The sequence below is a fragment of the Maridesulfovibrio sp. genome (genome assembly GCF_963676065.1).
Classification (GTDB): Bacteria; Desulfobacterota; Desulfovibrionia; order Desulfovibrionales; family Desulfovibrionaceae; genus Maridesulfovibrio.
The window spans coordinates 115,343-173,013 of record NZ_OY780933.1; the positions used below are offsets into that span (position 1 = coordinate 115,343).

A 57,671-nucleotide genomic window follows, 5' to 3' on the forward strand; every position below is an offset into this window, starting at 1 on the left:
TCGCATACGCCGCCGACTCCCATATGTTTCATCACCATTCCCGAAGGATTGATGACTTCAATTTCATTAAGTTCCACCGCACTGAAAAATTTCAAATCAAGTCCTAAAATTTCAGCGGCCTCCAACATTCCGGATTCATCACTTTTTGCATCAATTGAACCCATGCAAAATATGGACTCAAATGAAATTTTATTCTCCGCAACAACACTGCGAACCAACTCCAGAATCTCATCCGCAGGAACTCCGCGCCGGCATCCTACTCCAAGGCTCAGGCAGCGGGGATACAGGGATAACACCTTTTTAGAAAGATCATGCCGCCGCCAGTCCACAACAATTCCGCAAGAGCAGGAATCGAGTCCTGTGACTGTTTCCACTCCATAAAAATATTCACTGAAACCGGATAGATCCAAAAAACCGTCAGGATCATAAACAGGAATCTGCTCTCCATCCAGAATTGCGGCATTGATATGCTTAATTAAACCGATATCGCCGATAATCAGCCCCTGATCACGGGCAAGCAGGTCCATCGAAGGAACTCCCGCACAATCCGTGGCCGTGGTAATCACCGGGGTGGCCCCGATTTTATCAGCGATCAACCGGGCAAGTTCATTGGCCCCGCCCAGATGCCCGGAAACGAGGCTGACTGCGAACTCCCCTTCCTGATCAACAACAACCACCGCCGGGTCCTCGGCTTTGCTTTTCAAAAAAGGCGCAATCATACGCACCGCTATCCCGGACGCTGTAACAAAAACATGACTCCCGTACTCGGTAAACTTATCGGCAACTATATCTTTGAGGGAAGTAAAAGGGATATCATTTTTCGTTGCGTAGCGATCCAGCACGTAGCTGTCGGCAGAAATTAGGGCAGCTAGTTTTCGAGCAACCTTTGCCCCTCTTTCCGTAAGGGCGTATATAGCTATACGATTTCCCATGGCGAATCCCACTGTAACAAAAAACGGGAGGAGTGACCTCCCCCCGTTGGTTAAAACCGAATAAAAGTTTTTGGGATTCTTAAACCCTTTTTCACAAATCCGCAGGAAAGCTGATTTGGGCGTTTCCTGAAAGGCAACACCCCGGAGGGGCGAGGCCAAGGACGGGCCGAGTCAAAAAGGTTTAAGGCCCCCGGCATAGCCGCCGGAGACTTCCTAGCCTTTAAATCTTTTAACTGCTTCCAGAGTGGCTTCGTAATCTTCTTCGCTATGCGCGAAAGAAGTAAAAGTACACTCGAAGCTGGATGGAGCGAGATTTACGCCGTTCTCCCGCATGTGGCGGTAGAATTTGGAATAAAGTTCGGCATCACCAGTCTTGGCGGATTCAAAATCAGTCACTTCCTGATCAGTAAAGAACAGAGTGAAAATGGAGGCAACGTGGTTAAGGGTCATCTTGAATCCGTTTGCTTCCAGAGCCGCCTTCATGTCCTGCGCCAGCTTGAGGGTTCGGGCTTCAAGAGCTTCGTAATCCTGCTGCTGCAGGGCACGCAGGGTGGCCACACCAGCTGCCATTGCTACCGGGTTACCGGAAAGAGTTCCTGCCTGATAGACATCACCGCAGGGTGATATACGTTCCATATATTCCTTTTTACCGCCGTAGCAGCCGACAGGAAAACCGCCGCCGATGATCTTACCGAGGGTGGTCAGGTCCGGGGTTACGTTAAAACGGAGGCCAACTCCGCCGGAAGTAACGCGGAATCCGGTAATAACTTCGTCAAAAATTAACAATGCGCCATATTCATCGCAAAGAGCGCGCAGCCCTTCGAGAAAGCCTTCTTTAGGCAGTACCAGTCCCATGTTACCGGCGACAGGCTCAACTATAATAGCCGCGATGTTCTTGCCTTCTTTCTCGAATACCGCTTTGACGGCATCAAGATCGTTGTAAGGAGCAAGCAGCGTATCTTTTACAGTTCCCTCGGGAACGCCGGGGGTACCGGGGATGGAAAATGTTGCCAGGCCGGATCCTGCGCTGGCGAGAAAGCAATCACTGTGACCGTGATAGCAGCCTTCAAACTTGAGGACTTTATCACGTCCGGTAACGCCACGAGCAAGACGCAGAGCGGACATGGTTGCCTCGGTTCCGGAGTTGACCATGCGGACCATTTCAATGGAAGGAACCATTTTGATGATCTCTTCGGCCAATTCGATTTCACCGGGGCAGGGAGCGCCGTAACTTGCGCCCATATCAACAGCTTTATGAGCTGCTTCTTTGATTGGTTCATAGCCATGGCCAAGCATCATCGGGCCCCAGCTCATGACATAATCGATAAGTTCCTGTCCTTCCACGGACCACATACGGCTGCCATCGGCCTTTTCGATAAAAAGAGGATCGCAACCTACGGATTTGCAGGCTCGGACCGGGCTGTTCACTCCGCCGGGCAGCAGTTTCTGGGCCTTATTAAAAAGTTCAGACGATGAAGCCATTTGAAACTCCTTGGAAATTTGATGCGCTTCGCGCTTTAATGAATTCACTTTGCCTCCTGCGGCTTAAACCCTTTTTGAAAAAGCGTTTAAGAATCCCAAAAATTTTATCAGGACTTCGTCGCTATGAGGCATTTTATTGTGAGGGACATTCAAAACAATAGTCCCCGAATAAGAATCTATTTCTCTTCAAAATAGACCATGGAGGTCTTTTTCAATTCTTTGAGACTGCGCAGGATGCAATGATCGGTGATACCTGTCTGTTCCATCAGCTCGGCTACGACTTTTTTGCAATCTTCAGGACCTTTGCCGTGGATCATTGTATAAAGATTGTACGGCCAGTCGTCATAAGTACAGCGCAGATAACAATGGCTTATCTCTGGACGTGCTGCCATAAATTCGCCGACTTTTTCCGGTTCCTGATCTTCGGTTACGCGCCATGCAACCATGGCATTTGCACCATAACCGGCCTTTTGATGACGTAAGGTTGCCCCGAAACGGCGGATTATCTTATCATCTTTAAGCCTGCTCAAGAGATCCAGCACTTCCTGCTCAGAACAGCCGACCTGCTCGGCAATGTCTGCATATGGAGTTGCACTCCAGGAAAGATTTTTTCCCGCCAGTGCCAGAATATTTTTTTCAATTTCTGTAAATTTAATAGCCATATTCCTTCCTTGGTCTTTTCTTTCGTTAACCTCTGATACCTGCATATGGCTTCATCCTCAAGTGCTGAAAGGCAAATATTTCTTTGACCATTATTACCCGCGTAGACCCGAAGTTTTTGACTTAAGTCATAGACTCGTTGAGATTCTCCATGTAATATTTCTAATAGTGCAATCTTTTTTTAATCAAGGAGGAGTAACTGATTAAATCACTTATTTGTGGAATGAGGACTATTAGAGATAACTCCTAACAGCATGGAGGTGACTGAACAATGCCGGTAAACCCTAAGAAAAAAGGGGATGGCGGATTCAGTCGCAGATGGCGTTGGGGAGTTGTATCGGGACTTTTGATTGCGGTGGTTATGGTTCTGACTTCAGGTTATATGGTAAACGTCACAAATACCGACGTATTCTGCCAGACCTGTCATGCCATGAAACCGTTTCGCGCTTCCTGGCAGCAAGCCGTGCACGGGGGGCATAATGACAAAGGCTTCGCAGCGCAATGCGTAGATTGTCATCTGCCGCACGGTAACTTTGTGGTATACATGTCCGCAAAAGCCTACACCGGAACCCGCGACATAATCATGAATCTCTACATCGACCCAGCCGAGTACGACTGGGCCGCCAATGCAGAGAAGCACCGGCTCAAATTCACTTATGACAATGCCTGCAGGCACTGCCATATAAAGCTTGAGCCTGTCGGTGTTAAACCGGGTGCTCTTCTCGCCCACCGGGCTTATCTCTACGGACAGACCGACAAAAAATGCGCAAGTTGTCACCCGCATGTCGGTCACAAAAACATGATTGAAATGGCTAACAAGTTCTTTAAAAAGGACTTATGATTCCAACTGGGGGTAATCATGTTGAAACAGATGGTTAAAGTTATGACGATTGCAATGGCAATCGCAATGTCCGCAGCACTGTGTTTTGCTGCTAACGCACCTTTCCCCAATCTCGCACCCAAAGAACTGGTTGTGAAGAGGGGCTTTTCAAAAGAAGCTACCAGCTGTATCGAGTGTCACGCCAAAAAGACACCCGGAATCGTCGAAAACTGGAAACTGGGCAAGATGGCTCACGCCACTGTTTCCTGCTACGACTGTCACGTTGTAGAAAAAAGCTCATCCATGGCTAGCCAGTGTGAAGGTATCAAAGGTACCGAAATTTACATTTCGCCCATGGTTTCTTCCAAAACCTGTTCCCGCTGCCATCCGCAGGAAGTTGACCAGTTCTTAAAGAGCGGCCATGCCAAGCTTGCAGGTGCACCGGTTATTGATAACAAAAAATTCCAAAAACTTATGTACTACTATGAAGGCGGCGTCTTCATGGGTGTAAAAGAAGGTTCAGGACCGAGCATAGCTTCCCGAGCCTCAGGTTGTCAGATTTGTCACGGAACCAAAGTAGAACTGGGTCCGGACAACAAACCCATCAAACTCACATGGCCCGGCGGTATCGGTACACGCTACCCTGACGGGTCAATCGGAACCTGTACTGTCTGTCACACCAGACACATGTTCTCCATTGAAGAAGCACGCAAGCCCGAAGCTTGCGGCAGCTGCCACCTCGGCCCGGACCATCCGCAGAAAGAAATCTACGAAGAATCCAAGCACGGCCAGTACTATGAAGCTCACGGTGAAAACTGGAAATGGGACAGCGCACCTGATACTTGGCAACCCGGCGATTACGACGCACCGACATGTGCTGTCTGCCATATGTCCGGCATCGGTGAGCTTAATACCACTCACAACGTAAATGAACGTCTGAAGTGGGATCTCATGCACAAGACCAGTGTAATCCGCAGCGGCGCACGCGGCGATGGTGAAAAGGGCGACAAGCTTATGCGTAAAGTCTGCGCAAACTGTCATGGCAAGACCCATACCGACGTGCAACGCAAGATGCTTGATGATGCTGTAGAGCTCTACAATTCATATTGGGCAGGCGCTGAAAAGATGAAAAAGGAACTGACAGAAAAAGGACTCCTGATCAAAGATGATCCTTGGAATGACGGTTTCCAGGAACTTGAGTACTACCTCTGGCACCATTGCGGTCGTCGCGCACGTCACGGTACTGCAATGAACGGTCCTGACTACTCGCACTGGCACGGTTTCTTCCAGGTCTTCCAGGTATACAAAGATATGCAGAAAATCTACGAATACCGCATCAAGCACGGTAAGATCGAAGAACTGTCCCATGTAATGAGCACAGGGCCTATCTAAACCGAATTGATTACGATTAAGAATGCACTAAGCCCCCGGAGGATGGTCCGGGGGCTGTTTTATTTGAATTTAAGCCGGTTCAACCGGTTCATTCAGATACGGACTCTGCATCCGCCCTCCTTGTCGGGCCGTGAAGCAACTCAGCTAAGTTCCTGCAAAGCCTCCTCAAGCAACCTGTCCGCAATTTCGAGAATATCCGCTATTTCTTTTCCGGTAGCGTTATCAATATGAATTCCGCAGGCAGTCGCAGTCGTGCAGTTAAAAGCGGTTGCCAGCGTATATGAAATTTTCCGGGCCAGCTCATCCTCTTTGTGACCGGTTACGGTAAGCAGGGAAACTGAAGCATCCGCTTTCCTCTCTCTTCCCTGTCCCTGATACGGCACAGCCAGAGCGACGGCTCCGATATGGGATTCGTCGCCTCCGTGAAGACTTACATTTAAATCCCTGCCCATTCGTTCAATTACCATCACCAGTTTAAAACGCGGAGTTGTTTTTTCAATACGAATCATGGCCCAGTCCTTTAAAAATTTCTTAAAACAACATTAGAATATACAGCTCCACTCATCCATGCAATTTTTCTTTTTCACTATCGCTAACCCCCTTTCATTTTTGAACAGGTTGCCAATTTTTTCTACGGGGGGTAATTATGATCTGATATAAAAATTCAAGCTGAATAGAACTTCCAAGGAGTTAATAAATGAAAATAGCAGTAATCGGTGCAGGAGCATGGGGAACCACCCTTGCCAACACATTAGCCAAGAAAGGAATCGATACCCATCTGTGGGTCCGCGAAGAAGAGCTCAGCCAAGAAATAAATAAAACCGGATACAATAGTGTATTTCTGCCTGATTTCAAACTGTCCGAAAACCTTAAAGCCAGCAGTGATGCCGAGAAAGTAATCACCGGGGCCGACTACTACATTCTTGTTGTCCCCAGTCAGTTTTTACGTAGCTCCCTGACGGAGATGAAACCGTATTTCCCGAAAAACCCGGCTGTCATCTGCGCCAGCAAAGGAATTGAGCTGAACACGGGAGCACCGATGTCTCAGGTTGTAAACGAAGCATTGGAAGGACTTAACCCCAGATTCGCTCATCTCTCAGGCCCCACCTTCGCCTACGAGCTGAGTTCTGAACTTCCGACATCCATCGTGCTCGGCTGTGATGACGAAAAGCTGGCCGCAGAGGTTCAGGATTTCTTCTCCACCTCATACTTGCGGATCTACACCAATCCGGATTACCGAGGTGTTGAAATAGGCGGTGCCATAAAAAATATTATGGCCATCGCCGCAGGTATGGCCGACGGTTTGAAATTCGGGCATAACACACGTGCGGCACTGATCACCCGGGGGATTGCTGAAATGAGCCGGTTGGGTGTTGCCATGGGCGCTGAACCTTCCACCTTTATGGGCCTTTCCGGCATGGGCGACCTTGTGCTGACCTGCACTGGAGACCTTTCCCGCAACAGGCAGGTGGGCATCAAGCTTGGACAAGGTTTGAAATTGAGTGAAATCCTGAAAATGCGTATGGTAGCCGAAGGAGTTAAAACTACCGAGTCGGTTCATTTACTGGCAAAGAAGCTAGGTGTAGAGCTGCCCATTACCGAACAGGTATACAAGATTTTATATGAAGATAAAGACCCCGCCACCGCGGTAGGCGACCTGATGAACCGCGACCTTAAAGCGGAGTAATTTTTTAAAGGAGAACCTGATGAAGAAAAGACTGATACTGTTAAGCGCGGCACTGCTGATGCTCGGGGGCTGCGGATCATGGCACAATCCGAATATTACCGATCCGGCAAAAGAGAAGGAGATCTTCAAAATTGACCGTGATTTTTGTGACAACCAGAACAACCAGAATGTTCCGGTCGGAGCGCAGACAGACGATGAACCGAGGGAGCCTACTACCTACGAAGCCAAGTTTTCTGAAAATTACTCTTATGAGACTACGTTTGAAAAATGTATGAAAAACCGCGGCTGGATAAAAAAATAAATCATAAAAATCCCCTTTGTAATTTTACAAAGGGGATTTTTATGCACTAAAATCAAGGCCGGATCTATGCGGACTGCAAGCGGTCCCTGTATTTCTCAACAAGGGCAATGGCCCGGCCGGTCAGCTCATTGAATTCCGGTTTGGTAATCTGGTCATCCGCCTTTACCGCTTCGCCCTTATGGTACAGCCCTTTGGTAATCAGCGAAGAGAAGAGTATAACCGGAAGTCTGGAAAGATCAGCATGATTCTTGATATTCTTTGTCAGGGTATATCCGTCCATCTGAGGCATCTCGATATCGGACACAACAACGTCCACCATCTCACTTATGGAACCGCCTTTTTCACGGGCTTCTGCGCTCATTTCCTTCAAGCCATCCAGCGCTTCCTGTCCGTTGGTATAAAGTTTGACCTCAAAGTTGGCAGACTCGAAATTCTTATTAAGCAGAGCCCGCACGGAAACGGAATCGTCAACCAGCACTGCCGTCATTTTTTCCGGTGCGGAATATACTTTTCCGTCATTTCTTTCGGCCATTTCAGGATCAAGTTCGCCCAGAATACGCTCAAGGTCGATCATCAACACAAAACGGTCATCGATCTGAACTGTTCCGGTTATGCAGTTGGTCGGCATATCCGCGATATATTTATTCGGGGTTTTAAGATCTCCCCAGCCGATACGGTGAATCTGAGTCACTCCGGTGACTAGAAATCCGGTTATTACATTGTTTATCTCAGTGACCACGATGAGTTCATTCTCGGATTCTTTACGCTCGATATCAAGCCAGTCCGCAAGGTTTATGACCGGAAGAATAATATCACGCAGGGACATGGTTCCAAGATAACTGGGATGCGGTGCTCCCTCGGCAGACTCAAGTCCCTTGGGAGCCTCAACAACCTCAAGCACTTTAGCCACGTTTATGCCGAAATAATCACGTTCGAGCTTGTCTTCGTGGACATCGTCGATAAAAAACTCGATAATTTCAAATTCATTAGTACCTGCATCAAGCAATATCTCATTATCCGACATATAAAGACCCCCCCGGAAATCTATCTCTTTTTCAGCCTGTCAAACAGGTTACTGCTGTATTGTAATTGTCTCTCCGGCCGAATTCAAGGAAATACACTTTTTTTTGAAATTAATACACATTTTCTTCAACTTTGCCTGGGTTCGTGTCCTAACATCACGCCATGTTATTACTGGCTAGGCTGCAGGTATTGATATACAACTGATGTAAAGTTTGATCAGCTAAACTCAAGGGGTAGTTATGTTAAAAAAAACCAGTCTTGTAAAATTCTTCTTTCTCAGCCTGCTTATCCTCATAAGCGGCTGTGCGGGACACGAAATAAAACCAACAGTGCCTATGACTGTTTTCAATCCCAAACAGGGCTCATTCAACGTAGATGTCATTCTCTTTGAGCTTCAAGGGAACGGATTACCGCGTAAGGTCGAGTCCGGAATCGTGCCCATTGAACAACACATTATCCAATCCCTTAGTGCCATAGGATACAACTATGCCCCCAACGGGAACGCCAATTACCTTATAGAAGCCCGCATAGGCTCCATTTCGCCCAAACTTGCCGCTGCAGGGGAATCAGAGCAGGTCGGCTTTGCTTTTGACGGGCTTTATGGTGATCCCTTTTTCGAGGATTATCCGGTTCTTATCAAAGAATGGACTCCCGAGATTCAAAAAATACGCAGCGGCCCCAACTCCTGTTTCATCACCATGCAAATCCTGATCAAGGAATCAGAGTCAGGCCGGGATGCGGTTGTTTACCACGGGACTCCGCGCCCTCTGGAGGTTCCTTATGCACTGGGCTGTCCTTTTTCAAAATGCGGAGATGGTGCCAATCAGGCCCTTACTGCCTATCTGCTGGATATTTTCACAAGGTCAGCCGGAAAATGATCTCATTTACAAACTTGCCAGAATTTAAACTGATCAATATAATCGGCCCGCTTTAAGGAAAGATACCCCCTGCAAGGGGGAAGGGGAGCCTGTGCGCTACCGGACTTATCCGGTCTGCGGACTATTAACGTACGGGCAAAAATATTTAATTCTTTTAAGGATAATGGAAGGTTAGGAGTGGAGATCAAACGCCCGTGGCTGGATCATTACGATCCGGAAGTGCCCCAGACTGTGGATTTTAAAAATAGGCCGGTATTTGAATATCTGGACCTGACTGCGGAAAAATGGCCGAAACGTAAGGCCATCGAATTCCAGAACTGGTCGATCACATACGAAAAACTGAGACGCGAAGTAGAAATAATGGCGGCCAATCTGCGCAAGCTCGGTATCGAGCAGGGCGACAGGGTTGCTATCATGCTGCCCAATACTCCGCAGATGATCATGACCTATTTCGCAATTCTCAAAGCAGGGGCTATCGTAACCCTGACCAACCCGCTTTATATGGAAACCGAAATCGTTCACCAGCTCAATGATTCCGGTGCCAAGATGCTCATCACCATCGATATGCTCTGGTCAAAAGTGGAAAAACTGCGCGATCAACTCCCCGTGCGGAAATATCTGGTCACCCAGATTTCGGATACCCTCAAGTTCCCCCTTAACTGGCTCTACAGATTAAAACGGATGCGGGAACAAAGTTCTCCGAAAGTACCCTACAATGAGTCCTCAATTCTAAAATGGAACACCCTGAGAGCAGGGAAAGACCGCTACAGCGCATCAAATATCAGGCCGGAAGACACCGCCCTGCTGCAATATACAGGTGGCACAACCGGACTTTCCAAAGGTTGCAACCTGACTCATGCCAACCTCGGCGCGAATATGCAGCAGGCCCACGCCATGCTCAGCCATCTCGGTGATGATAAGGAAATTGTGTTGGGTATTCTGCCTTATTTCCACATCTACGGCCTGACTGTATGCCTCAACTTTCCTACCCTCCTCGGCGCGACTATGGTTCCTTTCCCGCGCTACGTGCCCCTTGATGTGCTCAAAACCATGCACAAATTAAAGCCGACCCTGTTCCCTGGAGCACCGGCGCTCTACATTTCCCTGCTGCAACAGAAAGAGCTGAGCAAATATGACGTAAAATCTGTTAAGTACTGTCTTTCCGGTTCCTCACCAATGCCGGTTGAAGCTATCAAACAGTTCAAGGAAGTTTTCGGAGCTACGATTATTGAAGGATTCGGCCTGACTGAAGCGTCCCCGGTAACTCACCTCAACCCGCTTATTGGCAAAAAGAAACCCGGTTCAATTGGTATGCCCTTACCTTCTACCGATGCCGCCATTGTTGATATGGAAGTCGGCAGTGTGCAGCTGCCTCCCGGAAAAATGGGTGAACTGGTGGTCCGCGGCCCGCAGGTTATGAAGGGTTACTATAATAAAGCCGATGAAACCGCCGGAACACTGCGTAACGGCTGGCTCTACACCGGAGACATCGCCTACATGGATGAGGAAGGATACTTCTACATTGTAGATCGCAAAAAAGACATGATCATTTCAAGCGGCTACAATATCTATCCTCGTGAAGTGGATGAGGTCTTATACAAGCATCCCAAAATTCAGGAAGCTGTCACGGTAGGTCTGCCCCACAAGACCCGTGGCGAAATCATCAAGGTTTACATTGTTCTTAAGGAAGGTCAGGAAATGGACCGCGCCGAAGTGGTGGCTTATTGCCGCGAAAAACTCGCAGGTTACAAGGTGCCTAGGAAAGTTGAATTCCGCAATGAACTGCCCAAGACAATGGTCGGAAAAGTTCTGCGCCGTGCCCTGCGCGAGGAAGAAGAGCAAAAAAGAAAATCAAAATAACTTTTTCAATTTATTTCGCTGACAAAAGCCTGTCCGCATAAACTGCGGACAGGCTTTTTTAATTTCGCAATTTGACAATTAGTACTTTAAAGAGCATCTTTATTAATAATTACAGATAATTATATCCATTAAGACATAATTCAGCCAAGTTTTTGCGAGGACTGCCATGAAGGAAAAACTTAAGACAGTAACCATGCACGCGGGAATTCCGGGAACAATCACACTTTTGCAAAAGGGAGTCTTGCTCCACACCACATCAGGCATGAGTGTGCGCGAATTCATGGTCGAAGAGATAGGTCTCAATCCTGACTATGCCGAGAACCGGGTACGGGCTATTTTCGTAAACGGATCTCCGGTGGACGACATTGACGGGGTAAAAATAGCTGACGGCGACGAGATTTCGCTTTCCGGTGCACTGCCGGGAATCAGCGGAATTGCCATGTGCCGCGATACGCCCATCGGGGCTTTCCGTAGTGATATCAGTGCCAAGACGTCAGACGCAGTTAGTGCCGGCGAGGCAAAAATTTTTCTTAAGCTGTTCAACCTTATCGCGCAGGAAGCCGGACCGATCTTATTAGAAAAAGGAGTCATCGTGCAGGCTGAAGATGTGCGAAATTACCTGAAAGAAGGAGCACCTAAGGATCTCCCGCCTGAAGACGGGCCGGTCATTTTGAAAATATAAAATAAAAAACCGCATTCAATTAAGAATGCGGTTTTTTATTGGCAGTTATTTTATGCAGCGGATGAATTCTGCTTAATCCAGACCGAGCATTTCCACCATGGCTGCTTTCATACCCTCGATGTCTATACCGAGTTCGCTACGCAGTTCCTGCTGGGTGCCGTGCTCAATAAACTCATCAGGTATACCGAGCCGCTTGATTTCGTGACCGTCAAGGGCGTTGTTATCCACCAGCATTTCCACAACAGCGGAACTGAATCCGCCTGCTTTGGCATTTTCTTCGACAATAAGAATTTTCTTAAACCGCGAGGCCAGTTCCAGAATCTGTTTTTCGGGCAGCGGTTTGATAAAGCGGGCATTAAAGACCGCGACAGCCTTACCGTACTTCTCGTCAATTTCCTCCACAGCTTCCACTGCGGGCCACACTCTGGAACCGACAGTGATAACCACACCGTCAAATCCGTCGCGTAGGAGTTCACCCTCGCCTATTTCAAGGAGGCTGGGGGTTTCTTCAAGAATAGCACCAATGCCCACGCCGCGAGGATAGCGCACCGCAGCAGGACCGTTGAAATCAACAGCTGTCCTGACCATACGTGAGAGTTCCGCCTCATCCTTGGGAGCCATGAAAACGAGATTCGGAATATGACGCAGGAAAGACATATCAAACACGCCGTGATGAGTTGCCCCGTCAGCGCCGACCAGTCCACCGCGATCAAGGAAAAAGTTCACGTTCAAATTCTGCAGGCAGACATCGTGTACCACCTGATCATAAGAACGCTGCAAAAAAGTAGAATAAATAGCCACTGCGGGTTTATAACCCATCGTGGCCAGACCGGCAGCGAAAGTCACTGCATGCTGCTCACAGATACCCACGTCCACAAAACGGTCCGGGAACTGTTCACGGAAAGAGTCGGTTCCGGTTCCTTCGGGCATGGCAGCGGTTATAGCGACAATTTTATCGTCCTTTTCCGCCATCTTGCACAGAGTTTTACCAAAGACTTCAGTATAGGACGGCAGTCCGCCCTTGAACTTTTTAGCCCGGCCCGTCTCCGGCTCGAAGCTGCCTACACCATGAAAATGGGTTGGATTATTCTCGGCCGGTGTGTAGCCTTTACCTTTCTTGGTCAGCACGTGGACCAGTACCGGGGTGTCAATTTTTTTGACCTGCTCAAACACATCAACCAGCTGTTCCAGATTGTGACCGTCTATGGGACCGAGATAGGTAAAATCCAGAGCCTCGAAAAGCATTCCCGGAGTGAAGAAGCTCTTAAAGGAATCCTCACCGCGTTTGGCGTACATTGCCAGATCATCACCGATTTTGGGAATCTGCTTGAGGATTGATTCAAAATCCTTTTTAAAGCGATTCATAACCGGGTGAGAAAGCTTACGGCTCAGAAAAGCGGAAAGAGCGCCGACGTTATCTGAAATGGACATTTCATTATCGTTAAGCACTACCACCATCTTGCGCTTCATTCCCCCGGCCTGATTAAGACCTTCAAAGGCTTGACCGGCAGTCATGGAACCATCTCCGATAACGGCCACGCAATTGCGCTTTTCACCCTCAAGGTCACTGGCTACAGCCATACCGAGAGCCGCAGAAATAGATGTGCTGGAATGACCTACGCCAAAATGGTCATAGGGATTCTCAGCCATACGCGGGAACCCGCTGATTCCGCCTTTCTGACGCAGGGTGTGGAATTCATTGTATCGACCGGTCAAAATCTTGTGGGCATAAGCCTGATGACCAACGTCCCAGACCAGACGGTCCCGCTCAAGGTCGAAACTCTTCATCAGAGCCAGGGTAAGCTCAATGACACCGAGGGATGGAGCCAAATGTCCACCACCAACGGAAACGGTATTTATTATGCACTGACGCAGCTCAGTTGCCAGTTGGGTCATTTCCTCATAGCTTAACCCTTGAATCTGCGCAGGACTTTTTATTTTCTGCAGTAGCTCATATTTTCCGCATCCGCAGGAATTTCCATTTTTGCTCATATCCCAAAGAACCTCACCACATGTTACAATCTATGTCATATTTAAGCAGCATAACAGCAAACTCCCCACACCCTCTGGAATCCACTGATTGGCGCATGCTACTTAACACTGTTAACTTATCAATGTATAAAAATAAAATATACGCCTATACGGCTGAAAAACTAATAAACCCTGTCCACGATATAACGGGCCAGTTCAGCAAGAAATTCGGCTTCTTCACCTGAATAAGGCGAAAGGAGTTCAACGGCCTCATCAATATACTTGCGGGCCAGCTCCTTACTCTCTTCAAGACCGATAAGACTGGGATAAGTTGATTTACCCTGCTCAATGTCACTGCCCACGGGTTTACCGAGGGTGGCCTCATCGCCGACCACATCCAGAACATCGTCAACGATCTGAAAAGCTACGCCGATCAGTCTTCCGTACTCTTCCGCACGTTTGACATCATCGTCGGTCGCCTCTGCTCCTTTAGCCAGAATTGCACCTGATTTACAAGCAGAAAGAATAAGCGCTCCGGTCTTCATGGAATGCATCACCCGAAGCTCGTCAAGAGTCACTCCTTCACGTCCGGTGTAGCTCATATCAACTACCTGCCCGCCGACCATGCCGGCACTTCCGGCAGATTTGGCCATCAGAGCAATCGCTTCCACTACATGTTCGGCCGGGGCATCCGCGGTGGCCATAAATCCGAAAGCTTCGGTAAGCAGGCCGTCACCGGCGAGAATTGCTGTAGCCTCGTCAAACTGTTTGTGGTTCGAGGGCTTACCGCGACGCAGATCGTCATCATCCATGGCCGGAAGGTCATCATGGATAAGCGAATAAGTATGGATCATTTCCAGACTGGCTGCAAAAGGCATAACCGCTTCTTTATCAGCTCCGAGCATCCGGGCCCATACCAGCACCAGTACCGGGCGCAGTCTCTTACCGCCGGCCATCAGGCTGTAATTCATGGATTCCAGAAGATTTTCAGGAATACCCTTGTCTTTCAGACATTCGCCAAGATATTTTTCAACCTCCGCAGCATGAACCGCGAGTTTTTCTTTAACTGTCATCCTCTGTATCCTCTTCTGTATCTACGTCGAAGTCTTCCACTCCGCCGTCGGTGACTATTTTCACTTCATTACGGGCCTTTTCCAGCTGTTCTGCACATTTTCTGGAAAGGGTACGACCTTCTTTAAAGAGGGCCACACCTTCTTCAAGGGGCAGGTCTCCCTGTTCAAGGGAGGACACTATCGCCTTCAAGCGGTCCAAGCGATCTTCAAATGTTTTACTTTCTTTTTTCAAGAGATGTCTCCGGCTGTTTTGCCGCTGATCCTACACCTTTTGCAGTGCAAAGGGCATAGGTATCCCTAATTATTTCACACGACTGCGCCGCTTAAATATTAAAAAGTTATTTAATACCAAGCAGTTGGTCTGTAGTTTTGTGTAATACGTAATTCGGGTCAACCAGTCTGCCCTGCACTGACACACTCATATGCAGATGCGGTCCGGTGACCCTTCCTGTTGAACCGATGCCGCCGATAAGCTGGCCCCGTTCAACCATATCGCCTTCCTTAACATCTATCTTTGAAAGATGGAAATACATAGTGACCACTCCGTTACCGTGATCCACATACACGGAGTTTCCAGCGTAGTAATGCTTTCCGACCAGTACCACCTTACCGTCGGCCATGGCTTTAACGGCGGTCCCTTTAGCTCCCCGGAAATCAAGTCCGCGATGCGGGTTCTTGGGTTTCCCGTTCAGGATACGCTGCGCCCCGTAAGGACTGGACTGTGAACCTTTAGTTGGACGATAGAAAGGAAGAAACCATTTGCGGTCCTGACTCATTGAAGCCTTGGCAGCAGCTACTTCCTTACGATCCTGCGCTATCTTGTCATAGACTTCTTGGGGCGGGGTGACCATTTTTTCAGGCAGGGTCAGCCGCTGAATCCTGTATTTTTTCTTATGGACCTTAACAGTACGGCCGAAAGAACGCTCGCGACCTTCGGTTACTGTTTCAATGACGATCTTCTCCCGTCCGGGTTTATCAAAAAGCACGTCTGTTCCGAACATCGCCAGCGCAACGGAGCGTCCGTCCCATGAGCGGATCTCCGGCTGCACGCTTTTGCCTTTCCATTTTATGGAAACAGAATCAAGAGGTTTATCGGATGTTACCCGCACAAGAAACGGTTCACCGAGCCCTACATTTTTAGGATAAGCCAGAACAACTGAAGCCAAAGCACTCGATGTGCATATAAGCATCAGAAACAGGGTGAAAAAAGCTATACGAAATTGTTTATGCCCATTCATTTGTATAATCTCCTAAGAGTTATTCAGATGTAACCTTTGCCCGGACCTCACCTGATTTTACCCGCAGACGGATAGAATCCCCGTCTTCAACTTCGTCCGGACTGCGTAGAAACGTGCCGCTTTTTTCAATCGTTACAAGAGAATACCCGCGCTCAAGCGGACTTTCGGGGTCCAGCATACGCAATGAGTTGGACGCAGTTTCACATTCGGACTGCTTATCCTTAAGAAAAATATCCGCAGCTCGGGCCAGCCTTCGCTGCAACCCGGCCAGATCCTGTTCCCGGCGCTCAATACGTTCTTCGCCAAAGGCAAAAGATAAACGGCTACCCAATGCCTCAACCGTATCAAATTTTGTTTTAAGAAATTTTCCGGCAGCACGGTTCAAGCGTTCCCCTTCCTCTTCAAAGGAAAGCAGCAGCCGTTCAACGCGCTGCGCCGGTGAAAGCCAGCTCAATCCTTTCTGCAACGTTTCCAGCCGGGAATAACGCATTGTCAGAAAATTCTCAAAACTGCGGGTCAGGGAGCTGTCCATCTCATCAACTGTCTGCATCAGGATTTCGCGCCGGGGCCAAAGCTCCTGCGCCGCATGGCTGGGAGTTGCCACCCGCTTATCAGCCACGTAATCGGCAATGCTGACATCGACTTCGTGCCCCACGCCGCAAAGCACCGGCACAGTGGAGCGAAAAATTGAATCAGCCACAGGCTCGGTATTGAACGCCCACAAATCTTCCAGCGAACCGCCTCCGCGGATAAGCACTGTCACTTCCGCCCAGCCGTCATCGCTTACGGCATCAAGGGCCTGAGCTATTTGTGCCGGAGCCGCATCACCCTGAACCAGCGTGGGATAAATTCTTATTTCAGCTCCGGTTCCGCGAGTTTCTGCTATCTTCAAAAAATCCCGAACAGCCGCACCGGTGGCAGCCGTAACAACCGCCACCCTCTTAGGTGAGCGTGGGATATCCATCTTGCGATCTTCAGCAAAATAACCTTTCTCGGAGAGCTTGCGCTTCATGGCTTCAAAGGCAAGCTTTAAATCTCCAACGCCCTGCTCCTGAACCAATTCGGCAACCAGTTGATAAGTTCCGCGCGGAGGATATACATTCATGTGTCCGGCGCAGAGAATCTCCATGCCGTCCTCGAGTTCCAGCGGAGCTCCGGATTCAATTTCCCCGGTGAGAGGATTGACTGATTCTTCACCACCGTTGCCGCCATTGCGCTGATTGCCTTTGAACCAGACCACGGACAATCCGGCATCACCGTCAGTAAGCGTAAAATAAATATGCCCGGACGCAGGCCGGGCTAAATTTGTAACCTGACCCCGAACCCAGATAAACGGGAATTCCGTTTCCAGAACATCCTTAACAGCGCGGGTGATGTCAGTTACTGAAAATATTTTCATATATTAATATATGTGGCTGGTACTGTATTCAGCACCAGCCACATTGAATTATTTAGCTTCAAGTCCCCATGACTGCCACATCTCGGCACGCCATGTTTTGAAGGCTTCACTGAAACCATCAAGGGGAAGTTCAGTTTTTTCACCGGTCTTACGGTTTTTGGCTTCGACAATGCCGTTTTTCAGTCCCTTGCCGCCGATAACCAGCTGCATGGGATAACCGATCAGGTCAGCGTCAGCAAATTTAACGCCCGGACGTTCCTTGCGGTCATCGTAGGCTGCATCGATGCCCATATCCATAAGCTCATTGTAGAGTTCTTCCGCTTTTTCATTAACAGCGGCATCCTTACCGCCGAGGGAAATCACGCACACTTCAAAAGGTGCGATGGTCGGGGGGAAGATTGCGCCGTTTTCATCATTGTTCTGCTCAATGGCGGAAGCAACAATACGGGAAACACCGATACCGTAACAGCCCATAACCATGGGCTGGCTCTTTCCATTCTCATCAAGAAAAACAGCTTCCATGGATTTGGAATATTTGGAACCGAGTTTGAAAACGTGTCCCACTTCGATTCCCTTGGTAAATTCAATGGCAGCGCCGCACTCGGGGCAGGGATCAGCCTCTGTGATTACCCGCAGGTCTGCGAACTGTTCGATTTTGCAGTCACGGCCGAGTGAAAGGTGCCTGATGTGTGTGTCACCTTTGTTGGCCCCTGCAATCCAATCGGTTGCGGCGAGCAGTTCATGATCGGCGAATACGCGCTCAATCTTGAGTCCGACAGGTCCGGCGAAGCCGACAGGAGCTCCGGTCCATTCCTTGACCTGCTCTTCGCTTGCCATTTCAATCTCATTTCCGCCGACCAGATTGCGCAGCTTAACGTCATTCAACTCACGATCGCCACGAACCAGAGCGGCAACAGGTTCACCGTCAACGGTAAAGAGCAGGGTCTTGACCAGCTTATCCTGACTTACACCCAGAAATTCGCAGACTTCTTCCACGGTGTGCTTACCCGGAGTGGCTACTTCTTCAATAGCAGCGCACTCGGCACTGAGCATGCTTTCACCGGCGGGCGCTGCAACCTTGGCTTTTTCAAGGTTGGCCGCATAGCCGCATTTTTCGTCCTGGCATACTGCGATGGTATCTTCACCGGTATCGGCCAGTACATGGAATTCATGCGAAAAATCACCGCCGATAGCACCTGAGTCCGCCTGTACGGGGCGAAAATCAAGTCCGATACGGGTAAAGGCTTTTTTGTAGGCCTCAAACATACCACGATAGGATTCTTCTGCTCCGGCCTCATCTTTATCAAAAGAGTAACCGTCTTTCATGATGAATTCACGGCCGCGCATCAGGCCGAAACGGGGGCGGATTTCATCACGGAACTTGGTCTGGATCTGATATAGATTGATGGGCAACTGCTTGTACGATTTGACTTCTCCGCGCACGAGATCAGTAACAACTTCTTCGTGGGTTGGTCCGAGGCAGTAATCACGTCCGTGACGGTCATTAATGCGCAGCAGTTCTTTTCCGTAATAATCCCAGCGTCCTGTTTCCTTCCAGAGGTCGCCGGGCTGAACCATCGGCATAAGCACTTCCAGCGCTCCGGCGCGGTTCATTTCTTCACGCACGATGCTGGCAACCTTGTTCACGGACTTAAAGCCCAGCGGCAGGTAGCTGTAGATACCGCTGGTCAGCTTACGGATCATGCCCGCACGCATCAGCAGTTTATGGGAAACCACTTCCGCTTCGGAAGGATCTTCTTTCAATGTGGGAATATAGTAACGGCTTAAACGCATTTATTGTCCTCTCTTTTCTTTCAAAAATAATTCGATTTCTTTCATAAATTCAGGCAGCAGATTTTCATCGCCCTTGACTTTGCGTATAACTTCGCCCTTACGGAAGATGATGCCCAGTCCTCGGCCTCCGGCAATACCGATATCAGCCTCGCGGGCTTCGCCGGGACCGTTTACCACGCACCCCATAACCGCGACGGTAAAAGTTTCCTTTACGCCGCGTAGATTATCTTCAACTTTCTGGGCCAGTCCGATAAGGTCAATCTCTGTTCTCCCACATGTGGGGCAGGAAACGATTTCCGGGCCGCGCTCACGAAGTCCCAGCGAACGCAGGATTTCCCACGCAACGCCGACTTCAGCAACCGGATCATGAGTCAGGGAAACACGCATGGTATCGCCCAGCCCTTCCCAGAACAGGATACCCAGTCCAACGGATGATTTGACCGCGCCGCGCACCAGAGTACCGGCTTCAGTAATGCCCACATGCTGCGGGTAATCCACCTTTTCAGCCAGCAATTTGTAAGCTGCTATGGTATTCAGTACAGATGATGATTTCAGGGAAATCTTGGTGTTGTAGAAATCTCTCTTTTCCAGCAAAGCCACGTGTTCCAGCGCGCTTTCGACCATCGCTTCCGGGGTCGGACCGCCATACTTGGCGAGCAGTGCTTTGTCCAGTGAGCCACCGTTTACGCCGATGCGGATAGGAACGCTGTGTTCCTTGGCAGCAGCGACAACGGAATCAACCTTGTCCTCTCCGCCGATGTTACCGGGGTTGATGCGCAGTGCGTCTATTCCGGCGTCAATAGCCGCAAGGGCAAGACGGTAATCAAAATGAATGTCCGCCACCAACGGCACCGGAGAATTTTTGCGGATCTGCACCAATGCTTTAGCGGCTTCTTCATCGGGAACAGCTACACGCACGATTTCGCATCCGGCCTCGGCCAGAGCGTCAATCTGCGCCCCGGTGGCAATAGCGTCGCGGGTATCAGTGTTGCACATGGACTGGACCCTGATCGGGTTGTCTCCGCCAATGCCGACATCCCCGATGAACAATTCTCGGGTCTTTTTTCTATTGATCATTTTTCACCTGATTTATTCAGTTTGGCTGCTAATTAAGAAATAACGTGCGCGGTAGCATAATACATATTGCCATGAGAGCCAAGGGAAGCCTCACCCGATTCAGCGACGGCCTATCCGGTACGTAAGGGCCTTCAGTAAAAGGACTTAATATTCCAAAGGCAGTCAGCTCAATTCACGTTCGGTATTAGCAGCATTGTACTGATGAAAAACAGCAACGAGGTTAATATTTTACTTTACCCAGTTTATCTCCGGACATTTGGCAAAATGATTTTCACCAAGGAACGAACCGGGCTTCTTGGTGTAAAGCATGGGATGATGACTCTCAAGCTTATTTGCAACTGGAACGAAATCTCCCATTTCGCATGCGTTTCCACCCCAGAGAAGCCATCTGGCCTGAGGATTTTTCCGGTAAATGAAGCGAAGCAGACCGTCGGCGAATGATTGCCATTTTTCGCGATGGCTGTTCGACTCGCCTACTTTGCAGGTCAGGGCGGTATTTAAAAAGAGAACGCCCTGCTCTTCAAGGTGCGGGAACAGTTTTTTCGGAGGCAGGAGCGGAAAGTTACCATTAGCGATATCCTTACGTACCACGCTAATACCGGCCACTTCGTCAAGCTCCATGTAATTCTTATGAAAAAGTTTGATCATATTGCCCAGTGAATTATTTACCGGATCTTCCCAGCTTTTGATGTCACCAACTTCAAAGGCTCTGCCGGTGGCAACCCCCGCCTGCGGATACGGGTCCTGTCCGAGGATGACTACTTTCACATTGGAAAGGTCCATCTTGCTAAACCTTAATACTTTATCAGCAGCGGGCGTAAAATCATTTCCGATTGAAGAGCTGATCCTGTCCAGTTCCATCATCCGGGGAAGGGTAAAAAATCCACGCCAAGACTCATGCACCTCATAACCGTGCAAACAAAAATTAACTCTCATAACTTATATTCTCTCTTTATCTTAAAAATATCCCATGGAAGTGAGCTGTTCCAGATTGCGTTCCTTGGCTGCGCTACGTCCGTCACGTTCGCTGCTGCCGCCCTTTGCGGTGCAGGGCTGACACCCAAGAGACCGGTAACCCTGATCATATAGCTCGCAGTACGGAAGCCCATGCATGGTGATGAACGACCATATGTCCATCTCTGTCCACTCAAGAATGGGATTGAGCAGGGTGTGGTCGGGATTATCACGCACTTCCATATATTTTCTAACGGCCCTTCCGGGATGTTCATCCCTGCGGATTCCGGTAATAAGCAGATCTATTTCAAATTTTTCTATAGCCTGCTGCAAGGGCTTGATTTTGAGGTCGGCGCAGCATTTTACAGGGTCCTCGGCCACAGGATAACCGGAGAGGTCCACATCCGGCCGGATTACCTTCACATCAACTCCCCACTGCAAAGCTACGCGGTCCCGGAAAGACATTACTTCGCTGAATTTTATTCCGGTATCAATGGATAATGCTCGGGGAACCAGCACAAGTGAGGCTTCTTTTCCCTTGCTTTTAAGGACTTCGCGCCAGAGTGCCAGCACGACAGTGGAATCTTTGCCTCCGGTCCAAGCCACTGCGATGCGCTCGGGAGGGTACATTTCAAGCATACCGGACATTAATCCGGCTGTGTGCTCCACCTTGGCATCAAGAGGGGAAGATGCGTTTATTTCAGTCAAAATCAACTCCTTGGGAAAAGTGGTTCCCTTGTTGCCTGAAACGGTTCTTTTTGCAAGTATGGCTGAGGCCGTAGGATCAGCTCGTAAATGTATGTTCAGGTGTTTTTTTTCTTGCATTTCATAACTTACAGCTATATGCCCTACCTCGCTTTAATTAGAAGCTTACTACTGCGAATAAACCGGATAACATATTCATATCCTGACAAAACTGCACCAAGCTTCATTTTTCTGCACATTTTACACATATGGAGCAGCTTATGAACTGTCCTGAATACATACAGGGAAAGACGGTCGTCGGCTGGAGGGAATGGGCCGCATTTCCGCAATTAAATATTCCGGCTATCAAATTTAAAACTGATACCGGAGCGAAAACTTCCTGCCTGCATTCTTTTCAGCAGGATTTTTTCGAGCGGCAGGGGCAAAAATGGATTCGGTTCGGCATTCATCCGGTACAAAAACGTACTGATGTGGAAATTTTCTGCGAAGCGCCTGTTGTAGATTTTCGCACAGTCACCAATTCCGGTGGAATAAGTGAAGACCGGCCTGTGATCAGTTCTCAGTTGGTGCTGGGTAACATGAGCTGGAATATTGAACTGACCCTTACCAACCGTGATTCCATGAAATTCCGAATGCTTCTGGGCAGGTCGGCCATGGTGGAACGGCTCATTGTAGATCCGGACGGATCTTACCTGTTGGGCAGGAAACACGCTGCTGAATATTATAAATAATTTTTTCGGGAGGCACGAATGAAAATCGGCATCCTTTCCCGTAAACGGGAACTCTACTCGACCAATTCCCTGGTTGAAGCCTGCAAGGCTCGCGGCCATGAAGTAAGGGTTATCAACCCTCTGCGCTGCTACATGAACATAACTTCTCACAACCCCAGCATTCTCTACAAAGGGGAAAAGCTGGAAGGGTTTGACGCCATCATCCCACGCATAGGTGCGTCCGTCACCTTTTACGGCTGCGCGGTGGTTCGCCAGTTTGAAATGATGGGGGTCTATTGTGTAAATGAATCCGTTGCCATCTCCCGCTCACGCGATAAACTTCGCAGCCTGCAACTGCTGGCCCGCAAAGGCATAGGGCTTCCTGTTACGGCCTTTGCCAACTCCACCCAGTACACGGAAGACCTGATTGATATCGTCGGCGGAGCCCCGCTGGTCATCAAACTGCTGGAAGGAACACAGGGTAAAGGAGTCGTACTTGCGGAGACCAGAAACACCGCTGCGAGTATAATCGAGGCATTCAAGGGTCTTGAGGCCAACATTCTGGTACAGGAATTTATATCCGAAGCCTCCGGTTCAGATATACGTTGTCTTGTGGTCGGAGACAAAGTCATAGCTTCCATGAAACGACAGGGCCGCGAAGGAGACTTCCGCTCCAATCTGCATCAGGGCGGGTCCGCCACTCAGGTAAAAATCACACCTGAGGAGCGCTCTACAGCTGTACGCAGCGCCAAAATCATGGGGCTCGGTTTCTGCGGTGTGGATATCCTCCGCTCAAATCACGGTCCGGTAGTTATGGAAGTTAACTCTTCCCCCGGTCTTGAAGGCATAGAAAGAACTACTGACATCGACGTTGCCGGAAAACTCATCTCCTACATCGAAAAAAACGCCCAGCCCGGAAAGACAAAAACAAAAGGCAAAGGCTAAACCGCATTTCAATAAAAAAGAGAAGGCCCCCCGCATCATCTGATGTGGGGGGCCTTCTTTGGTTCTTAAGCTATTTCCGGAAACGGACTAGTCAACTTTGTAGTCGATTTCAGCCAGCTGTTTCAGGAGGTTGTAGCGCTTTTTGCAGTCCATTTCGATACCGGCACGCATTTCCTTGGATGCTTCGGGCAACATGCGCTCAAGCATTGCGTAACGGTTTTCACCGGAAAGGAATTCCTGCAGGGTTCCGTCAGGTTCTTTGTATTCAACAACCAGCGGATTCTCGCCGTTTTCTTCGCGGCGGGGGTCGAAACGGTAAAGCGGCCAGTAACCGGACTCAACAGCGAGTTTACCCTCGTACTGAGTTTTACCCATACCCTTACGGATACCCTGATTGATGCAGGGAGCGTAAGCGATGATCAGGGAAGGTCCGGGGTATGCTTCAGCTTCAATAAAAGCCTTCATAACCTGATTCTTATTGGCGCCCATGGAGACAGAGGCAACGTAAACGTAGCCGTAGCTCATCATCATGCGGCCAAGGTCTTTCTTGGCAGTGTGCTTGCCCGCTGCGGCAAACTTGGCAACGGAACCGAGCGGTGTGGCCTTGGAAGCCTGACCACCGGTGTTGGAGTATACTTCGGTATCCATAACAAGGATATTGATGTCCTTGCCGGATGCGAGAACGTGGTCGAGACCGCCGAACCCGATGTCATAAGCCCAGCCGTCACCACCGAAGCACCATACGGACTTCTTGGTGAAGATGTCTTCCTGTTCTTCGATTTCGAGCAGCAGTTCGTAGTTGTCGGCTTCAACAGCCAGAAGTTCACGCAGCTGGTCGCCGAATTCCAAGGATTTGGCAACATCATCTTTATTTTCAATCCAGCCTTTAAGGGCTGCTTTGAGTTCATCAGTTATGTCCAGCTCAAGGGCCTGTTCCATCTGCTGCTTCAAACGTTCGCGGCGGTTGGAAATAGCCATTTCCATACCGAAACCGTATTCAGCGGCATCTTCAAACAGGGAGTTACCCCAGGCGGGACCGTGACCTTCAAGATTTTCACAATAAGGAGTTGAAGGTGCGGATGCGCCCCAGATGGAGGAACAGCCGGTAGCGTTGGCAATAATCATGCGTTCACCGAAGAGCTGGGTGAGAACCTTAACGTAAGGAGTTTCACCGCAACCGGCGCATGCGCCTGAGAATTCCATCAGAGACTGCTGGAACTGGCTGCCTTTGACAGTGGTGCGGGACATGAGTCTGTCCTTGAAGGATACAATTTCGGAGAAATCGTAATTAGGCACTTCTTTTTCGGTCTGGGTAGCCAGCGGCTTCATGACCAGAGCTTTTTCCTTAGCCGGGCAGATATCAGCACAGTTACCACAGCCCTGACAGTCAAGAGTATTGACCTGCATGCGGTAATTGAGGCCTTCAAAACCCTTGCCTTTGGCTTCCACGGTTTCGAAACTCTCGGGTGCGATTTTCATTTCCTCTTCATCCGCGAGAACAGGACGCAGGGCGCTGTGCGGACAGACGAAGGAACACTGGTTGCACTGGATGCAGTTATCTTTGATCCATTCCGGAACCATGATGGCCACGCCGCGTTTTTCAAAACGGGAGGTACCCATGGGGAAACGTCCGTCAGGTGAAAATGCGCTCACGGGGAGGTCATCACCTTTCTGGGCGAGAATGGGTTTAACCACTTCGGAGATGAATTCAGGCTCGAACACTTCGTGGTCCGCTTCATCTTCAGCTGTGGCCCAGCTTTCGGGATATTTGATTTCAATAAGATTCGCTTCGGCCTGATCAACTGCGGCGTTGTTCATGTTGACGATTTTATCGCCCTTCTTGCCGTATGCGGTCTTGATGGATTCTTTGAGGTATTTAACTGCGTCTTCAAAGGGAATAACATTTGCCAGTTTGAAGAACGCGGTCTGCATGACCATGTTGATACGTCCGCCAAGCCCTACTTCACCGGCGATCTTAACACCGTCGATAACGTAGAATTTAAGATTGTTCTGCGCAATTTTACGGCGCAGCTTAGCGGGCAGTTCGGCTTCCAGCTCTTCAAGGCCCATGCTGGTGTTGAGCAGGAAGGTTCCGCCTTCGCGGATTCCGTCCAGCAGATCGTAAAGTTTTACGTAGCTGGGGTTATGACAGGCGATAAAATCCGAAATTTCCACGAGGTAAGTGGATTTAATGGGACTTTTACCGAAACGCAGATGGGAAACGGTGATGCCGCCGGACTTTTTGGAGTCGTAGGCAAAGTAGCCCTGCGCGTACATATCGGTTTTGTCACCGATGATTTTAATAGCCTGTTTATTGGCGCCCACAGTACCGTCGGAACCAAGTCCCCAGAACTTGCACTGTACAGTGCCTTCGGGAGTGGTATCGAGGCTTTCACCCACTTCGAGGGAAAGTCTGGTCACATCATCATGGATACCGACTGTGAAGTGATGTCTGGGAGACAGGGACTTCATGTTGTCATAAACAGCCTTGACCATGGCAGGAGTGAATTCCTTGGAACCCAGTCCGTAGCGTCCCGCGTAAACAGGCAGCTCGATATTCATTTCCTTCAGAGCGGTGCAGACATCAAGATAAAGGGGATCGCCTATAGCTCCGCCTTCTTTGGTGCGGTCCAGAACTGTGAGCTGCTGGCAGCTGGCGGGAATAGCGCGGCCGAGATGTTCGATGGAGAAAGGACGGTACAGGCGGACTTTCACCAGACCTACTCTTTCACCTTCGGCAACCAGTTTTTCAATAGTTTCCTCAATGGCTTCACAACCGGAACCCATGGCTACGATAACATTTTCAGCTTCGGGATGACCCACGTAGTCAAAAAGTTTGTATTCACGGCCGGTAATTTCCTTGACCTTACCCATTGCGTCTTCAACATAACCGGGAACAGCGTCGCGGTAGGGGTTGATGGCTTCAACAGCCTGAAAGTAGATGTCGGGGTTCTGGGCGGTACCGCGGGTATGCGGGTGTTCCGGGTTCAAGGAGCGGTCACGGAAGTCACGGACCTTCTCCCAATTCAGGGCTGCGGCCATGTCTTCGTAGTCGATCAATTCAACTTTCTGTATTTCGTGAGAAGTTCTGAAGCCGTCGAAAAAGTGAACAAAAGGAATGCTGGATTCAACGGTCGCCAGATGTGAAACAAGGGCGAGGTCGAGAGCTTCCTGCACAGAGTTGGAAGCCAGCATAGCGAATCCGGTCTGGCGGGTTGCCATTACGTCCTGATGATCGCCGAAAATGGAAAGGGCGTGTCCTGCGACAGCGCGGGCGGAAACATGGAAGACGGTGGGCAGCAGTTCGCCCGCAATCTTATACATGTTGGGGATCATCAGCAGTAATCCCTGTGAAGCGGTAAAGGTACAGGAAAGGTTACCTGCGGCCAGAGCGCCGTGCAAAGCCCCGGCGGCACCTGCTTCGGACTGCAGCTCACGGACTTCCATGGTAGTGTCGAAAATATTCTTCACTCCTTGAACAGCCCATTCGTCAGCCAGCTCGGCCATGGGGGATGAGGGAGTAATGGGATAGATGGCGGCGGTTTCACACATAGCGTAGGCTACGTATGCAGCGGCTTGGTTACCATCCATCGTTTTCATTTTTTTTGCCATTCTTTAATTCTCCGTGTCTTTATGGTTGGGAAGGCGTGCGGCGAAAAGTGTAGCACACTACCCCACGCGTTGCCTACCCGAATTTAACGGCTTTCGGGTTGAACTGCCCAAATAAATTGGGCAGCCGTTCAAAATCCTTGAAACACCGGCACTTCCGGGTTTTATTTTATCGCAAACTAAAGATTATCGCCCTTGATAGGGTGTTCAATCACTCAAAAATAATTTTTAGATTTATTCGCCCTTTGTTTGATTCTTACGCTCTTCTTTTTCAGCAATGGCCTGAATAGCAGTGATCGCGACGGTATTGACCACATCGCGAACGGTGCAGCCACGGCTGAGATCGTTGACCGGTTTTTTTAAACCCTGCAGGACCGGGCCGATAGCCACTGAATCCGGCTGTGAACGCTGCACAGCCTTATAAGTATTGTTACCGGTGTTGAGGTCGGGAAAAATAAGTACAGTGGCACGACCGGCCACATCACTTTCCGGCATCAGCTCGGCAGCGACCTCCGGGTCTACGGCAGCGTCGTACTGGAGAGGACCTTCCACCGCAAGATCAGGTTTTTTCTGACGGATTATTTCGGTTGCTTCCTTAACTTTATCTACGGAAGAACCCTTCCCCGATTCTCCGGTGGAATATGAAAGCATGGCCACCCTCGGTTCAATGCCGAAGATGGAAGCGGTATGAGCGGAACTGATGGCAATATCGGCCAGTTCCTGAGCATTGGGATTTGGGTTTACCGCGCAATCACCGTAAACCGTAACCTGATCATTCTGACACATGAGGAACACACTGGAAACAATAGAAAATCCGGGCTTGGTCTTGATAAATTCAAATGCAGGGCGGATCGTCTGGGCTGTTGTGGTGATGGAGCCGGAAACCATGCCGTCTGCGATTCCGGTATAAACCATCATGGTTCCGAAATACGTCGGATCGCTCATGCGGTCACGGGCATCGTCTTTCACAATACACTTGTGCTTGCGAAGTTCAAAATACTCATCCACAAACCTGTCAAAATATTCAGACTTGGCCGGGTTGATAATATCAATTCCCTTTAAGCTTACCCCGAGGTTGGAAGCAACACTACGCACTTCATCCTCATTACCCAGCAGAGTCAGCTTCACAACATCCCTGCGACACAGAATATCCGCAGCGCGCAGAATGCGTTCTTCCTTACCTTCGGGCAGAACAATGTTCTGAGTTTTTTCACGGGCCTTATGCAGCAGCGTATGCTCAAACATGAACGGGGTGATTCTGGAGGAACGGCTGGAGACCAGTCTCTGCTGCAATTCATGGGAATCCACGCAGGTTTCAAACAATCCCATGGCCGAGAGCACCTTGGCCTGATTTTCCGGGTCTATCTTGCCGTGCAGACCGCGCAAAATCTGGGCGGTTTTATAGGTATGCCCAGGGGCCACGAGTATGGGCAGAGGCACTCCCTTCCACCCTTCTATTAAATGATGGATGGTCATGGCCGGTTTTATACCGCCGGTCAGCAGAATTCCGGATACATTAGGATAAGAATCGGAAAGACGCGATGACAGGCTGGCAAGAATTATATCCGAACGGTCACCGGGTGTAATTATCAGGCTGCCGTCATTCACGTATTTGAGAAAATTTTCAATCTGCATCGCTGCGACTACGTAATCATCAATGGGTGTATCAAGACGATCCTTACCGTAAAGCACATTACAATCCAGCCACTTTACGACATCGTTCATGGTCGGATTACCCAGCCGTTTATCATCGGGCAGAACGTAGACCAGCGGACTGTTATCGCTTTTCAGACAGCCGCGCAGACGTTCGGCAAGATCAGGGGAAAAATATTTTGAGGCCCGGTTGACCATCACCGAGATAACTTCAAGTCCCTTTTCCTCGAACATGGCGACGGTTCGATTGGCCAGATCACATATTTCATCTTCATAGCTGTCCATTGCATTAAGCACAGCCAGAACCGGACAGCTGAGATTGCTGGCAACATCCAGATTTATTTCAAATTCGACTGCGGCTTCACCGCCGAGATAGTCCGTACCCTCGCAGAGCACAAAATCGTAATTCTGCTCAAGCTCCTTGAACCGGTCGAGGATATTTTCCATTAGCAGGGAATGTTTGCCGTCATTGAGCAGCCGGGTGGCTTCGCTCTGGGTGTATGCGAATGTGGTTTTATAATCCTGTTGAAGCTTGAAATGACGCAGGATGAGATCAATATCATGATCCCGGTCCCGGTAGTTGTCGTGAATTATGGGTCTGAAAATGGCTACCTTGCGCAAATGGGTCAAAAGCAGCTGCATCACCCCGAGGACGATTGCTGATTTTCCGCTCCGGGCCTCTGTAGCCGCGATATACAAGCTCTTTGACATTCTTTCTCCTGATTCAGTTAATACATCGGAAAGCATTAATACCAAATCTTTTATTTTTAATCACGTCCGTGAAGTGACGTAAAAGAGAAATTAACTGAGCTTACTGACAAAGGACTATGTCAGGCTGGATTATTATTAAACGGGCTGTGACTGGCACGGCCCTTATAATGGTTCCCGGGCGGAACAATCCGCCCGAGAAGTCAGGGGGTGTTACTTAGGCATAACTGCCCAGTCAGGGAGAACACTTAAATCAATGCCCCAAAGGAACGGAAGCGCATAGACCACTGATGCTGTGATCAGAATAGCGCCGATAATGTTCAGCCAGAAACCTGCCGAAGCCATCTGTTTGATGGAAACGCAACCGGACCCAAAGACAACCGCGTTCGGCGGAGTCGCAACCGGGAGCATGAACGCAAAGGATGCAGCTACACAGGCACTAACAATAGTGGCAAAAGGATGAACGCCCATAGCGATTGCCGCACTGCCCATAATTGGTACAAGCAGGGTCGCAGTGGCGGTGTTGGAGGTTATTTCGGTCAGGAAGATGGTGATAAGTACCACGATAGCGACAAAGGCCAGAATGGACAGGCCGTCGAGCATGGTCAATCTGGAAGCGATAAAGGTCGCCAGTCCGGTTTTGGAAAAACCATTGGCAATCGCCAGACCACCACCGAAGAGCAGAATTACGTCCCAGGGAATTTTTACCGCTGTTTTCCAATCCAGCAGGAATTCGCCTTTTTTAAAGTTGGTAGGAATGGCGAAGAGAATCAAAGCGCCGAGAATACCGATAGTAGCATCATGAATATGACCGAAGTTAGGCCACATATCCTGAATAAAAACCATCTTTTTCAGAAAGCCTCGGGATAACCAGAAAGCGGCTACGAAGCAACCTACGGTAACAATGTATTTCTCTTCCTTGGACATGGGTCCGAGAGCAGCAATTTCTCTATCGATAATCGCTTCACCACCGGCAAGTTCCAGCCCTTTGGACGGGAACAAAACCTTGGTCAGAATCCACCATGATGCGCCGATCATAATTGTTGCTAGGGGAACGCCGTAAAGCATCCACTGACCGAATCCAATCTGTACGCCGTACATTTTGTCGACCATACCGACCATTACTGTGTTCGGAGGAGTACCGATAATTGTACCGACACCACCCATGGAAGCAGCATAGGCGATACCGAGCATAAGACACTTCCCGAAGTTTGATTCAGGTCCGGAATTGGCACAGGCTTGAAGGTCTTTGGAATCAAAACCGGTGGCCTGCTGGATAACGGCCAAACCGATGGGCACCATCATCATTGTTGTTGCAGTGTTGGAAACCCACATGGAAAGAAAGCCGGTGGCGATCATAAATCCAAGGATCATGCGACCCGGGCTGGTTCCAACTGATTTGATTGTGTGCAGGGCGATGCGCCGGTGCAGGTTCCACCTTTCCATGGTTACGGCAAGAAAAAAACCGCCCATGAACAGATAGATAAGATGGTTTGCATAAGGCGCACAGGCCGCGTTGGATTTCATTACACCAAGAAGCGGAAAAAGCGCGATGGGCATCAGAGAAGTCGCGGGAATGGGAATTGCTTCAGTAATCCACCAGATAGCCATCAGGGCTGTAACCGCAGCAACTTTCCATGCTGCCGGTTCCATGCCTGACGGGGCTGGCATAAAAAACATGATCAGAAAAACTATCGGTCCCAGGAAAAAACCGATTCTACGTCCGTTACCACTATCTTGTTGATCGCTCATAGTCCCTCACTTGAGCTTGTGGCGTTCTTACAGAAAAATGTTTCCCTCCGCCCCGTCAATGCAATAAACATAAAACGGGTTGTCAGCGCATCGAAAAAACACCTGCCGGATCCGCAAGAACCGCCGATACTTTACATACAGGACCTCATCACCAGTTTGTACCCTCCCGGTCCCCCACAGGACCGGGAGGGGGAATTCTCAACTAAGAACCCGTACTCCCCGACTAGCTGTCGAGATCGTAGGTATTACCGAATGCGGAAACACGTTTTCTGGAAGCAGCCAGACGTTCGCGCAATTCCTTCTTGTATTCTTCAATATCGATTTTTTTACGGGCCACACCGGTATCCATTGCAGCCTGTGCAACAGCGGCGGACTCCCATTCAATCAAACGCAGGTCGAGCGGTTTGGGAATGATGTAATCGATACCGAATTCCAATTTATCAACGCCGTAAGCTTCGCATACGTAATCCGGAGCCGGCTCTTTTGCCAAAGCGGCAAGTGCATTTGCTGCAGCGATCTTCATTTCTTCATTGATAGCGCTGGCATTTACATCCAGAGCTCCTCTAAAAATGAAGGGGAAACCGAGAACATTGTTAATCTGATTGGGGTAGTCGGAACGTCCGGTACCCATGATGGCATCAGGACGGGCTTCCTTGGCATCGGTGTAGGAGATTTCAGGATCAGGGTTCGCGCAGGCGAAGATGATGGGGGAATCGGCCATGGATTTGACCATTTCCTTAGTCACCATTCCCTTTACAGAAAGGCCGAGGAACAGGTCAGCGCCTTTCATTGCGTCTGCGAGATCCTTGTATTCTTTATCTGTGGCGAACTGGAGCTTCTGGTCGTTGAGACCTTCACGGCTCTTGTTGATATGTCCGCGGGAGTCGAACATCGCCACGTTTTCACGCTTAATGCCCAGAGACATATAGAAATTGGTACAGGCAACAGCGGCTGCACCTGCGCCGGAAACAACCAAACGCATATCTTCAATTTTTTTACCTGCAATTTCAGCTGCGTTGATCAGCCCTGCGCCGGAAATAATGGCGGTACCGTGCTGATCATCGTGAAAAACAGGAATGTTCATTTCTTTCTTGAGCTTTTCTTCGATGTAGAAGCATTCGGGAGCCTTGATGTCTTCAAGGTTGATTCCGCCGAAAGTGGGCTCAAGGGCTTTTACTATATCGCAGAGTTCGTCAGGATCGGTAACGTCAAGGTTGATATCGTAAACGTCTACGTCGGCGAAGACCTTGAAGAGTACGCCTTTACCTTCCATAACCGGTTTACCGGCTTCAGGACCGATATTACCGAGACCGAGAACAGCGGTTCCGTTGGATACAACGCCGACAAGGTTTCCACGACCGGTATAGAGATAGGATTTTTCTTTATCTTCCGCGATTTCCATGCAGGCTTCAGCAACTCCCGGACTATAAGCCATAGAAAGGTCTTTCTGGGAATTGCAGGGTTTTACCGGAACAACTTCAACTTTACCCCTTCTACCTTTGGAATGGTAATCGAGGGCTTCCTGCCTAGTGAACAAAGCCATAATTTTCTCCTTTATTATCGGTTGCAACTATCCGACGTTTATTCAAGACCTGCCGCTTTGCGATCAGGTACAGCGTACAATTCGCCACCGTGGGTATCATTAATGACCAGCAGGGGAAAATCCTCGACTGTCAGTTCACGAATGGCTTCGGGACCAAGTTCATCAAAAGCGATAACTTTCGCTTCCTTGATGCACATGGAAAGCAGAGCACCGGCACCTCCGGTAGCTCCGAAATAGACGGCTTTATGATCCTTCAGGGCCTGCTTGACCTCATCGCTGCGTTTGCCCTTGCCGATGCTGGCTTTCTGACCGAGGCTGTGCAAACGGGGGGCGTAACTGTCCATGCGATAACTTGTGGTCGGCCCGGCGGAACCAATGGGTCTGCCCGGAGGCGCCGGACTGGGCCCCACGTAATAAACCACGGAACCTTTCAGTTCAAAAGGAAGCTCCGCGCCTTTATCAAGCAGGTCACAAAGTCTCTTGTGGGCAGCATCGCGGGCGGTGTAAATGGTTCCGGTCAGTTTGACCACATCTCCGGCCTTGAGCTGAACCATATCTTCATCAGTAAGCGGGGTGGTAAGTTTGTATTCAGCCATTAGAGTTCCACCTCCTCGTGCCTTGAAGAATGGCACTGGATGTTTACCGCCAGCGGCAGGGACGCAATGTGGCAGGGACGCATTTCAATCTTCACATCAAAGACAGTGGTCTTACCGCCCAGTCCCATGGGACCGATACCGAGCTTATTGAGATCTTCCATGAGCTCGGCTTCCAGTTTGGCGATTTCCGGATCAGGATGCGGCTCGCCCACTTTGCGCATGAGTGATTTTTTAGCCAGCAGCGCGGAATACTCGAAAGTTCCGCCCACGCCGATACCGACCATGGTCGGGGGGCAGGGGTTGGGTCCGGCTTCGGCAACACGCTCGATGACGAATTTCTTGATTCCTTCCCAGCCCTGTGCAGGAGCTAGCATGGTCACCCGGCTCATATTTTCCGAGCCGCCGCCTTTGGCCATGAAAGTGATTTTGATCTTATCACCGGGGACGATATCAAAATGTACGATGGCCGGAGTATTGTCCTTCGTATTAGCCCTGGTCAGAGGATCACAGGAGGATTTACGCAAGAAGCCCTCTTCGTAACCCTTGCGGGTTCCTTCATTGATGGCGTCGCGGATGTTCATACCTTCCACCCGCACATCCTCGCCCATTTCAACTATGAATACGGCCAGTCCGGTATCCTGACAGAGCGGCAGACCGGATTCTGCGGCCAGTTCCCAGTTTTCCTTAATCTGCCTGAAAACTTCCTTGGCTGCTGGGGAGTCCTCAGCGGCGGCGCATTCTTCAAAGCGCTTTTTCACGTCTTCGGGCAGGTAGCGGTTCGCGCTTACGCACATCTTTGCCACAGCATCGATAACCTGTTCAGCTTTAACGGTACGCATAGATTACTTCCTGAATATTTCCTTGATTGCGGTTATGCCCATCTTGCGGCGCAGGAAACCAAGCTGGTTCTGCAGCGGCAGATTCTTGGGGCAGACATCTTCGCAGCCGAGAAGGCCCATGCAGCCGAAGATACCTTCATCATTACCGATAATTTCAAAGTAATCGCGGTCGGTACGCTGATCGCGGGGATCGACTACGAAGCGGGCAACACGGTTCAAGGATGCAGCACCGAGAAAGTCATCACGAAGGCGTGCGGTACCGCAAGCGGCTACGCAGCAGCCGCATTCAATGCAGCGTTCCAATTCGTAAATCTGTTCGGCCACCTCATTTTCCATACGCTCTTCAAGGGCGTTGGGGTCAAAGGTCTTATTCGTGTGAATCCATGATTCAGTGGTCTGGTACATTTCCCTGAACCAGGAACCGGTATCAACTGAAAGGTCTCCGATCAGCCGATATACAGGCAGGGGCAGCAGGGTAATCTGTTCCGGGAGGTCCACGGTTTTGGTCTGGCAGGCCAGACGGGGTCTGCCGTTTACCACCATGGCGCAGGCTCCGCAGATACCGGCGCGGCAGCAGAAGTCAAAAATCAGGCCGGGGTCCTGTTCTTCGCGCAGACGGTTCAGCGCGATGAACAGGGTCATGTTCTCGGTTTCATCCAGCACAAAAGTCTGCATGTGCGGAACCGACCCCTTATCCTGAGGATTATAGCGGAATATATCAAATTCGAGTTGTCTGCTCATTTTAATATCCTTGTCAGGGGTTATTTCTTGATCATTTTGGCTTCAATTTCAGCCTTGTCGGCTTCGATAATGGAACCGCCGCCGTACCCACGGTCTCCCGGAGGAATTTCATATCCCGGGGTGGCATCTTCGTACTTGAGTTCCGGCATATCCGCGCCCACGGGCCAGTAAGCCAGAGTTCTGTTCAGCCATTCCTTGTCATTACGTGCGGTGTAATCCTCACGGTTATGGGAACCACGGCTTTCAGTACGTTCAAGAGCGGCCTTGGCAATACACAGGCCAAGTTTGACCTGACCTTCGATCTTAAGGGCCGCGGCCAGTTCGTGGTTAGCGCCCAGACCATCCGAGACAAGACCGACTTTACGGGCCTTATCAAGGGTACCCTGCAGGGTTTCAATACATTTAGTAAGACCTTCCTCGTTCCTGAAGACAAAACAGCCGTCCATGAGGGCGTCCTGCATTTCTTCGCGGACTTTGTAGACATTCTCCTTACCGTTTGCACCGCTGCGCAGGTTCTCAATGCGATCCTGCTGCTTGCGCACTGCGTCCGCTACAAGGGAAGTCTTGAAGTCGGTTTCATATCCTTTAAGGAATTCAACAATCTTGGCCCCGATAATGCCGCCGGCCACAACAGTTTCAGCAAGTGAATTACCGCCGAGACGGTTAAAGCCGTGCATATCCCAGCAGGCCGCTTCCCCGGCGGAGAAGAGTCCCTTCATGCCGTAGACCGCACCATCTTTATTGGTACGCACGCCGGCCATTGTGTAATGCTGGGTCGGACGAACCGGTATGAGCTGTGTACGGGGATCAACACCCAGAAAATGATGACAGATTTCATCAACTTCGCGGAGTTTGGTGGAGATGTGCTTATCTCCCAGATGACGGATATCCAGCCAGAGATGTTCACCGTAAGCGGATTTCACACCCTTGCCCTGACGCATGTGATGGGTCATCCAGCGGGAGACAACATCACGGGAGGCCAGTTCGGCTTTTTCCGGTTCGTAGATATTCATGAACCGTTCTTCGTTCACATCGAGCAGGGTTCCGCCGTCACCGCGGCAACCTTCGGTCACCAGAATGTCAGTCGGTACGATGCCTGTGGGATGAAACTGAATGGCTTCCGGGTTACCGATGGGGACAACTCCGGTGTCGTGGGCAAGTATATGCCCGCCGCCATCACAGATCACCGCGTTTGTTGTTGCCTTGTAAATTCGCCCGAAACCGCCTGTGCAAATGGATGTGGCCTTGGACAGAAACACTTCCAGCTCGCCTGTGCGCAGACAGCGGACAACCGCACCGGTGCATTTATCCCCGTCATGAATGAGGGAGACTGCTTCCTTACGGTCAAAAACATTAATTCCGAGTTCGGCACAGCGGTTATCCATAGTACACATAACTGCGTGTCCGGTTCCATCAGAAGTATAGCAGGTACGCCATTTAGCGGTACCGCCGAAGGATCTGGCGGTAATCAAGCCGCGTTTTTCCTCTTTCTCTTCTTTTTCAAATTTCTCGCCACCTTTGAAATAGAAGGATTTACCGGGAACAACACGGTTCCAGGGCACACCCCAGTGAGCCAACCTGCGCATCTCGATGGGTGCGGCGTCAGCGAACAGACGGGCCACTTCCTGGTCACAACCCCAGTCGGAACCGCGAACAGTGTCGCCGAAATGGACGTCTACATTGTCTCCCTCACCCTTGACGCAGTTGCCCAGCGCGGCCTGCATGCCGCCCTGTGCTGCCGAGGAATGAGACCGGCGCGCCGGTACAATCGAGAGACAGATTACATCAAAACCTTCCTGGGCCGCCTCCACAGCCACGCGCTCGCCCGCGAGACCAGCGCCGATAACAAGGAGATCAGAGTAATAAGTTTGCATTTATGAACCCCGTTTAACTTAAAGTGATGAACCTGATCAGGGTGATGATGCCGATGACCATGAAGGTCGCGAAAAGAACTGATTCAAGCTTCTTAGCCTGCTTCCTGTTCTCTGTCCTGATGAATCCCCATTTAACACCTATGCGATAAAAACCGACGCTGACGTGAAGTTCAACGCAGGGCAGAAGCACCAGATAGAAATACATCCATCCGCCATCAGCTACACGGGCCGCCGACTTCGCGGCAGTAATAGGGAGGTCATTGAGTACAACCCACATGTGGACGGCACCCATCACAAGGATGATCATTGCGGTCACAGCCTGAACAACCCAAAGCCATGTGTCACGATGCTTAAGCATCTGCGCATGCTGCAGTATGGTTGTCTGCCCTTCCGCACGGAAAGGCACCTTTCTGGCCGCCAGCACGAAATGTAGCAAAAAAACCAAGAAAATCAAAGGACCACCGACCTGTGCCATGTACGTTGCCTCGAAAAAATAAGCAATGGCATTCATGATTTTCGGCGAAATAACAACCGAAGAAACCAGAATCATGTGACACCACATAAAAGCCACAAGTCCGGCACCGCTAAGCATCTGCAGCCAGTCCATGACAGCATCCCTCTTCCCCGGACGCGCCACGTGCATACTTACGTTTACAGCCATAACCTTCCTCCTTTAACGGGATCTCTCCCGTATTAATGGATTACCAGCACTACCCCATCGATATTAGCGCCTTGGCAATTAGCCGACACCGGAAACAAACCGGCGCCTTCACTTCCCATAAATTCCCCGGACCCAAAAACTCCGGGGCCGAGCTAAATACCCGGCTTAAAGGGCATAATCCCCGTTAAGGGGAATATTTTCGAGAACGGATAAAGGAATCTGTGCAATGAACACACTGAATTAACCGTTACCGCATGCGGTAACGGGCTGTTTGTATAGCTGTAATTAAAGAGAGATATAGTGGCGTCCGGACAGCGGCTTAACCCGTTGGATACGGAGAACGGCCCGGCAGAGGAATTAACAGAGGAAAAGATAACTGAACAATGCAAAAACAGGAAGAAAACCCGCTCCAGAAAACCATAACAGTCCTGAATACAGATCTCCCCAAACTCCGAAAAGGAAAGTCCCACCCCGCCTTTACCGGATATGTTTTGACTGAAAACTGGCACACATCCCCCGACACCCGAAGAGTCTGAGATACCAATCAGGCACCCATATTCATTCGGTGAGATTTTACATTAACCAGATCACAAAACCATGAACTTACATTGTCAAATTTGCGGTCTAAACAGTGGACCGCTTCGGCATTTAGTTGTAATTGTTCTAACACTCCTTAATTGGCTGGTCAATCAATTTTGAAAAATTAATTGACAACTTCGTGATTTTTTGCACATGCTCAAAGTTATTACGAAACACTAAAAACGTGTTACTGGTTTAAAGTCATTTAAATTTAACATCTTACCTTTTTTGGCGACATAAAACGGTCTAATGAACATTTAAAACGGCCCCGGCTTTCTCTAAAAGTAAACTACTTATTAATCTTCAACCTTGTTAATTTTTCTGTTGAGTACTATTAAAAAATGTGGAACTCAGACTCTGGCTTCCGCAGAGGTTCTCAAGCCGACCATAGGTGCGTAGGCGAAAAACGTGTTACCCGGCTAAATTTTTCCGGTAGCCGCCTATTTGCATAATTCCAGAAGTGAGCACCTGTTTCTGTGACCACCCAACAACGGAGTCCACATGACAAAAAAAGAAAAGATCCTGCTGGCCGCGCAAGAGCAATTCGGAGAACACGGCTACACAGCAACCACTCTGAAGATGGTGGCTGACCACGCGGGAGTGGCTTCGGGACTTGTTTCCCATTACTACGGAAACAAGGACAGTCTTTTTCTTGAGGCTGGCGGAGATCTTATAGACCAGATGCTGGAAGTGCTGACAGATAAGGCCAGTGAAGGTAAAAGCGGACTTGAATCTCTGGGGCTTTTTGTTGAGGCATATTTTCTCTTCACCGAAAGCCATAGAACAACCTTTCCGACCCTGCTGCGCAGTTCTCCTTTCAGTGACGAATATCCGCATCTGGACCGAACTCACATCGCGTCTAAATTCAAAAAACTAATCGATCAGATCGAAGATTACATCAGACAGGGAATCGAAGACGGTTCAATGCGCGAAGCTCCACTGCCACAGACATCGTATCTGGTGTACGGGCACATTGTCGGCGCAGTACGTACAAAATTCCTGACTCCTTTTCAGATCGACAATTTATTTAAAGAAGCATGTCAATTCGTAATTCGAAGTTTAGCCAAAGACTGACAAGGTTCAACATTCCGCTACTGATGGGGGCTGTCTTTGCCGCCTCCATGGGTACCGGTGTATTCACATTCACTCTCCCGCTGATGAATCTAGATGAAAAAGCGGGGGGAATGTGGCTCGGCAGCGGCTTTGCGGGATATTTCCTCGCCAAGCTGATAATCGCCCCCCTTTCGGGAAACTACGCGGACCGCAATGGAAGTTCAGGCCCGCTGCTGCTCTCCTGCGGACTTGCCGTACTGCTGCCGCTCCTGTATCTGCAGCATCCCGCCATCGAAACACTTTACGCTATCCAGTTTATTCTCGGACTCTGTGCCGGAACAGTGCGTACGGTCAGCATGGCCGCCATCGGGGCCTCCATGAGCGGGGACAAACTATCGTCCCGTTTTGCTTTACTCTCAGCGGTGATGAATTCATCTTTCCTGCTCGGCCCGCTAATGGGCGGCTTACTATACATAAACAAAGATTATCTGCCGGTGCTTGGTGCCATGTCCTTATTTATGGGGCTGGCATTAATTCTTTTTATATTCTGCGCAAAGCATTTGCCCACCCGCGTAACTGATCCGGATAAAACAGGAAACAATTCTGCCGGACCGCGCCGATTCATCAGCATTATGACGGCTCTTTTCGGGCGTGGCATGGGAATCGGCAGCTTGATAGCCTTTTACCCGGTACTTCTAAAATCCACCTTACATCTTTCCCCCGGAAATACCGCCCTGATATTTTCCGTCCCCAGTCTGGCTACAGTGCTGCTGCTTCCTGTTTCCGGCAGACTGCTGGCCGGTTTTGAACGCAGACTTACCACCTGTACCGGGATGTTGATCAGCGCACTGGCGCTCTATATTCTCGGCGGATGCTCCACAATACCCGGTTTTATCTTAAGCGGGATATTATCCGGCATAGGCGCGGCTGTGTCCATGCCGTCTTCCATGGCTGTATGTTCAGAGCTGGGCTGCTCCAAAGGCAGAACTCTGGGAATTGCGAACATGGCCGCGAATATAGGTTTCATGGCCGGCCCTCTTTTCTGCGGGATCATGATCAGCGCTACCGGACACGTGAGGACACCGTTCAAACTGACCGCCATCGCCGGAGCCTTGGCCACAGTTTTACTTATGTATGAAGGAATGCAAAAAAAAGGATACCGCAAAATCGGATTAACCTCTGCCGCGATTTCTACCCTGGGACTGCTTTTGCTGGTTCCGCCGAATTTGATGCAGAAAGATGGCAACGAAATCTTCCGCTACAGCGAAGTCGCCATGGGCACAGTGGTCAACCTGACCATTCCCGGAGGAGACAATTCAGCTACAAAAGAAAAAGCAAGAAAAGCCGTAGCCATAATGCATCGATTGCAAAAAGACCTCGACCATCGCAATAAACGAGGCTCAGTCGGCAGAGTCAACCACGAGGCAGGCAAGAGAGGCGTGCGGGTATCAGAAAAAGCATACCGGACAATCCGGCGCGGCCTTGAGATCAGCAGGAAATCAAACGGCAGTTTTGACATAACGATAGGAGCCATCACCACTACTCCTTTTTATTACGCTTTCGATAAAAGTCGCTTTGCCGGCCATAAGGATCTGATCAATTACCGGCTGCTGGAAATGAACCCCGAAAAAAACATCGTTTTCCTGCCCAGAAAGGGAATGGCTCTTGATCTTGGTGGCCTCGCCAAGGGCACGATCATTGATGCGGCTGCTGACTATATGAAAAATGAGGGAATCAACACCGCCATGGTCGAAGCCGGAGGCGATTTCATGGTCTTCGGCGACCGGGAATGGACCATCGGCATCCGCAACCCGAGAGGAACCGGAATAATCGGACACATCAAGGTAAAAAACAGCGCGGTATGCGGATCAGGTGATTATTATCAGTTCATCATACCTGTATCCAAGGATGAAAAAACGAGAAAACATCATATCTTCGACCCCGCCCTGCTGCAATCATCTACTGAGAGCATCGCGACCACAACAGTAGCCCCGAACGCTGAGACAGCTGATGCACTGGCGACCACAATTTTCATTATGGGACCCAAAAAAGGAACTGCGTTCATGAAAAAATACTTCCCGGACTGCTCGGCCATGTGGATTCTACCGGATATGAGTATCGTGAAAACCGAAAATTTTCCTGCGATAAACACTTCGGGAAAGCTTAATAAATAGGACGATCCGATGCCCTTATTAGCCTACGCAGCAGGTTGGATTCCCATGATACCGATTGCCATTGCCAACGGAGTCCTGAGAGAAAAAACCTATGGTAAAAGAATGAATGAACTGCGTGCCCACCAACTATCCTCGGTGACAGCGATTATTTTATTTTACGGGTACACATGCCTGTTCCAGAAAATCGTTCCGGCAGCAGATGGTTCAGAGGCACTTCTCGCCGGTGCTATCTGGCTGAGTCTGACCGTATGCTTTGAATTTGTATTCGGAAAATATCTGGCAGGGCACTCATGGAAGAAACTCCTCGCGGACTATAACATATTTAAAGGGCGATTATGGCCGCTTGTTCTTTTTACAATATTCATCGCACCATATGCCACCCGCACATAAAAAAATTAAATAAATCAGCATCTTATTACAGCATAAAGTTTTTTGATGAGAATTTATTTCACAAAAAATTAAATTTATTTTAAAATAATGCTTGACCTGAAAGAGGTTTCTCCATAGAACCCTCTTCAACGCGCCTGTAGCTCAGCTGGATAGAGTGCCGGACTACGAATCCGTAGGTCAGAGGTTCGAATCCTCTCAGGCGCACCACTCTGAAATCAAAGGGTTATGATCAAACGATCATAGCCCTTTTTTCTGTTTGATCCCCACTTACTTTGTAACCGTCGACCGCAAAGTAACCGAATTTCATTTTCACTGAAAAAAACAAAATAACTTTTTTAATTTATTTTACATCTAAGCTTGACCGGAAAGCGAAATAAACATAAACACTTTTTCTCGAGTGCGCCTGTAGCTCAGCTGGATAGAGTGCCGGACTACGAATCCGTAGGTCAGAGGTTCGAATCCTCTCAGGCGCACCACTCTGAAATCACAAGGTTACGATCAATTGATCGTAACCTTTTTTTTTATTTGCCGCCCGCCCCGCCGTAAAACATCTTTTTTTAAAACTTATATTTCAATACTTCTTGTTCCTGAATGCCCGGGATGCTATTGTTTGCAGTAACTATTCTTTCTCTCTTTCATTAATACGATCCGAGCTCAAACAACAACGGTATTAATATGAAAAACATTGTTTCAACCTTATCCAGATATATGCTCACCCTTTGCTTTTCCTCTATTCTTATCTTCGGAGGACTGACTCTCTATTTAATGGTCAGGGATTATCAGAAAGAGGTAGTTGAAGCCGAAACAAGAATCTTCGGTGGAATTGAAGATCGGCTTATCAATGAGATCAACAGAATCAAACTCTCAATAAAATTCACCCTGGCCAAGAATCAAAAGAACAGCATAAAAAATATCAAGGCCGCAATTCTAGAAGGGCACAGGCTGGCTGATAAGCTATACACGACATATAAAAATTCCATGACTGAAACCGAATTGAAAGATCTTATAAAAAAGACATTGGACTCAATGGCTTTCGATTTTTCAGATTCATACCTGTTCATCATTACTATGGATGGAAAAGGCATAATCAATAACGGAATGCCTGAAATAGGAAACAAAAACATCCTGAATATGAAAACACAGAGCAACAGGCTTATCATTCAGGACATGATTGACCTTATTAAAAAGAGCAACGGGGGGTACATAGAGTATACATGGCCCCGGCCCGGGGGCGACAGTAGTCCGCTCCAGAAGACATCGTTTATAAAATTATTCAAACCATTCAATTGGATAATAGGAACCGGAGTATACGAAGAATCCATAACCGAAGAAACTCAAGAGGAAATACTGCGCCTGCTTTCCCGAATCCATCAGGGTAAAGATGACATTTTCGCGGCCACATATGAAGGAGTCGCTTTGCTGGGAGATTCCAGCGGCAAGAATCTACTCAATCTGCAAGATAAGGACGGGATATTTATAATCCGGGAGCTGATCAAGACAGCCAAATCCGGCGGCGGTTTTGTCACCTACACGACCCCAGCCACTAACACCAACGTTAAGCCTTACAAAAGGCTGAGTTACTGTTCAGCTGTTCCCGGCTGGGACTGGTTTCTCTCTTACGGGATTAATGTTGGAAAATTGAACCAGTTGATGGCCAAACGTAAAAAGCAGTTGTGGGATACTCTGCTATTCGAGATTACTGCTGTATTAGCGCTTGTATTTCTAATTTCACTAGCATCCATTTTCTTTTCAGGACGTTTTAAGCGAATGCTGGAGGATAACTTTAATTCATTTGAAATTTTTTTCCGTAAGGGAAACGGTTCCACGACGAAAATCGACCGCTCTAAAATTGACTTCAATGAATTCGACAGAATGGCGGAACTGGCAAACAGCATGATTGACAGCAGGCATTCGGCTCAAAATGAACTCTTAAAATCAGAAATAACTTACAGGGAAATCTTTAATTCCACCAAAGACGCCATCGGAGTGCTGGACCTGCCTACAAGGGTCTTTACTGATGTCAATCAGGCATTTCTCGATTCCTTCAAAATGGAACGGATCGACGCCATTGGAATGAGCCCCGAAGCAATAAGCTTCAACACCCCTCCTTATGATAACAAGTACGCCACTGAACTATTCAACAAAGCACTTTCCGGTGAATCTGTGCATTTTGAATGGATGGTGCGTAAAAGCAACGGGGAACCTTTCTGGACTGACAACCTTGCAAGGGTTGCTTCCATCGGGGGACAGAAAAAACTGCTCATTGTAATGCGTGATGTAACCGAGCGCAGGAAAATGCAGAAAATGATGGTCCAGACAGAAAAGATGATGTCCGTCGGCGGTCTGGCTGCGGGCATGGCGCACGAAATAAACAACCCTTTGGGAATAATCATGCAGATAACCCAGAACATAATACGCAGGACTTCACCTACTTTGAAAAGCAACCTGCCGATTGCAGAAAAATGTAACATTGATCTGGATAATCTACGTAATTATATGGAGAAAAGGGGCATCACAGAATATCTGCATAGTATTCAGGAGGCCGGTACTCGCGCGGCCTCTATAGTGAAATCAATGCTCGATTTCAGCCGCCAAAGCACCTCCGCAAAATCAAGCGGAACCATTGAACCGGTGATAGAAACCGCCATATCACTGGCATCAAACGACTACGACTTTAAAAAGAAATACGACTTCAAAAAAATAAAAATTGTCCGCGATTTCAATTCCTCTCCCATGTTCAATTTTACCGAGATGGAAATTAGTCAGGTATTGCTGAACTTAATCAAAAATGCGGCGCAGGCCCTCTCGGAAGAAAAAAACACCCACAAAATACCTACTATCACTATCAGGACATCCTCGGATGAAAATTTCGTTCGCGTCGAGATAGAAGATAACGGACCGGGCATGGAGAAAGAAAAGCTGAAACGTATCTTCGAGCCCTTCTATTCCACTAAAGGCCCCGGCATGGGGACCGGGCTGGGACTCTCGGTTTCCTATTTTATCATTACGCATAACCACGGGGGCACAATCACTGCCGACTCCACACCGGGAGAAGGTACCAGATTTACAATCGCACTTCCGACGCTGACTTAGCCCCCGGACTGAGGCTCCCCTTCCAGAAGCATCTCAGCATAAATCTGAGCTTTGCTCTTACCGAGATTCGGCAGGTAGTCATCTCCCGCAATCAGCGTCCAGACCAGTCGGGCCAACCGTTCAGGAGCTACCTGTGTATAAGTATTGCGGGTTTGAACCAGTTTTTCATGCAGAATACGGGATACATTGCGGTCTCCGGTAAGGTCGAAAATGACATCTATTTTGAGTCCCATATCAACAATCTCAGCCAGATCAACAACCGGTATTCCATTTTCCTGCGCAAGCTTCCGCCCCGGGGTATCACACATTTCACAGACCGCTTTTACGGTCATCATACTTCCGCTGGACAAAGTCTTTTCAAGGAAAACTTTGCCGATTCTTCCCAATCCAATGATGGCGATATTATGGTTTTCCAACTCAACTCTCCTGAATAGTACTTAAATAATACTGACACATTTGCAGAGAGTATACATAGTCGGCGAATTCTTGCAAACAAGGCAGAACAGACGACAAGACAATCACAATTATGATATTATCGGGAAATCACAAATTTGAGCAATGACGGTGCTGCGAAAAAATGGCACAATAAAAAAGTTAAATTGACGCAATCTAAATAGGTTATATAAAGAAGAGGATTTCAACATGGACAGAGGACCGACCCCGTTCAAGGACAAAAAAAATATCATCATTGCCCTGCTGCTCATGCTCTGCATTATTCAGGCGGCTGGTTTGCTCAAAAGCAAATACGAATCTGCATCCGCAAGGATGAATTCCGGTGAAGGGGTAAAGGTTACCGACGTAAGTCTGGATAGTCAGGGCTATTCACAACTGCTGCTGGCCTTTGACATGCCCATCGGACCTTCCGAGACTTCTGCTGTGCTGAAAAAAGAACCCGCCACCATAACCCCGAGGGTAAAAGGTGAGTGGCGCTGGATCAACCCTTATGCCCTGCGCTTTTCCGCCGATCCTGCTTTCAAGGGCGACACAAACTTCACCATTGAACTGAAACCGGAAAATTTCCTGCTCACAGGCCAAACGCTTGCCGGAGAAAATACCTTCCATGTCCAGACCGGTAGTTTCGGAGTCAAAAAGATCGACCTGCGCACCGAACCCGTGGCCGGGCAGGGAAGAAAAGTCCGCATTGAAGGATTCATCAATTTCAGCAATTACGTAACTCCCGAAAACACGCTCAAAAATATTTCCCTGACCGGTCCTGACGGCGCGAGAATTCCCTTAAGCATCACCAGCAACTACGATGATTACGACCAGAGCTTTAAAAGCGCTCCGGTAGAAAAAAAATTAAAAGCTGAAACATACATTCTCAAAGTAAACAAGGAACTGCCCGACGGACGCGGGACCATGATTCTGGGTAAGGATTATGAGAAGAAAATCGAAGTGGTATTCGACCCGGTACTCAGCTACTCCGGGTACAAATCCGCAAGTTCCCTTACCGGGGCAAGGGTGGAGCTGAGTTTTTCCAGCCCGGTTATCCCGGCGCAGGGCCTTGAGATGCTCTCGATTAAACCCGCAGTGAAAGTTTCCGCAGCCGCTTCCGGCAAAAGACTGATCCTTTCTGGCCCATTCAAACCGGGTATGAAATATTCCATCGTCATGAAAAAAGGCCTCGCCGCCGCAGACGGCGCCCTGCTTGAAAAGACATTAACTGAAAACGTAACTATCCCGAACATTGCGCCCACGGCAGATTTCTCATCAGCAGGCATGTTCCTCTCCGAATCCGGCTATAAGACTCTCGGCATTAAGACAGTCAACACCAAGCAGGTAAACATAAACGTGGACCGGGTTTTCCCGAACAACCTTTTTTCACTCTTCACCCATTATGGATACATAGCCTTTGACCCCACGACTTACGGCGGTGGCATTTCCGCTGCGCTGGGCAATAGAATTTTCTCGGGCAAACTTAATACTTCCGGCAAGATCAATGAGGAAAAACTAACTCCTCTGTCCATAAAAAGTTTCATTGCCGAAGGCGGCAAGGGGCTTTACCGCATAGCAGCGACGATTCCGGGCAAAGGTCAGGGAGTACAGCGCTGGGTGATGATCACAGATTTAGGTGTGGTCGCCAAACAGGGTGATGATGAGACCCTGTTCTGGATTTCCTCCCTATCTGATCTCAAACCTGTGCTTGATGCCAAAGTTCAACTGATCAGCAACCGCAATCAGGTTATGGCTACCGGCACGACCAATTCACAGGGGATGCTGATCATTAAGAAAAAAGATATGCGTGATGGCATCGGTGATCCGTATATGGCTGTGGTAACCCGTAAAAACGACATGACTTTCATGCTCATGGACCGCTTTGCCACTGACCGTTCCGGGCTCGATATCGCAGGGCAGCGTCTTTCGCCCAAGGGCCTGACCGCGTTCACTTATGGAGAACGCAACCTCTACCGCCCCGGTGAAACAGTCAAAGGCGTTGCTGTGGTCAGGGGCCGCAACCTTAAGCCGCCTAAAAAAATGCCTGTGGTACTGCTCTACTCGGATCAACGCGGGCGGGAACTTTTCCGGCGTACCGTGCATACCGATAATCAGGGCATGATTGAGTTCAAACGGGCCATTCCTGATTATTCACCCACCGGACAGTTCAACATTAAACTGCTGGCCGGGAATGAGCGTATCGGCAACTTCCGCTACTCAGTGGAAGATTTTATGCCCGACCGCATCAGCGCGGAAATCATTACCGCCAAGCCCGCTTCCGTGGGGCAGAATCTGAACTTTGAAGTGGAAGGACGCTATTTATTCGGTCCCCCGGCTGAGAACCTTCCGGTTACAGCACGGGTAATGATCGAATCGGCAGTCTTCTCTCCAACTGGATACGAAGCTTATCGTTTCAATACCGACTCAAGCTCCTTCAAATCCCGCGAGATTTTTAAAACCGAAGCCAAACTGGATGAGTCCGGTAAATTTTCATTCAGCGCCCCCATTCCGGCAGGCCTTAAATCCGACTCCGCCCTTCAGGCCCGAATGGTTGCAAGAGTAAGCGAGACAGGCGGACGGGGAGTTACGGCATCAAAGGCAGACCCCATCCTCATTTCAAAATTCTATCCCGGCCTGAAAAAACTGACCAAACGGGGATACGAACAGGGTGAATCTGTTAAACTCGATTATGTAACCCTGACCCCGGAAGGTAAAAAGACCACGGCTGGTAAGCTGATTATGAAACTTTACCGTGACCGCTGGCAGACCATTGTCCGCTCTACTCCTTCCGGCTCATATAAATATGTAACAGAACGCGATCCGCAACTGCTGGAAACCCGTAAAATTTCTGCCAAGGCAGCCAACGGTTCATTCAAGGTCAGCCCTGCCGAGTTCGGCAGTTACCGGGTGATCCTGAGTGATCCCGAATCAGGTATATCCGCGCAGGCCGACTTTTTCTGCGGCGGCTGGGGATATTCTCCGTGGGCTCTTGAGAACCCTGCCCGTCTTGATATTATTCCCACCAGAAAAGGGGATTACAAGCCCGGTGAAATGGCTGAGTATCAAGTCCGCACCCCCTTTGCGGGACGCATGCTGATCACCATTGAAGATAATTCCATCCGCTGGACCAAAACCATTGATGTCAAAGGTAATACCGCGACGGTCAAAGTTCCGGTGCAAAAAGGAATCAGCACCAACGCATACGTAACCGCCACCCTTATCCGCTCTGTGAATAAACTTGAAGCGGGCTCCAGTGCGCGGGCTGTCGGCGCTGTTCCCCTTTTCGTTGACCGACAAGCCAACAGACTCGGTATCGATATAACCTGTCCCGAGACGACCAGACCGAAAAAGACCGTCACCCTGCAGGTGAAAACCAAGCCCGGCGCCAAACTGACCATAGCCGCGGTGGATGAAGGCATCCTGCGTCTTTCCGGTCAGAAGACACCGAGTCCTTTTGATTACTTCTATGCCAAGCGTGCCCTAGGTGTGCGTTGGTCCGATACTTTCGGACTGCTCATGCCTGATGCCGGCCCAATAAACAAAGCGGCGGCCGGCGGCGGCATGGAACTGGCCATGATGAAACAATTCGCGGGCAGCTCCGGTATCCGCAGGGTCAAGCCGGTCACTTTCTGGTCCGGCATCATCACCGCAGACAAGAGCGGCAAAGCCGTCTTCAATGCTGAAATCCCTGAATTCAGCGGAGCACTGCGCATTATGGCCGTGGTCAGCGATGGCAAAAAATTCGGCTCGGCATCAAAAATAATGACCGTCCGCTCACCATTGATGGTCACGCCGACCCTGCCCCGTTTCCTTGCGCCGGATGAAAAATTCGACATTCCGCTGAGCGTCCGCAACGACACCCCGCAGGACGGAAAATTCAACCTCGAGCTCACTGTAAGCAAAAGCATGCAGCAGTCCATGAAAATCATGGGGTTCTCCGTTCCACAAGGCAGGCAGAAGACAACGTTCTTCAGTACCAGTACCGGGGCGGCTCTTGGACCGGCGGCTTTCAAATTCTCAGCTGTCGGCAATGACGAATCGGCCGAAACAGCTATTGATCTCAATATCCGCGCGGCCCTGCCTGTGCAGCGTTCTTCTCGCTCCGGTTTTTTAAAAGACAAAGAAACCGTCCTTCCGGCGAACCTTGAAGGCATGCGTGTAGGAACTGCCCAGCGAACACTCATAATCGGCAACCAGCCTATGCTGCGCCTTGCCGGAAAGCTCGACTACCTGCTCCACTATCCATACGGATGTGCAGAGCAAACCGTTTCGCAAGCCTTTCCGCTTTTGAAATTCCCGGAACTGGCCCGCGAGCTTTCTCCGCAGTCCTTTGATAAAAAATCGCCGCAATTCATGGTCCAGTCCGCACTGAGCAGACTTTCCATGATGCAGACTTCCGACGGAGGCTTCGCCATGTGGCCCGGTGGACAAAACTCCGAGCCGTGGGTCTCGGTCTATGTGCTGCACTTTCTGCAACAGGCCGCAATATCAGGCTATCAGGTGGACAGCCTGCTCCTTAACCGGGCTAAACATTATGCCGCCACCAATTACGCCGATACCATCAGGGACGGCTATTCCTACCGGTTGCCCTGTTACGCCCAGTATGTTCTTGCCCGTTCCGGCAAAGTTATGCACGGTCCCATGAACTATCTTCGGGAACGCAAGGCAGCGGATATGGATAAACTATCCCTGACTCTGCTGGCCGGCGCATTTGCCGCATCCGGTGATATGGCGGCATACCGTGAACTAATCTCCGCCAAGCCCGCTCCGGTTAAGGGCAAAGATAAAAAGCAGCTCTTCAGTTCTAAAATACGCGATCTCGCTCTTGAACTCCTGGTGCGCATGGAAGCAGACCGCAAGGACAACGCCATCCCGAAACTTGCTGATAAATTATACAATATGATGGCGGACAGCGGACGCAATGTAACGCAGGATAACGCTCTCGGCTTTCTGGCACTGGGAACTTTCTTTGCGCAGACAAAATCCGCCCCGCATCCGGCAGGAAAAATAATGAGCGGAGAAAAGGAGCTTGCCTCCTTTGCAACCAACGGAACCGCGCAGGTCACTGTCAAAGGTGACGCTCCCCTTTCCATCGAGCTTGAATCCGCTCCGGAAGAAGGTTCCTTCGTCTGGGCGATAAACAGCCGAGCCGTTCCGACCATCAAAAGCTGGAAACCCCACGCAGACGGGATTGAGATCAAAAGGGAATTCCTGACCCGTGACGGCGATCCTTTGGAAATGGATGCCATCAAACAAGGTCAGCTTGTAGCCATGCGTACGGAGATCACTGCCAAAGACGATGTTCCCAACGCGGTGATAAGCTGCCTGCTGCCTTCCGGTCTTGAGCCGGAAAATACCAAGCTCGCCACTCGTGAAGACCTACCATGGCTGGCCAAAGGAAATGTAAGTCCCGATCACGTGGATATCCGCGATGACCGGGTACTGGTCTTCTCGGACATCCCAGCCAAGGGCAAGGTCGAAAATGTGACCCTGCTCCGCGCCGTGACCCGTGGGGAATTCAAAGTTCCTCCGGTGCAGGTGGAAGGTATGTATGATCCCGAAAAATCAGCTGCCACCGCATTAGGTAAGATGATTATCAAATAAGAATGCCTCCGGGGGGAAAGCCTACCGGCAGTCTCTCCGGGGGCTTAAACTCTTTTGCGAAAGGGTTTAAGAATCCCAAAAACTTTTAGTTGTTGTTATTGGTTAAACTAAATTCATGATGAGAAAGAGAGGTATTTTAATACTCGGAGGGATAGCTCTCTTTCTTGTCGCGTCTTTTTTTGCGCTTGATCTTCTTTATCCTTTTCCAGAACACAAGCTTCATCCTCCTGTGGCCTCGGTTGTAAAAGACCGTGACGGCAAAGTATTGCGAATTTTCCTGCCGCCGGACGGAGCACGGCGTATGCATACTGATTTTGATAAAATCTCACCGGTTTTAAAGAAAACGCTGCTTGCTTCGGAAGATCAATGGTTTGAGTATCATCCGGGGGTGAATCCGATCTCAATTATACGCGCTGCAATTATGAACATATCTGCCGGACGCGTAATTTCAGGGGCTTCGACCATTCCCATGCAGATTGCGCGCATGACAAAACCGAAAGAACGGACATTGGGGGCAAAGATAATTGAGGCTTTTCGAGCTCTACAGCTCAAACTGCATCATTCAAACGATGAGTTGCTGGAAATCTACCTGAATATACTGCCCTACGGCGGAAATATTGTCGGGGTCGGCGCGGCTTCCCATTTTTATTTCGGGCATGGACCGGAAAAACTTTCGCTGGGGGAATCCGCACTGCTGACCACCATTCCGCGCGGTCCTGTTTTTTATGATCCCCTGCGGAATCCCGCACAGGCTAGAACCGGACGTAACCGGGTAATGCGGCAGCTCGCGGAGAAGGGAGTTTTCCCGCAGGGGGAAATTGAACGCAATATGAGATTACCGTTGCCGCAGTCCATAAGACCGGTCCCCCTTGAAGCACCTCATTTCTGCAGAATGGTTCTGGAACGAAACGGACGGATTCCCGAGACAATCACCACCCTCGATTCCACCTTGCAGCAAGGCGCGCAGGAAATGCTCAAGAGCCATGTGGCCCGGCTCCGCGGGGATGATATCGATAATGCCGCCTGCGTTATCATCCACATCCCAAGCCGAGAAATACGGGCCTTAGTCGGCTCGGCGGACTTTTTTGAGAATGGTTTCGGTGGAGCCATCAATCTGGCTACGACCAAGCGTTCTCCCGGATCGACCCTGAAACCGTTCATATACGGACTCGCGTTTGATCAGGGCGCTCTGGTCCCGGATTCATTTGTCTATGACATCCCGGTTGATTACGCCGGATATTCCCCGAAAAATTATGACCGGCTATATCACGGTCAGGTAACAGTCCGGCAGGCACTTACAAAATCCCTGAATATCCCGGCGATAAACACCCTTGCCGGAGACGGTATTGCTGAATTTATCGAGCTGCTCAAAAAGGGCGGCATCAGCACGCTTGATAAAAAACCCTTGGAATACGGTCTGCCGCTGGCACTGGGCGGATGTGAAATTAAACTTACAGAATTGACTAATCTGTACGCATCACTCGCGGAGAACGGAAAATTTAAGCCGTTCAAGGTTACTGCCGGAAAAAACAAAATAGACACGCAGATTCTTTCGCCAGAGTCGGCATGGTTGGTCCTTGAAATGCTCTCTTCGGTCACCAGACCGGAAATGAATGAGACATGGATGCTGACCCGTGATATGCCGGAAACAGCTTGGAAAACCGGAACCTCGTTCGGACATCGCGATGCATGGGCTGTAGGAATTTCCGGTAATTATGCTGTCGGCGTATGGGTAGGCAACCCGGACGGAAGACCGCGCAAGGGGATCTCGGGCGCGGTTCACGCCGGACCGCTGCTTTTTGACCTGCTGCGCATGGCCGCACCGGGCGGGAAATTACCTCCGCCGCCGGAAGGTCCCGGCATCAGCGAAGTTGAAGTCTGCGCCCACAGCAGACAGCTGCCCGGTCCATTCTGTACCGACCGTACAACTATCCGCATTTTATCCGGCAGGACTAAGCTGCATCCTTGCGAAGAATGCCGCCAGATTTTCGTGGACGGAAAGAGCGGATACAGGATTTCCGGTGAATGTCTTGGCAGAAAAGGAATCAAGGCGGTGACCATCCGTACTATTCCGCCGAAATTAGCCAGATGGCGGGCCGAAAACAATCTGGAAATACCGCACATGCCGCCGCTGGCACCTGATTGCGGCCTTATTCCTGCGGGCATCGCCCCGAAAATTATATCACCGGCATCCGGCACGCCCTACCTGCTGCGCAAGGATACCCCGCTTAAATTCCAGCAGATTTCACTCAAGGCCGAAGCCGGACCGGACAGCGGAACCCTATATTGGTTCCTTGATGGCAGGCTGGTAAGAGAAGGCGATTTTGACGAAAGGCTTTTTACGGAAGTCAGCATCGGGAAACACAGAATTTCCGTTTCTGATGAACTTGGAAGGGTGGATGCTTTGGAGTTTGAGGTGCGCTGAAATCATGCTGCTGATATTTGAAAAAACTTGAACAGCGGTCAGCTAGCTTACTTGCTCACGTAACCATTTCACTGCATATTGCTGAACAGTCTCAGCAGCATCAGCCAACCAGAATCCCATATGGGAACCTTTATCAATCCAGTAGAGCTCGGAGTCGGCGATTGAGCGCGCTGCATATTCAGCTTGAGCTGGAGGCACGTCATTATCCGCGTTTCCATGTATGATCAAAGTCGGACAGTCGACCTTGTCGAGCGGGAGTCTGTCAAGAGACCGCATTTTCTCAAGATCGTTGGCTACCCCGGCTTTACGCTCTTCGTATCTTGTTGTCATGGTGCGAGACAGAACTTCAACCATGGCAAGCTTTGCCGGATCCTTCAAAACCTGCCTTACCCTCTCCCGAATCTCGTGCTCCGCCAGCGAACTTTCCGTTTGCAGAAAACTTTTGATCATGGCTGCCGGAAAATGGCTCATAAGAAAATCCATCAACCACATACCGGCCTTGCTCATAAACAATAATTCCTCAGCCTTGGAAATCTCATCGGCCTTAGTATAACGCATACAGACGGAATCGATTTCAATTAGAGCCGATACCCGGTCCGGGTGGTTCTGAGCCATAAGATAAGTGGACGGTCCTCCCGCCGACGCCCCCAGGACAGCGACTCTATCCAGCCCCAGGACATCAAGCAGGGCCGCGAGAGCATCCCCCTGACTTTCCAGAGATTGCCCGCTGGACAGGGGAGTTCCCAAATACCCCGGTCGTGAAGGCGCTATAATCCTGAAACCGTTCAGACGAAAGGATTCGCTGATCGCCAGTCCCTGATCATAGCCTCCCGGACCTCCGTGTACACTCAGAAGGACGGGACCTTCTCCCCTAGCCGCATATTCTACCGGTCCCATGGAAGTTTCAATTGTTACCGGGCGCTGCTCCATACATTTTTTATAATCTTCGGCCTTAACGGGAAGAAAAGAGGTCATGAGAGTCTCCATATCTGAAGCTGTTGATTACGGGATTCCCCCCCAATTATTACACCAAAATAGAACGGGAATAAAGTCTAACAGTATCAAAACAAAAAAACTTCCCCTATCCCCAGCGATCTCCAAGCGCACGCGAAGCAATACAGCATCCCGCAGCCATGGCCGACCATTCGATAATTTCCGGCAATGAAATAGTGCTGTTGAAATCGCCAAGATGCGGCCCGGTAGTCAGGGGAATATCTTCCTTGTTCTTTTCTATGGAATACGCTTTATCCGGGTCCATCCCGCACTTGATGAGATATTTACGGAACTCTCCGTCTTCCAGAATTTCCTGATCCACCACGCGCATGAACTCGAACATGTGGCGATCAACACCCATTTCATTGATCATTTCCTGAACAAGTTCCGGCACATGCAGGTCTATCTCATTGCTGAATTCCTTTCCTGTAAAGCCGTGATAATATTTGTCAAAGCAGTATTTTACAGCCTGTTCAAAAAAATCAGCATCGAAAAGGTGGCGGGCATCGACGGGTGCACCATTGGCATCAAGTCCGCAGGTCTGAGGTTCCTGTGACCGGAACCAGCTGCCCAGCACCAGCAGGATAGACATGAAATGTGAACCAATGGCCCAGTAAAAAGAATCGCACCCCGGCTTAATGACCTGCAAATGCTCAAAATCACGCAGGCCGGATCGTCCAAAATTAGGATAGCGGCAGGAATCCAGCCAGCGATCCAGCCGTCCGAATCTACGCCATTCGTAAACACCTTCATCCGTACGCCGGGTAGCCTGCACCCGGTTATGGAAAAGGGGAATGGGTGCATCGTGTACTATGCCCCGTCCGGCAAGACGCCCCAGCAGGAAGGAATTGCGACCCATTATTTCCAGCATTTCTTCCGCTGAACTCCGTTTATCCACGCGGTCGTCATTGGGATAGACAAAATAGTCACTGTGGGCGTGGTAGCCCATGGCGTAAAGTTCTTCATGCAGGTTCTCAGGAGATCCGGCGGGCAATCCTTCCAGTTTGAAAACCACATGGCCGCCGATGGTATAAGGCTCGGGACAATCAAACCGCACGCCTTCCGGGCCACTCTCATTACGAAGCCTTTCCATCCAGCGTCCTTCAAGATGAAGCCCTTCGGGAGTCTCACCCCGGCGTAGAATTTTTATGGCGAAAATACGCTTATCACCTTCGGCCCGCATAACCGCGCTGCGCCCGGAAAAAACAGGTTTGCCTACAACACCTGCGTTCTTAAGCAGAGTTTCCCACTTCACCGTGGGGGCGAATCCTGAAAAAGGTTCCGGGGGCTCAGGCAGTGCAACTTCAAACGGCAGTACGCCAAGTCCACCGGAAGCCTCCACCGCCGCGTATTTCTTACAGCTGGAAGCGGCCTGAATCTGCAAATGCAGGGCAGAATGCGAGACAGCAGAGTCAGGACAACCGTGACCGATGGCCCCCAAAGTTTTAGCGCATTCCCGGTACAGCAGCTGCGACATGCGCTGGGAACTGTAACGCTGCTCAATCAGCACATCCCAGACAGCATGGACTATCTCGGTATCTGCGCACTGCGGCTCTTTCTGGATCAATGACCGCAGGTTACGGACATCCATATAGGCCGCGCAAAATTCCCGTTCCGGGGTCAATCCCCGCGCATATGCTGTAGCTTCGTTTTTTCTCAAGTTATCCCCCGAAATATTTATGACGAAAGGAGTTATACGAAAGCAGGCGTTAAGGCCAGTACGAGAAACGGAGAACATAGAGTAGATAAATGAATAAATCATCAAGTAATAGATTCTATCAATTTGTCGCCAACATTGAACTAATCTATTCAAGAATAATTCTGAACAACATTTGACAACAATTTATCCGGGAGATTTGATCATGGAACAATCTTCATACACTGAAATGTGGGAAAACCTGAATCTCGACATTGAAGCCCATGAGGGGCTGCTGGAGGTTCTTGGTAAATTCTACGGCGACATTTACATGAGCCAGCAGGGCCGCCTGAAGGGCATGGAATATCTGGACTTCGTGCTTTCAGAAGTTCACGGGCTGCGTATTCAGGAACTGGTAGAGGCTCAAAAGGCCGGCCGCAAAGTAATAGGCACATTCTGTGTTTTCGTACCGGAAGAATTGACTCTCGCTGTTGATGCCATTCAAGTGGGACTCTGCTCCGGTGCTGATGCCGGAACAGAAGCAGCGGAAACAATAGTTCCGCGCAACACCTGCGCCCTGATCAAATCTTTTATCGGTTTCAAGATGGCTAAAATCTGTCCTTACACCGAATCCTGCGACCTGATTATCGGCGAAACCACCTGTGACGGTAAAAAGAAAGCTTACGAAGCGTTCGGCGAAATGGCTCCCATGTATGTAATGGAAGTCCCGCAGCGCAAAGAAGAATCAGACCGCGCACTCTGGAAATCCGAAATACTGCGCTTCAAAGAAAAACTTGAAGAACTGACCGGAAATAAAATCACCGCTGAATCCCTTAAGAAAAGCATCAAAACAGTCAATGATAAACGCCGTGCCCTGCAACGCTTGAACACGCTGCGCGCAGCAGTGCCCACACCGATTTCCGGCCGCGATGTGCTGCTCGTCAATCAGGTAAGTTTTTATGATGATCCGGTCCGCTTTACCAATTCCATCAACGCCCTCTGCGACCAGATTGAAGAACGCATCGCTAAAAACGAAGGCATAGTACCGGACAAGACTCCCCGGCTGATGCTCGCAGGATGTCCCATGGCAGTACCCAACTGGAAACTGCCCTATATTGTGGAAAGCTCCGGCGCTGTAGTTGTATCCGAAGAGTCCTGCATCGGAACCCGCAACAGCCGTGATCTGGTGGATGAATCCGCTGAAACAGTGGAAGAAATGATCGATGCCATCTGTGATCGTTACCTAAAAATCGACTGTGCCTGCTTCACGCCCAATAATGAGCGCATGGAAAACATTACCAAACTGGCTAAAGAGACCAAAGTAGACGGAGTGATCCACTACTCCCTGATGTTCTGCCAGCCCTACACCCACGAGACTTTCAAGGTGGAAAAAGCCCTGACCGAGGCTGAAGTTCCCATGCTGGCAATTGAAACCGATTACAGCATGGAAGATGCCGAGCAGCTCAAGACCCGTGTTGAAGCATTTGTGGAAATGATTTCGTAATATTATAGCCCCCGGTAAACTGCCGGGGGCTACGGAGCACGCATGATAGCAGGAATTGACATCGGATCGAGATCAATGGAGCTGATCTTACTGGACGGCGAAAAGGTAATCGAAAAACGCAAACTGCCGACCACCTTTGATCCATCTTCGCAAATTAAAAAAATACTGGACGGCGTTAAACCCGCCAGCATCGCTGCCACCGGCTACGGACGCAAGCTCGTTACTG

44 protein-coding genes and 2 tRNA genes (3 of these 46 only partly in view) are annotated in these 57,671 nt (G+C 49.6%); 19 read left to right on the forward strand and 27 right to left on the reverse strand.

Translation table 11 applies throughout. From position 1 onward, the window contains the following. On the reverse strand, positions 1-6 hold the start of the coding sequence (gene cobJ / locus ACKU35_RS00545) for a precorrin-3B C(17)-methyltransferase (protein ID WP_319762099.1). 834 nt of this gene lie to the left of the window's left edge; 6 of the gene's 840 nt are visible here — the first part of the coding sequence; its start codon is at positions 4-6; its stop codon lies beyond the left edge, outside the window. Continuing rightward, positions 1-932, reverse strand: partial view of a cobalt-precorrin 5A hydrolase gene (locus ACKU35_RS00550; RefSeq protein WP_319762101.1) — the 5' portion only. The gene continues 100 nt to the left of window position 1, outside the view; only the first 932 of its 1,032 coding nucleotides appear in the window; its start codon is at positions 930-932; its stop codon lies beyond the left edge, outside the window. The genes cobJ and ACKU35_RS00550 overlap by 106 nt, the downstream gene beginning before the upstream one ends. A gap of 213 nt (positions 933-1,145) precedes the next feature. After that, a complete protein-coding gene (gene hemL / locus ACKU35_RS00555; RefSeq protein WP_319765316.1) occupies positions 1,146-2,414 on the reverse strand; it encodes a glutamate-1-semialdehyde 2,1-aminomutase in 1,269 nt (422 codons plus the stop codon). 176 nt (positions 2,415-2,590) lie between these two features. Continuing rightward, positions 2,591-3,076 (reverse strand): Lrp/AsnC family transcriptional regulator, encoded by a 486-nt coding sequence (locus ACKU35_RS00560; protein WP_319762103.1) that lies wholly within the window; start codon positions 3,074-3,076, stop codon positions 2,591-2,593. Between the two features lie 269 nt (positions 3,077-3,345). Here ACKU35_RS00560 and ACKU35_RS00565 point away from each other — a divergent pair, with 269 nt between their 5' ends. Both ACKU35_RS00565 and ACKU35_RS00570 read left to right on the forward strand, forming a co-directional pair. Next, positions 3,346-3,915: a NapC/NirT family cytochrome c gene (locus tag ACKU35_RS00565; RefSeq protein ID WP_319762104.1), complete on the forward strand. Its 570-nt coding sequence runs from the start codon at positions 3,346-3,348 to the stop codon at positions 3,913-3,915. An 18-nt stretch (positions 3,916-3,933) separates the two neighbouring features. After that, positions 3,934-5,286, forward strand: a complete 1,353-nt coding sequence (locus tag ACKU35_RS00570) for a multiheme c-type cytochrome (RefSeq protein WP_319762106.1) — start codon at positions 3,934-3,936, stop codon at positions 5,284-5,286. Between the two features lie 140 nt (positions 5,287-5,426). Here the strand turns inward: ACKU35_RS00570 and ACKU35_RS00575 are convergent, their stop codons facing one another. Further along, entirely contained in the window at positions 5,427-5,795 is a 369-nt protein-coding gene (locus ACKU35_RS00575) for a hypothetical protein (RefSeq protein ID WP_319762108.1), read from the reverse strand. A 188-nt stretch (positions 5,796-5,983) separates the two neighbouring features. Between ACKU35_RS00575 and ACKU35_RS00580 the strand changes: the two genes are divergently transcribed. Both ACKU35_RS00580 and ACKU35_RS00585 read left to right on the forward strand, forming a co-directional pair. Further along, positions 5,984-6,973 carry an NAD(P)H-dependent glycerol-3-phosphate dehydrogenase gene (locus tag ACKU35_RS00580; RefSeq protein WP_319762110.1) on the forward strand — a complete coding sequence of 330 codons (990 nt, stop codon included), beginning with the start codon at positions 5,984-5,986 and terminating at the stop codon, positions 6,971-6,973. 19 nt (positions 6,974-6,992) lie between these two features. Then, entirely contained in the window at positions 6,993-7,274 is a 282-nt protein-coding gene (locus ACKU35_RS00585) for a hypothetical protein (RefSeq protein WP_319762112.1), read from the forward strand. A gap of 64 nt (positions 7,275-7,338) precedes the next feature. Here the strand turns inward: ACKU35_RS00585 and ACKU35_RS00590 are convergent, their stop codons facing one another. Beyond that, a complete protein-coding gene (locus ACKU35_RS00590) occupies positions 7,339-8,298 on the reverse strand; it encodes a chemotaxis protein (RefSeq protein ID WP_319762114.1) in 960 nt (319 codons plus the stop codon). Between the two features lie 238 nt (positions 8,299-8,536). Between ACKU35_RS00590 and ACKU35_RS00595 the strand changes: the two genes are divergently transcribed. The 3 genes from ACKU35_RS00595 to ACKU35_RS00605 all read left to right on the forward strand — a co-directional run bounded on the left by ACKU35_RS00595 (position 8,537) and on the right by ACKU35_RS00605 (position 11,717). After that, entirely contained in the window at positions 8,537-9,175 is a 639-nt protein-coding gene (locus ACKU35_RS00595) for a hypothetical protein (protein WP_319762116.1), read from the forward strand. 177 nt (positions 9,176-9,352) lie between these two features. After that, a complete protein-coding gene (locus ACKU35_RS00600; RefSeq protein ID WP_319762118.1) occupies positions 9,353-11,035 on the forward strand; it encodes a long-chain fatty acid--CoA ligase in 1,683 nt (560 codons plus the stop codon). A gap of 166 nt (positions 11,036-11,201) precedes the next feature. Further along, on the forward strand, positions 11,202-11,717 hold the full coding sequence (locus ACKU35_RS00605) for a hypothetical protein (RefSeq protein ID WP_319762120.1): 516 nt from the start codon (positions 11,202-11,204) through the stop codon (positions 11,715-11,717). 72 nt (positions 11,718-11,789) lie between these two features. Here the strand turns inward: ACKU35_RS00605 and dxs are convergent, their stop codons facing one another. The 9 genes from dxs to ACKU35_RS00650 form a co-directional block, all read right to left on the reverse strand. Next, positions 11,790-13,709: a 1-deoxy-D-xylulose-5-phosphate synthase gene (dxs, locus tag ACKU35_RS00610; protein WP_319762121.1), complete on the reverse strand. Its 1,920-nt coding sequence runs from the start codon at positions 13,707-13,709 to the stop codon at positions 11,790-11,792. Positions 13,710-13,870: 161 nt separating this feature from the next. Then, positions 13,871-14,761 (reverse strand): farnesyl diphosphate synthase, encoded by an 891-nt coding sequence (locus ACKU35_RS00615; RefSeq protein ID WP_319762122.1) that lies wholly within the window; start codon positions 14,759-14,761, stop codon positions 13,871-13,873. Beyond that, positions 14,751-14,993: an exodeoxyribonuclease VII small subunit gene (locus ACKU35_RS00620; RefSeq protein ID WP_319762124.1), complete on the reverse strand. Its 243-nt coding sequence runs from the start codon at positions 14,991-14,993 to the stop codon at positions 14,751-14,753. Before ACKU35_RS00620 ends, ACKU35_RS00615 begins: the two co-directional genes overlap by 11 nt. A gap of 106 nt (positions 14,994-15,099) precedes the next feature. Continuing rightward, positions 15,100-15,999 carry a M23 family metallopeptidase gene (locus ACKU35_RS00625; RefSeq protein WP_319762126.1) on the reverse strand — a complete coding sequence of 300 codons (900 nt, stop codon included), beginning with the start codon at positions 15,997-15,999 and terminating at the stop codon, positions 15,100-15,102. 19 nt (positions 16,000-16,018) lie between these two features. Then, on the reverse strand, positions 16,019-17,398 hold the full coding sequence (gene xseA / locus ACKU35_RS00630) for an exodeoxyribonuclease VII large subunit (RefSeq protein ID WP_319762128.1): 1,380 nt from the start codon (positions 17,396-17,398) through the stop codon (positions 16,019-16,021). Positions 17,399-17,446: 48 nt separating this feature from the next. After that, a complete protein-coding gene (locus ACKU35_RS00635; RefSeq protein ID WP_319762131.1) occupies positions 17,447-19,192 on the reverse strand; it encodes a proline--tRNA ligase in 1,746 nt (581 codons plus the stop codon). Continuing rightward, a complete protein-coding gene (gene ispG, locus ACKU35_RS00640; RefSeq protein WP_319762132.1) occupies positions 19,193-20,269 on the reverse strand; it encodes a flavodoxin-dependent (E)-4-hydroxy-3-methylbut-2-enyl-diphosphate synthase in 1,077 nt (358 codons plus the stop codon). Positions 20,270-20,497: 228 nt separating this feature from the next. Next, the gene (locus ACKU35_RS00645) at positions 20,498-21,205 is read right to left on the reverse strand and encodes a uracil-DNA glycosylase (protein WP_319762134.1); all 708 of its coding nucleotides are present in this window, start codon (positions 21,203-21,205) and stop codon (positions 20,498-20,500) included. Between the two features lie 21 nt (positions 21,206-21,226). Next, a complete protein-coding gene (locus ACKU35_RS00650) occupies positions 21,227-21,931 on the reverse strand; it encodes a phosphoadenosine phosphosulfate reductase family protein (protein WP_319762136.1) in 705 nt (234 codons plus the stop codon). Positions 21,932-22,188: 257 nt separating this feature from the next. On the opposite strand from ACKU35_RS00650, the gene ACKU35_RS00655 reads away from it, so the two are divergent. Together ACKU35_RS00655 and rimK are read left to right on the forward strand one after the other, a co-directional pair. Further along, the gene (locus tag ACKU35_RS00655; protein ID WP_319762138.1) at positions 22,189-22,659 is read left to right on the forward strand and encodes a RimK/LysX family protein; all 471 of its coding nucleotides are present in this window, start codon (positions 22,189-22,191) and stop codon (positions 22,657-22,659) included. Between the two features lie 18 nt (positions 22,660-22,677). Next, on the forward strand, positions 22,678-23,583 hold the full coding sequence (rimK, locus tag ACKU35_RS00660; protein WP_319762140.1) for a 30S ribosomal protein S6--L-glutamate ligase: 906 nt from the start codon (positions 22,678-22,680) through the stop codon (positions 23,581-23,583). Positions 23,584-23,670: 87 nt separating this feature from the next. On the opposite strand, the gene nifJ is transcribed toward rimK, so the two are convergent. From nifJ to ACKU35_RS00705, 9 genes are all read right to left on the reverse strand, one after another. Continuing rightward, positions 23,671-27,195 (reverse strand): pyruvate:ferredoxin (flavodoxin) oxidoreductase, encoded by a 3,525-nt coding sequence (nifJ, locus tag ACKU35_RS00665; RefSeq protein ID WP_319762141.1) that lies wholly within the window; start codon positions 27,193-27,195, stop codon positions 23,671-23,673. A gap of 231 nt (positions 27,196-27,426) precedes the next feature. Then, positions 27,427-29,556, reverse strand: coding sequence for a phosphate acetyltransferase (gene pta, locus ACKU35_RS00670; protein WP_319762143.1), 2,130 nt, complete (start codon positions 29,554-29,556; stop codon positions 27,427-27,429). A gap of 210 nt (positions 29,557-29,766) precedes the next feature. Continuing rightward, positions 29,767-31,305: a DASS family sodium-coupled anion symporter gene (locus ACKU35_RS00675; protein ID WP_319762146.1), complete on the reverse strand. Its 1,539-nt coding sequence runs from the start codon at positions 31,303-31,305 to the stop codon at positions 29,767-29,769. Positions 31,306-31,528: 223 nt separating this feature from the next. Then, positions 31,529-32,848 (reverse strand): malic enzyme-like NAD(P)-binding protein, encoded by a 1,320-nt coding sequence (locus ACKU35_RS00680; protein WP_319762148.1) that lies wholly within the window; start codon positions 32,846-32,848, stop codon positions 31,529-31,531. A 38-nt stretch (positions 32,849-32,886) separates the two neighbouring features. Then, positions 32,887-33,444 carry a Fe-S-containing hydro-lyase gene (locus ACKU35_RS00685; protein WP_319762150.1) on the reverse strand — a complete coding sequence of 186 codons (558 nt, stop codon included), beginning with the start codon at positions 33,442-33,444 and terminating at the stop codon, positions 32,887-32,889. After that, complete coding sequence (locus ACKU35_RS00690) at positions 33,444-34,283, reverse strand: fumarate hydratase (RefSeq protein ID WP_319762151.1); 840 nt, start codon at positions 34,281-34,283, stop codon at positions 33,444-33,446. The genes ACKU35_RS00685 and ACKU35_RS00690 overlap by 1 nt, the downstream gene beginning before the upstream one ends. A gap of 3 nt (positions 34,284-34,286) precedes the next feature. Then, a complete protein-coding gene (locus ACKU35_RS00695; RefSeq protein WP_319762152.1) occupies positions 34,287-35,024 on the reverse strand; it encodes a fumarate reductase iron-sulfur subunit in 738 nt (245 codons plus the stop codon). A gap of 20 nt (positions 35,025-35,044) precedes the next feature. Beyond that, the gene (locus ACKU35_RS00700; protein ID WP_319762154.1) at positions 35,045-36,898 is read right to left on the reverse strand and encodes a fumarate reductase flavoprotein subunit; all 1,854 of its coding nucleotides are present in this window, start codon (positions 36,896-36,898) and stop codon (positions 35,045-35,047) included. A 13-nt stretch (positions 36,899-36,911) separates the two neighbouring features. Then, positions 36,912-37,559 (reverse strand): succinate dehydrogenase/fumarate reductase cytochrome b subunit, encoded by a 648-nt coding sequence (locus ACKU35_RS00705; RefSeq protein WP_319762156.1) that lies wholly within the window; start codon positions 37,557-37,559, stop codon positions 36,912-36,914. Between the two features lie 1,080 nt (positions 37,560-38,639). Here ACKU35_RS00705 and ACKU35_RS00710 point away from each other — a divergent pair. The 6 genes from ACKU35_RS00710 to ACKU35_RS00735 all read left to right on the forward strand — a co-directional run bounded on the left by ACKU35_RS00710 (position 38,640) and on the right by ACKU35_RS00735 (position 44,848). After that, positions 38,640-39,212 (forward strand): TetR/AcrR family transcriptional regulator, encoded by a 573-nt coding sequence (locus tag ACKU35_RS00710; RefSeq protein WP_319762158.1) that lies wholly within the window; start codon positions 38,640-38,642, stop codon positions 39,210-39,212. Then, complete coding sequence (locus ACKU35_RS00715; RefSeq protein WP_319762160.1) at positions 39,176-41,365, forward strand: MFS transporter; 2,190 nt, start codon at positions 39,176-39,178, stop codon at positions 41,363-41,365. Before ACKU35_RS00710 ends, ACKU35_RS00715 begins: the two co-directional genes overlap by 37 nt. Before the next feature lie 9 nt (positions 41,366-41,374). Continuing rightward, positions 41,375-41,755: a hypothetical protein gene (locus tag ACKU35_RS00720; RefSeq protein ID WP_319762162.1), complete on the forward strand. Its 381-nt coding sequence runs from the start codon at positions 41,375-41,377 to the stop codon at positions 41,753-41,755. Between the two features lie 130 nt (positions 41,756-41,885). Next, positions 41,886-41,962, forward strand: a tRNA-Arg gene (locus ACKU35_RS00725). A 192-nt stretch (positions 41,963-42,154) separates the two neighbouring features. Next, positions 42,155-42,231, forward strand: a tRNA-Arg gene (locus tag ACKU35_RS00730). Positions 42,232-42,430: 199 nt separating this feature from the next. Further along, positions 42,431-44,848, forward strand: a complete 2,418-nt coding sequence (locus tag ACKU35_RS00735) for a cache domain-containing protein (protein ID WP_319762164.1) — start codon at positions 42,431-42,433, stop codon at positions 44,846-44,848. On the opposite strand, the gene ACKU35_RS00740 is transcribed toward ACKU35_RS00735, so the two are convergent. Next, entirely contained in the window at positions 44,845-45,264 is a 420-nt protein-coding gene (locus tag ACKU35_RS00740; protein ID WP_319762166.1) for a hypothetical protein, read from the reverse strand. The genes ACKU35_RS00735 and ACKU35_RS00740 overlap by 4 nt on opposite strands. 226 nt (positions 45,265-45,490) lie before the next feature. On the opposite strand from ACKU35_RS00740, the gene ACKU35_RS00745 reads away from it, so the two are divergent. Both ACKU35_RS00745 and pbpC read left to right on the forward strand, forming a co-directional pair. Further along, on the forward strand, positions 45,491-50,887 hold the full coding sequence (locus ACKU35_RS00745; protein ID WP_319762168.1) for an MG2 domain-containing protein: 5,397 nt from the start codon (positions 45,491-45,493) through the stop codon (positions 50,885-50,887). A 115-nt stretch (positions 50,888-51,002) separates the two neighbouring features. Then, positions 51,003-53,312: a penicillin-binding protein 1C gene (gene pbpC / locus ACKU35_RS00750; protein ID WP_319762170.1), complete on the forward strand. Its 2,310-nt coding sequence runs from the start codon at positions 51,003-51,005 to the stop codon at positions 53,310-53,312. Positions 53,313-53,354: 42 nt separating this feature from the next. Here the strand turns inward: pbpC and ACKU35_RS00755 are convergent, their stop codons facing one another. After that, positions 53,355-54,287 carry an alpha/beta hydrolase gene (locus ACKU35_RS00755; protein WP_319762171.1) on the reverse strand — a complete coding sequence of 311 codons (933 nt, stop codon included), beginning with the start codon at positions 54,285-54,287 and terminating at the stop codon, positions 53,355-53,357. Positions 54,288-54,393: 106 nt separating this feature from the next. Beyond that, on the reverse strand, positions 54,394-55,965 hold the full coding sequence (locus tag ACKU35_RS00760; protein ID WP_319762173.1) for a SidJ-related pseudokinase: 1,572 nt from the start codon (positions 55,963-55,965) through the stop codon (positions 54,394-54,396). A gap of 202 nt (positions 55,966-56,167) precedes the next feature. Here ACKU35_RS00760 and ACKU35_RS00765 point away from each other — a divergent pair, with 202 nt between their 5' ends. Both ACKU35_RS00765 and ACKU35_RS00770 read left to right on the forward strand, forming a co-directional pair. Continuing rightward, positions 56,168-57,445: a double-cubane-cluster-containing anaerobic reductase gene (locus tag ACKU35_RS00765; protein WP_319762175.1), complete on the forward strand. Its 1,278-nt coding sequence runs from the start codon at positions 56,168-56,170 to the stop codon at positions 57,443-57,445. 42 nt (positions 57,446-57,487) lie between these two features. Beyond that, a protein-coding gene (locus tag ACKU35_RS00770) for an acyl-CoA dehydratase activase (protein WP_319762177.1) crosses the window boundary here: on the forward strand, positions 57,488-57,671 show its start. 581 nt of this gene lie beyond the right edge of the window; the window shows 184 of its 765 coding nt (coding positions 1-184); the start codon lies at positions 57,488-57,490; its stop codon lies off the right edge, out of view.

Bases quoted from the DNA above. Each gene is read 5' to 3' on its own strand.
- ACKU35_RS00655 (WP_319762138.1), top strand. From the start codon at position 22,189: ATGAACTGTCCTGAATACATACAGGGAAAGACGGTCGTCGGCTGGAGG.
- dxs (WP_319762121.1), bottom strand. From the start codon at position 13,709: ATGAGCAAAAATGGAAATTCCTGCGGATGCGGAAAATATGAGCTACTG.
- ACKU35_RS00680 (WP_319762148.1), bottom strand. From the start codon at position 32,848: ATGGCTTTGTTCACTAGGCAGGAAGCCCTCGATTACCATTCCAAAGGT.
- ACKU35_RS00635 (WP_319762131.1), bottom strand. From the start codon at position 19,192: ATGCGTTTAAGCCGTTACTATATTCCCACATTGAAAGAAGATCCTTCC.
- ACKU35_RS00645 (WP_319762134.1), bottom strand. From the start codon at position 21,205: ATGAGAGTTAATTTTTGTTTGCACGGTTATGAGGTGCATGAGTCTTGG.
- ACKU35_RS00765 (WP_319762175.1), top strand. From the start codon at position 56,168: ATGGAACAATCTTCATACACTGAAATGTGGGAAAACCTGAATCTCGAC.
- ACKU35_RS00685 (WP_319762150.1), bottom strand. From the start codon at position 33,444: ATGGCTGAATACAAACTTACCACCCCGCTTACTGATGAAGATATGGTT.
- pta (WP_319762143.1), bottom strand. From the start codon at position 29,556: ATGTCAAAGAGCTTGTATATCGCGGCTACAGAGGCCCGGAGCGGAAAA.
- ACKU35_RS00570 (WP_319762106.1), top strand. From the start codon at position 3,934: ATGTTGAAACAGATGGTTAAAGTTATGACGATTGCAATGGCAATCGCA.
- hemL (WP_319765316.1), bottom strand. From the start codon at position 2,414: ATGGCTTCATCGTCTGAACTTTTTAATAAGGCCCAGAAACTGCTGCCC.
- ACKU35_RS00585 (WP_319762112.1), top strand. From the start codon at position 6,993: ATGAAGAAAAGACTGATACTGTTAAGCGCGGCACTGCTGATGCTCGGG.
- rimK (WP_319762140.1), top strand. From the start codon at position 22,678: ATGAAAATCGGCATCCTTTCCCGTAAACGGGAACTCTACTCGACCAAT.
- xseA (WP_319762128.1), bottom strand. From the start codon at position 17,398: ATGAAAATATTTTCAGTAACTGACATCACCCGCGCTGTTAAGGATGTT.
- ACKU35_RS00720 (WP_319762162.1), top strand. From the start codon at position 41,375: ATGCCCTTATTAGCCTACGCAGCAGGTTGGATTCCCATGATACCGATT.
- ACKU35_RS00735 (WP_319762164.1), top strand. From the start codon at position 42,431: ATGAAAAACATTGTTTCAACCTTATCCAGATATATGCTCACCCTTTGC.
- ACKU35_RS00590 (WP_319762114.1), bottom strand. From the start codon at position 8,298: ATGTCGGATAATGAGATATTGCTTGATGCAGGTACTAATGAATTTGAA.
- ACKU35_RS00755 (WP_319762171.1), bottom strand. From the start codon at position 54,287: ATGACCTCTTTTCTTCCCGTTAAGGCCGAAGATTATAAAAAATGTATG.
- ACKU35_RS00595 (WP_319762116.1), top strand. From the start codon at position 8,537: ATGTTAAAAAAAACCAGTCTTGTAAAATTCTTCTTTCTCAGCCTGCTT.
- ACKU35_RS00615 (WP_319762122.1), bottom strand. From the start codon at position 14,761: ATGACAGTTAAAGAAAAACTCGCGGTTCATGCTGCGGAGGTTGAAAAA.
- ACKU35_RS00700 (WP_319762154.1), bottom strand. From the start codon at position 36,898: ATGCAAACTTATTACTCTGATCTCCTTGTTATCGGCGCTGGTCTCGCG.
- ACKU35_RS00690 (WP_319762151.1), bottom strand. From the start codon at position 34,283: ATGCGTACCGTTAAAGCTGAACAGGTTATCGATGCTGTGGCAAAGATG.
- ACKU35_RS00705 (WP_319762156.1), bottom strand. From the start codon at position 37,559: ATGGCTGTAAACGTAAGTATGCACGTGGCGCGTCCGGGGAAGAGGGAT.
- ACKU35_RS00605 (WP_319762120.1), top strand. From the start codon at position 11,202: ATGAAGGAAAAACTTAAGACAGTAACCATGCACGCGGGAATTCCGGGA.
- ACKU35_RS00580 (WP_319762110.1), top strand. From the start codon at position 5,984: ATGAAAATAGCAGTAATCGGTGCAGGAGCATGGGGAACCACCCTTGCC.
- ACKU35_RS00715 (WP_319762160.1), top strand. From the start codon at position 39,176: ATGTCAATTCGTAATTCGAAGTTTAGCCAAAGACTGACAAGGTTCAAC.
- ispG (WP_319762132.1), bottom strand. From the start codon at position 20,269: ATGATCAATAGAAAAAAGACCCGAGAATTGTTCATCGGGGATGTCGGC.
- ACKU35_RS00625 (WP_319762126.1), bottom strand. From the start codon at position 15,999: ATGAATGGGCATAAACAATTTCGTATAGCTTTTTTCACCCTGTTTCTG.
- ACKU35_RS00575 (WP_319762108.1), bottom strand. From the start codon at position 5,795: ATGATTCGTATTGAAAAAACAACTCCGCGTTTTAAACTGGTGATGGTA.
- ACKU35_RS00675 (WP_319762146.1), bottom strand. From the start codon at position 31,305: ATGAGCGATCAACAAGATAGTGGTAACGGACGTAGAATCGGTTTTTTC.
- nifJ (WP_319762141.1), bottom strand. From the start codon at position 27,195: ATGGCAAAAAAAATGAAAACGATGGATGGTAACCAAGCCGCTGCATAC.
- ACKU35_RS00695 (WP_319762152.1), bottom strand. From the start codon at position 35,024: ATGAGCAGACAACTCGAATTTGATATATTCCGCTATAATCCTCAGGAT.
- ACKU35_RS00710 (WP_319762158.1), top strand. From the start codon at position 38,640: ATGACAAAAAAAGAAAAGATCCTGCTGGCCGCGCAAGAGCAATTCGGA.
- ACKU35_RS00560 (WP_319762103.1), bottom strand. From the start codon at position 3,076: ATGGCTATTAAATTTACAGAAATTGAAAAAAATATTCTGGCACTGGCG.
- ACKU35_RS00745 (WP_319762168.1), top strand. From the start codon at position 45,491: ATGGACAGAGGACCGACCCCGTTCAAGGACAAAAAAAATATCATCATT.
- pbpC (WP_319762170.1), top strand. From the start codon at position 51,003: ATGATGAGAAAGAGAGGTATTTTAATACTCGGAGGGATAGCTCTCTTT.
- ACKU35_RS00565 (WP_319762104.1), top strand. From the start codon at position 3,346: ATGCCGGTAAACCCTAAGAAAAAAGGGGATGGCGGATTCAGTCGCAGA.